Annotated in this window: 56 protein-coding genes (1 of these 56 cut by a window edge); 21 read left to right on the forward strand and 35 right to left on the reverse strand. The window is 63.3% G+C overall.

What is annotated here, in order from left to right:
• The 6 genes from AB7D48_RS06590 to AB7D48_RS06615 all read right to left on the reverse strand — a co-directional run.
• Positions 1-1,988 (reverse strand): filamentous hemagglutinin N-terminal domain-containing protein (locus AB7D48_RS06590; protein WP_427976768.1); only part of this gene is annotated, 1,988 nt, incomplete at its 3' end.
• A 26-nt stretch (positions 1,989-2,014) separates the two neighbouring features.
• Positions 2,015-3,667, reverse strand: coding sequence for a ShlB/FhaC/HecB family hemolysin secretion/activation protein (locus AB7D48_RS06595; RefSeq protein WP_427976770.1), 1,653 nt, complete (start codon positions 3,665-3,667; stop codon positions 2,015-2,017).
• Between the two features lie 515 nt (positions 3,668-4,182).
• The gene (locus AB7D48_RS06600; protein WP_427976773.1) at positions 4,183-4,926 is read right to left on the reverse strand and encodes an ABC transporter ATP-binding protein; all 744 of its coding nucleotides are present in this window, start codon (positions 4,924-4,926) and stop codon (positions 4,183-4,185) included.
• Positions 4,916-5,686: an ABC transporter permease gene (locus tag AB7D48_RS06605; protein WP_427976776.1), complete on the reverse strand. Its 771-nt coding sequence runs from the start codon at positions 5,684-5,686 to the stop codon at positions 4,916-4,918. The genes AB7D48_RS06600 and AB7D48_RS06605 overlap by 11 nt, the downstream gene beginning before the upstream one ends.
• Complete coding sequence (locus AB7D48_RS06610; protein WP_427976778.1) at positions 5,661-6,551, reverse strand: ABC transporter substrate-binding protein; 891 nt, start codon at positions 6,549-6,551, stop codon at positions 5,661-5,663. The genes AB7D48_RS06605 and AB7D48_RS06610 overlap by 26 nt, the downstream gene beginning before the upstream one ends.
• 79 nt (positions 6,552-6,630) lie before the next feature.
• Positions 6,631-7,635, reverse strand: a complete 1,005-nt coding sequence (locus AB7D48_RS06615; protein WP_427976780.1) for a hypothetical protein — start codon at positions 7,633-7,635, stop codon at positions 6,631-6,633.
• 83 nt (positions 7,636-7,718) lie between these two features.
• Between AB7D48_RS06615 and AB7D48_RS06620 the strand changes: the two genes are divergently transcribed.
• On the forward strand, positions 7,719-7,892 hold the full coding sequence (locus AB7D48_RS06620; protein ID WP_427976783.1) for a hypothetical protein: 174 nt from the start codon (positions 7,719-7,721) through the stop codon (positions 7,890-7,892).
• Between the two features lie 388 nt (positions 7,893-8,280).
• Here AB7D48_RS06620 and AB7D48_RS06625 read toward each other — a convergent pair whose 3' ends face one another.
• From AB7D48_RS06625 to AB7D48_RS06665, 9 genes are read right to left on the reverse strand one after another with little or no spacing between them, the layout of a single operon-like run.
• Positions 8,281-9,378, reverse strand: a complete 1,098-nt coding sequence (locus tag AB7D48_RS06625; RefSeq protein ID WP_427976785.1) for an NAD(P)-dependent alcohol dehydrogenase — start codon at positions 9,376-9,378, stop codon at positions 8,281-8,283.
• A gap of 13 nt (positions 9,379-9,391) precedes the next feature.
• A complete protein-coding gene (locus AB7D48_RS06630; protein WP_427976787.1) occupies positions 9,392-10,864 on the reverse strand; it encodes a benzaldehyde dehydrogenase in 1,473 nt (490 codons plus the stop codon).
• A gap of 28 nt (positions 10,865-10,892) precedes the next feature.
• Positions 10,893-11,966, reverse strand: coding sequence for a branched-chain amino acid ABC transporter permease (locus tag AB7D48_RS06635; RefSeq protein ID WP_427976790.1), 1,074 nt, complete (start codon positions 11,964-11,966; stop codon positions 10,893-10,895).
• Positions 11,963-12,859 (reverse strand): branched-chain amino acid ABC transporter permease, encoded by an 897-nt coding sequence (locus AB7D48_RS06640; RefSeq protein WP_427976793.1) that lies wholly within the window; start codon positions 12,857-12,859, stop codon positions 11,963-11,965. The genes AB7D48_RS06635 and AB7D48_RS06640 overlap by 4 nt, the downstream gene beginning before the upstream one ends.
• Before the next feature lie 12 nt (positions 12,860-12,871).
• Entirely contained in the window at positions 12,872-13,579 is a 708-nt protein-coding gene (locus AB7D48_RS06645; RefSeq protein WP_427976796.1) for an ABC transporter ATP-binding protein, read from the reverse strand.
• Positions 13,576-14,352 (reverse strand): ABC transporter ATP-binding protein, encoded by a 777-nt coding sequence (locus AB7D48_RS06650; RefSeq protein ID WP_427976799.1) that lies wholly within the window; start codon positions 14,350-14,352, stop codon positions 13,576-13,578. Before AB7D48_RS06650 ends, AB7D48_RS06645 begins: the two co-directional genes overlap by 4 nt.
• Entirely contained in the window at positions 14,349-15,233 is an 885-nt protein-coding gene (locus AB7D48_RS06655) for an alpha/beta hydrolase (protein WP_427976802.1), read from the reverse strand. Before AB7D48_RS06655 ends, AB7D48_RS06650 begins: the two co-directional genes overlap by 4 nt.
• 14 nt (positions 15,234-15,247) lie before the next feature.
• Positions 15,248-16,552, reverse strand: coding sequence for an ABC transporter substrate-binding protein (locus AB7D48_RS06660; protein WP_427976805.1), 1,305 nt, complete (start codon positions 16,550-16,552; stop codon positions 15,248-15,250).
• A gap of 27 nt (positions 16,553-16,579) precedes the next feature.
• A complete protein-coding gene (locus AB7D48_RS06665) occupies positions 16,580-17,563 on the reverse strand; it encodes a SphA family protein (RefSeq protein WP_427976807.1) in 984 nt (327 codons plus the stop codon).
• A 173-nt stretch (positions 17,564-17,736) separates the two neighbouring features.
• On the opposite strand from AB7D48_RS06665, the gene AB7D48_RS06670 reads away from it, so the two are divergent.
• Positions 17,737-17,877 carry a hypothetical protein gene (locus tag AB7D48_RS06670; RefSeq protein WP_427976810.1) on the forward strand — a complete coding sequence of 47 codons (141 nt, stop codon included), beginning with the start codon at positions 17,737-17,739 and terminating at the stop codon, positions 17,875-17,877.
• 80 nt (positions 17,878-17,957) lie between these two features.
• On the opposite strand, the gene AB7D48_RS06675 is transcribed toward AB7D48_RS06670, so the two are convergent.
• The 3 genes from AB7D48_RS06675 to AB7D48_RS06685 form a co-directional block, all read right to left on the reverse strand.
• A complete protein-coding gene (locus AB7D48_RS06675) occupies positions 17,958-18,911 on the reverse strand; it encodes a helix-turn-helix domain-containing protein (RefSeq protein WP_427976812.1) in 954 nt (317 codons plus the stop codon).
• Positions 18,912-18,989: 78 nt separating this feature from the next.
• Positions 18,990-19,955 (reverse strand): PDR/VanB family oxidoreductase, encoded by a 966-nt coding sequence (locus tag AB7D48_RS06680; RefSeq protein WP_427976815.1) that lies wholly within the window; start codon positions 19,953-19,955, stop codon positions 18,990-18,992.
• Positions 19,952-20,983: a Rieske 2Fe-2S domain-containing protein gene (locus AB7D48_RS06685; RefSeq protein ID WP_427976818.1), complete on the reverse strand. Its 1,032-nt coding sequence runs from the start codon at positions 20,981-20,983 to the stop codon at positions 19,952-19,954. Before AB7D48_RS06685 ends, AB7D48_RS06680 begins: the two co-directional genes overlap by 4 nt.
• A 105-nt stretch (positions 20,984-21,088) precedes the next feature.
• Between AB7D48_RS06685 and AB7D48_RS06690 the strand changes: the two genes are divergently transcribed.
• Entirely contained in the window at positions 21,089-21,781 is a 693-nt protein-coding gene (locus tag AB7D48_RS06690; RefSeq protein WP_427976821.1) for a GntR family transcriptional regulator, read from the forward strand.
• Between the two features lie 147 nt (positions 21,782-21,928).
• On the opposite strand, the gene AB7D48_RS06695 is transcribed toward AB7D48_RS06690, so the two are convergent.
• Together AB7D48_RS06695 and AB7D48_RS06700 are read right to left on the reverse strand one after the other, a co-directional pair.
• Positions 21,929-22,894, reverse strand: a complete 966-nt coding sequence (locus AB7D48_RS06695; protein WP_427976823.1) for an NAD-dependent epimerase/dehydratase family protein — start codon at positions 22,892-22,894, stop codon at positions 21,929-21,931.
• A complete protein-coding gene (locus AB7D48_RS06700; RefSeq protein WP_427976825.1) occupies positions 22,891-24,633 on the reverse strand; it encodes a fatty acyl-AMP ligase in 1,743 nt (580 codons plus the stop codon). Before AB7D48_RS06700 ends, AB7D48_RS06695 begins: the two co-directional genes overlap by 4 nt.
• 160 nt (positions 24,634-24,793) lie before the next feature.
• Between AB7D48_RS06700 and AB7D48_RS06705 the strand changes: the two genes are divergently transcribed.
• The 4 genes from AB7D48_RS06705 to AB7D48_RS06720 all read left to right on the forward strand — a co-directional run bounded on the left by AB7D48_RS06705 (position 24,794) and on the right by AB7D48_RS06720 (position 28,857).
• Positions 24,794-25,765: a glycosyltransferase gene (locus tag AB7D48_RS06705; protein WP_427976828.1), complete on the forward strand. Its 972-nt coding sequence runs from the start codon at positions 24,794-24,796 to the stop codon at positions 25,763-25,765.
• Positions 25,766-26,110: 345 nt separating this feature from the next.
• The gene (locus AB7D48_RS06710) at positions 26,111-27,247 is read left to right on the forward strand and encodes an inositol-3-phosphate synthase (protein WP_427976831.1); all 1,137 of its coding nucleotides are present in this window, start codon (positions 26,111-26,113) and stop codon (positions 27,245-27,247) included.
• Positions 27,244-27,960 (forward strand): NTP transferase domain-containing protein, encoded by a 717-nt coding sequence (locus AB7D48_RS06715; protein WP_427976833.1) that lies wholly within the window; start codon positions 27,244-27,246, stop codon positions 27,958-27,960. The genes AB7D48_RS06710 and AB7D48_RS06715 overlap by 4 nt, the downstream gene beginning before the upstream one ends.
• Positions 27,961-27,975: 15 nt before the next feature.
• Positions 27,976-28,857: a CDP-alcohol phosphatidyltransferase family protein gene (locus AB7D48_RS06720; RefSeq protein WP_427976836.1), complete on the forward strand. Its 882-nt coding sequence runs from the start codon at positions 27,976-27,978 to the stop codon at positions 28,855-28,857.
• Between the two features lie 89 nt (positions 28,858-28,946).
• Here AB7D48_RS06720 and lptG read toward each other — a convergent pair whose 3' ends face one another.
• Positions 28,947-30,038, reverse strand: coding sequence for an LPS export ABC transporter permease LptG (lptG, locus tag AB7D48_RS06725; protein WP_427976839.1), 1,092 nt, complete (start codon positions 30,036-30,038; stop codon positions 28,947-28,949).
• A complete protein-coding gene (lptF, locus tag AB7D48_RS06730; protein ID WP_427976841.1) occupies positions 30,028-31,188 on the reverse strand; it encodes an LPS export ABC transporter permease LptF in 1,161 nt (386 codons plus the stop codon). The genes lptG and lptF overlap by 11 nt, the downstream gene beginning before the upstream one ends.
• Positions 31,189-31,425: 237 nt before the next feature.
• On the opposite strand from lptF, the gene AB7D48_RS06735 reads away from it, so the two are divergent.
• Genes AB7D48_RS06735 through AB7D48_RS06750 form a run of 4 tightly spaced genes read left to right on the forward strand, consistent with a single transcriptional unit; the run spans position 31,426 to position 34,830 of the window.
• Entirely contained in the window at positions 31,426-31,677 is a 252-nt protein-coding gene (locus tag AB7D48_RS06735; RefSeq protein ID WP_427976844.1) for an acyl carrier protein, read from the forward strand.
• Between the two features lie 5 nt (positions 31,678-31,682).
• On the forward strand, positions 31,683-32,903 hold the full coding sequence (gene spt, locus AB7D48_RS06740; RefSeq protein WP_427976846.1) for a serine palmitoyltransferase: 1,221 nt from the start codon (positions 31,683-31,685) through the stop codon (positions 32,901-32,903).
• Between the two features lie 23 nt (positions 32,904-32,926).
• Positions 32,927-34,084 carry a glycosyltransferase gene (locus AB7D48_RS06745; protein WP_427976849.1) on the forward strand — a complete coding sequence of 386 codons (1,158 nt, stop codon included), beginning with the start codon at positions 32,927-32,929 and terminating at the stop codon, positions 34,082-34,084.
• The gene (locus AB7D48_RS06750; protein ID WP_427976851.1) at positions 34,081-34,830 is read left to right on the forward strand and encodes a hypothetical protein; all 750 of its coding nucleotides are present in this window, start codon (positions 34,081-34,083) and stop codon (positions 34,828-34,830) included. Before AB7D48_RS06745 ends, AB7D48_RS06750 begins: the two co-directional genes overlap by 4 nt.
• Before the next feature lie 11 nt (positions 34,831-34,841).
• On the opposite strand, the gene AB7D48_RS06755 is transcribed toward AB7D48_RS06750, so the two are convergent.
• From AB7D48_RS06755 to AB7D48_RS06765, 3 genes are read right to left on the reverse strand one after another with little or no spacing between them, the layout of a single operon-like run.
• Complete coding sequence (locus AB7D48_RS06755) at positions 34,842-36,305, reverse strand: oligosaccharide flippase family protein (RefSeq protein WP_427976853.1); 1,464 nt, start codon at positions 36,303-36,305, stop codon at positions 34,842-34,844.
• The gene (locus tag AB7D48_RS06760; RefSeq protein ID WP_427976856.1) at positions 36,306-37,457 is read right to left on the reverse strand and encodes a glycosyltransferase family 9 protein; all 1,152 of its coding nucleotides are present in this window, start codon (positions 37,455-37,457) and stop codon (positions 36,306-36,308) included.
• Positions 37,458-37,490: 33 nt separating this feature from the next.
• Positions 37,491-38,741 carry a glycosyltransferase gene (locus AB7D48_RS06765; protein ID WP_427976858.1) on the reverse strand — a complete coding sequence of 417 codons (1,251 nt, stop codon included), beginning with the start codon at positions 38,739-38,741 and terminating at the stop codon, positions 37,491-37,493.
• A 165-nt stretch (positions 38,742-38,906) separates the two neighbouring features.
• Here AB7D48_RS06765 and AB7D48_RS06770 point away from each other — a divergent pair, with 165 nt between their 5' ends.
• The 4 genes from AB7D48_RS06770 (at position 38,907) to lhgO (ending at position 42,238) form a co-directional block, all read left to right on the forward strand.
• Positions 38,907-39,833 (forward strand): alpha/beta hydrolase, encoded by a 927-nt coding sequence (locus tag AB7D48_RS06770; RefSeq protein ID WP_427976861.1) that lies wholly within the window; start codon positions 38,907-38,909, stop codon positions 39,831-39,833.
• 71 nt (positions 39,834-39,904) lie between these two features.
• Positions 39,905-40,093 carry a (2Fe-2S)-binding protein gene (locus tag AB7D48_RS06775; protein ID WP_427976864.1) on the forward strand — a complete coding sequence of 63 codons (189 nt, stop codon included), beginning with the start codon at positions 39,905-39,907 and terminating at the stop codon, positions 40,091-40,093.
• A gap of 84 nt (positions 40,094-40,177) precedes the next feature.
• A complete protein-coding gene (gene bfr / locus AB7D48_RS06780; RefSeq protein ID WP_427976866.1) occupies positions 40,178-40,663 on the forward strand; it encodes a bacterioferritin in 486 nt (161 codons plus the stop codon).
• A 381-nt stretch (positions 40,664-41,044) separates the two neighbouring features.
• A complete protein-coding gene (lhgO, locus tag AB7D48_RS06785) occupies positions 41,045-42,238 on the forward strand; it encodes an L-2-hydroxyglutarate oxidase (protein WP_427976869.1) in 1,194 nt (397 codons plus the stop codon).
• 51 nt (positions 42,239-42,289) lie between these two features.
• Here the strand turns inward: lhgO and AB7D48_RS06790 are convergent, their stop codons facing one another.
• Positions 42,290-42,547 carry a hypothetical protein gene (locus AB7D48_RS06790; protein WP_427976872.1) on the reverse strand — a complete coding sequence of 86 codons (258 nt, stop codon included), beginning with the start codon at positions 42,545-42,547 and terminating at the stop codon, positions 42,290-42,292.
• 249 nt (positions 42,548-42,796) lie between these two features.
• On the opposite strand from AB7D48_RS06790, the gene AB7D48_RS06795 reads away from it, so the two are divergent.
• The 4 genes from AB7D48_RS06795 to AB7D48_RS06810 all read left to right on the forward strand — a co-directional run bounded on the left by AB7D48_RS06795 (position 42,797) and on the right by AB7D48_RS06810 (position 45,288).
• Positions 42,797-43,378 (forward strand): TetR family transcriptional regulator C-terminal domain-containing protein, encoded by a 582-nt coding sequence (locus tag AB7D48_RS06795; protein WP_427976874.1) that lies wholly within the window; start codon positions 42,797-42,799, stop codon positions 43,376-43,378.
• 103 nt (positions 43,379-43,481) lie between these two features.
• Complete coding sequence (locus AB7D48_RS06800) at positions 43,482-43,685, forward strand: YdcH family protein (protein WP_427976876.1); 204 nt, start codon at positions 43,482-43,484, stop codon at positions 43,683-43,685.
• A complete protein-coding gene (gene purE / locus AB7D48_RS06805) occupies positions 43,682-44,164 on the forward strand; it encodes a 5-(carboxyamino)imidazole ribonucleotide mutase (protein WP_427976878.1) in 483 nt (160 codons plus the stop codon). Before AB7D48_RS06800 ends, purE begins: the two co-directional genes overlap by 4 nt.
• Positions 44,164-45,288, forward strand: a complete 1,125-nt coding sequence (locus AB7D48_RS06810) for a 5-(carboxyamino)imidazole ribonucleotide synthase (RefSeq protein WP_427977091.1) — start codon at positions 44,164-44,166, stop codon at positions 45,286-45,288. Before purE ends, AB7D48_RS06810 begins: the two co-directional genes overlap by 1 nt.
• Positions 45,289-45,315: 27 nt before the next feature.
• Here AB7D48_RS06810 and arfB read toward each other — a convergent pair whose 3' ends face one another.
• The 4 genes from arfB to AB7D48_RS06830 form a co-directional block, all read right to left on the reverse strand.
• Positions 45,316-45,735, reverse strand: coding sequence for an alternative ribosome rescue aminoacyl-tRNA hydrolase ArfB (gene arfB / locus AB7D48_RS06815; RefSeq protein WP_427976880.1), 420 nt, complete (start codon positions 45,733-45,735; stop codon positions 45,316-45,318).
• A gap of 34 nt (positions 45,736-45,769) precedes the next feature.
• A complete protein-coding gene (gene rpmB / locus AB7D48_RS06820) occupies positions 45,770-46,069 on the reverse strand; it encodes a 50S ribosomal protein L28 (protein WP_427976882.1) in 300 nt (99 codons plus the stop codon).
• A gap of 156 nt (positions 46,070-46,225) precedes the next feature.
• The gene (locus tag AB7D48_RS06825) at positions 46,226-46,486 is read right to left on the reverse strand and encodes a hypothetical protein (RefSeq protein ID WP_427976884.1); all 261 of its coding nucleotides are present in this window, start codon (positions 46,484-46,486) and stop codon (positions 46,226-46,228) included.
• Positions 46,487-46,548: 62 nt separating this feature from the next.
• On the reverse strand, positions 46,549-48,441 hold the full coding sequence (locus AB7D48_RS06830; protein ID WP_427976887.1) for an ABCB family ABC transporter ATP-binding protein/permease: 1,893 nt from the start codon (positions 48,439-48,441) through the stop codon (positions 46,549-46,551).
• 10 nt (positions 48,442-48,451) lie between these two features.
• Between AB7D48_RS06830 and AB7D48_RS06835 the strand changes: the two genes are divergently transcribed.
• Entirely contained in the window at positions 48,452-49,282 is an 831-nt protein-coding gene (locus AB7D48_RS06835) for an NUDIX hydrolase (protein ID WP_427976889.1), read from the forward strand.
• Between the two features lie 64 nt (positions 49,283-49,346).
• On the forward strand, positions 49,347-50,993 hold the full coding sequence (locus AB7D48_RS06840; protein WP_427976891.1) for an NF038122 family metalloprotease: 1,647 nt from the start codon (positions 49,347-49,349) through the stop codon (positions 50,991-50,993).
• 69 nt (positions 50,994-51,062) lie between these two features.
• Here the strand turns inward: AB7D48_RS06840 and AB7D48_RS06845 are convergent, their stop codons facing one another.
• From AB7D48_RS06845 to AB7D48_RS06865, 5 genes are all read right to left on the reverse strand, one after another.
• Complete coding sequence (locus AB7D48_RS06845; protein WP_427976893.1) at positions 51,063-51,938, reverse strand: hemolysin family protein; 876 nt, start codon at positions 51,936-51,938, stop codon at positions 51,063-51,065.
• The gene (ybeY, locus tag AB7D48_RS06850; RefSeq protein WP_427976895.1) at positions 51,935-52,375 is read right to left on the reverse strand and encodes an rRNA maturation RNase YbeY; all 441 of its coding nucleotides are present in this window, start codon (positions 52,373-52,375) and stop codon (positions 51,935-51,937) included. Before ybeY ends, AB7D48_RS06845 begins: the two co-directional genes overlap by 4 nt.
• A 49-nt stretch (positions 52,376-52,424) precedes the next feature.
• On the reverse strand, positions 52,425-53,447 hold the full coding sequence (locus AB7D48_RS06855) for a PhoH family protein (protein WP_427976897.1): 1,023 nt from the start codon (positions 53,445-53,447) through the stop codon (positions 52,425-52,427).
• Positions 53,444-54,799, reverse strand: a complete 1,356-nt coding sequence (gene miaB, locus AB7D48_RS06860; protein ID WP_427976899.1) for a tRNA (N6-isopentenyl adenosine(37)-C2)-methylthiotransferase MiaB — start codon at positions 54,797-54,799, stop codon at positions 53,444-53,446. The genes AB7D48_RS06855 and miaB overlap by 4 nt, the downstream gene beginning before the upstream one ends.
• A gap of 214 nt (positions 54,800-55,013) precedes the next feature.
• Positions 55,014-55,280, reverse strand: the 3' portion of a protein-coding gene (locus tag AB7D48_RS06865) for a glycine cleavage system protein R (RefSeq protein WP_427976902.1). It continues 252 nt past the right edge of the window; 267 of the gene's 519 nt are visible here — the last part of the coding sequence; the start codon falls outside the window, past its right edge; its stop codon occupies positions 55,014-55,016.

Consider the following 55,280-nt stretch of genomic DNA (forward strand, 5'->3'; position numbering starts at 1 on the left):
CTCAGCGTGACGCCGGTGCCGCCGAGGGTCCCGGTCTGGGTGAGGGCGGTTGCGTCTGTCAGGGCGAACACGCCCTCGGCGCCGCTGGCATCCAGCGTTGCGATGGTGTTGGCGGTGCCGTTCAGGGACACCTCGCCGCCGTTGGCGGTCAGGGTGGAGGCGTTGATCGCGCCGCTGGCGCCTTGCGTGAGGGCTCCGCTCCCGGCGTCCAGGCTCAGCCAGGCGGCGTCGACGACGCCGTCCAGCGCCAGGCCGGTGCCGGAGAGGCTGACGGTGCCGCCGCTTAATGTTGCCGCGGGGCTCGATGTGCTGGCGCCGTCGATCTCCAATGAGCCGGCGGCGTCGATTTCCAGAGACCCTGTCACGGAGATATTGGCGCTGATCGTCAGATCCCCGCCGGAGGAGAGTTCCAGCAGGTCAGCGGTGTCGTTGGTGATGGCGCTGGCCACTGAGAGCAGCGACGTGGCGTCTAAAATAACGGTACCGTGGAGATGGGCAAGAGAGTCCGGATCGACATAGGAAACCGTGCTGTTATCCGTGCCGAAAGTGGTCGAAACACTGTGCCCCTGGCCGGAGCTGGCGGTGCCCGCGCTGGTGGTGGTGGCGCTGGTGACGATGAGGGTCTGCGGGTCCAGCAGAATCTCACCCGCCTGACCATCGATCGCGGTGTCGAGCACTGTGCCGCCGAGGCTGATGGCCCCGTCCGAAGAGATTTCGACATCCCCGCCATTGCCGCCCAGCGTACCGCCGGTGGCGGAGATGGTGCCTTGAAGCGTGGTGCTCTGGCTGCTCAGCAGCGTAACCTTGCCGCCGTTACCCTTGGTCGTGGAGTCCGCCTTGATCTGTGCGCCAGAGGCGATGCTTACGGTCTTGGCGCGTGGGGCGGCGGTGTCCTTTGCCCCTGTCGCCGCGCGTTGCAGATTGGTGCCGAGGGCGATGGTGCCGCCGCCAGCTTGACCGGACGCGTCGATGTCGGCGGTGGCGGCCACCGCCACCGTGCCCGTGGCTACCGCTTCCACTTTCCCGCCGGTACTGCCCGCCACCGTGCCCTGCGTCAGTAGATTGCCCGCGATATTGATGCCGCCACCCACAGCCTGCAAGGAGATGGTGCCTGGCTGTCCAGCCGTGCTGTTGGCGCGCAGCGTGCCCCCCACCTGCAATAGTTGCGAGACCAGCGCGTCCGCATCCGCCGCGGTGAGGGTGATTTTGCCGCCATCAGCGAGGATCAGACCCTTATTGGTGACAAGGGCGGGCACGGTCTTGCCGTTCAGATCCACTTCCCGCACGGCCTTGGTCACGTCCAGCGAGATTAGCTTGTCTCCGTACAGGTCCAGCGTGAAGGCATCCGCCCCGGCCAGCACCACCTGGCCCAGCCGGGCCGTGATGATGCCGTCATTGGCCACCTGCGGGGCCACCAGCCCCACAAGCCCAGCCTCGCCGGCGGTGATTTTGCCGTTATTGATGATTTTGGCGCCGGGGTTGGGTGTGCCGGTGAAGCTCATCTTCCCGGCCATGAAATCCGAATTTTTGATATTGGAGGTGGAGACGATGACGGATTGCGCCGTCACTTCCGCGCCCTTGGTGAACACCACGCCGGACTGGTTGATGAGCACCAATTGCCCGTTGGCGCTGATATGCCCCGCGATCACCGAAGGGTCGGGGGTGACAACCCGATTCAGCGTAATGGCGCTGGAGGAGGGTTGCACATAGGTCACATGGGCGTCGCTGCCGACATTATAGCTCTGCCAGTTGATGGCGGCGCGGTTACTGCTCTGGGTGATGGTGGTGCTGCCGGTGGATTGAGCGATGCTGGCATTGCCGCCCACCACCACGCCGCCCTGTGGGGTGGTGGTGGAAGAAATATTCTGTGCCCGTGTCGGCAAGGGATGCAAGGCCACGGCGCTCAACGCCGTGCTGGCCAACAGCCAGGAGCCGCGCCAGACAGGGCGGTGCCTCCGGGGAGAGAAGGGTTTTGTCGGCCGTTTCATCGCTTTGTCCTGTCTTGCGGCACGCTTTAATAGCGCGCCGTCACGCCCCAATAGATGATGGTTTCAGACAAGGGCGCCACGTCGGTGGAGCCCGGTACGAGCTGCGTCACCAGCCTGTGTGTCACCTCACCGTCGAGTTCGAGATTGCGCGTCAGCCCCAGCCGGATGCCGCCACCGGCGGACTCGATTTTATGGTTCAGATCCGTCGGCAGGTTGGACCAGGTTTCACCCCAATCGTAGAAGCCGTAAAATTGCGCTCCCAGGTCAAACTCATGGTGGAACAAATTGAAGTCCGTGCCCGTATTGAGCTGCAATTCCGCGGTGGCGTAGGCGGCCTTGTCACCCACCACTTGGCCGGAATAATACCCGCGGGTGAAATGGGTGCCGCCGAGGTAGAACTCCTCCGCCGATGGCAGCACGGCGTTGGTATATTGCCCGCCTGCCTCGGTGCGCAACGCCACATCGGCCATTGGCCAGGGTGAGAACAATGTTTGCACGCGGCTGATGGAGCCAGTGAGCTTCCAAAAATCGAATTTTGCCCCGGCCCGTCCGCCGGGGGGCGCGGTGCGGCCATCGGCCGAGCTGCCAAGAATGGGCAAGCCTTGTGAAATTTGGGCATTCAGCACATTCACCGCGTTACGGGTATTGCCAAGCCAGAGGTCCTGCCAGGCATATTGCCCGCCAAGCCGGGCCACGCGCAGACTGTCCGTGCTGGTCACTGCGCCGGCGGTGGAGATGATGTTTTGTTCCGCGTCCAACCGAAGGTTCGCGGTGAGCGACTGGTTGCGGCGCAGGATAACGGGATAGCTGAGCTGTCCGCCAAAAACGCTGACCTGGCTTTGATAATCCACCGAGCCCAGCACGCCGCTGGGATTGGCCCGGCCCGAACCGCCATAGAGCTTCAGCCGCAGCCCCGAGGTGCCGATGAAGAAGCTTTCGGAAACCTGCCCGAAATTATTCGTGTTGCCGCTGGTGTGGTAAAAAGAAAATTCAGTCTGGTCGCCATGGGAGGTGAGGCTGTTCAGGTCCGCCACCATCAGCCCTTCCGCCGGGCCGGTTTCATCGAAGCTGCGATTATCCGCCGTCAGCAGGCCGGAGAGCGTCTGTTTGGACACTTCCGCCACCAGTGTCAGCGCGCCGGGGTCGCCATTATCGGCTTGCAGCACCGCATGCACGGATACGCCAGGCACCTGCTGGGCCAGCAGCAGCCAGCGTTCCAAAGCGGCCTCGCGCAATGGCCGGGCATTGACGAGATGTTGTAAAAACCCCAGCACCATCGTGCCCGCCGGGCCGATATCCCTGGAAAGTTTCACCGTGGTGATGTAGCCCTCCGTCACCACGAAGCGGACATTTCCAGCAGCGTCCACATCGAGTGTCACGGTGGAGAAAATATAGCCGTGGCGGCGGTAGAGGTCGAGCAGCGCGCGCCGGTCTGCCTCCAGTCTGGAGAGTTTCACGCGCTGCCCCGCCAGCCCGGTGATCATTGCGTTGAGTTGCGCGGCCGGAAAGGCCGTGGCGCCGACGATTTGGGCTGAACGCACCGGAATGGAAACTGGGGGCAACTGCGCCTCATGCCCGCTTTGTGGAAGGCTTGGCAGCCCTTTGCCCAGATTGGGAGGCTGGTTGGGCATGATATGGGGCAGGGGCGAGGTGGACAGGCTGGGGACTGATTGGGCCATCGCGCCATGGGCGGCTGTCACCATGATGGCAGCCAAAAATGCGGCATGCGCCCTGCGCTTGGCCGTGAACGTCGCTCTTCGTATCATCTTCCCATGACAATCCCTGTGCGGAACGGTTATAGACGGAAAACTTTTGCCGTGCGAACACGCTCCCCACGGAAATTTGGACATTTCAAGGTTAAAACTACATCTCTTTTGGGGTTGTTCCGGTTTATTAATGGATTTTTAGAGAATGGATTTTTGTTGCAGCATTGGGGATGGCGGTCTGAAGATCGTTTCCATGTCGATGCCCGCCGTCCGCCTGACCGATATGCATGTTTGTCCCATGGTCCCGGTGTGGTGCCGCATGTCGGTGGCCCCATTACCGGCCCTGGCACCCCAACAGTGCTGATCGGCGGCTAATGCCCCGCCCCCTGAAATCCATCGGATTTGAGAGCCAGGATGCGCGCGGGCCCGCCATTCTACGGATAGCGAGGGGTTTTATGTTTGTGTTTTGTTCTTGCGTTAAGGGCTGCTCAGTTGGCTCTGGGTGGCATGTCTCGTTCAAGGGCAATTGATAATTTTCGCATGATCTGGGTGGCTATATGATGGGTTGACCGGGCGCGCGCGGGGGGCGCCGCGCAATCCAGATCGGCAATAATATGAGCGGGCTTTCCGCCTAGAATGATAACCCGGTCCGCCAAGGTCGCGGCCTCCATCGGGTCATGTGTCACGAGAATGGAGGTGAGGGTCCGCGCATGGGTAATGTCTTGTAATGTTTGATATAAATCCACCCGCAATGCAGGGTCCAGGCCCGTAAACGGCTCGTCGAGAAGCAGCAATGCCGGCTCTGTCGCCAGGGCGCGGGCAATGGCGGTCCGCTGGCGCATGCCCCCTGATAAAGCATGAGGATATTTGCGCAGATCCAGATCGGAAAACCCAAGCCCTTGCAGGATTGCCTGGGCGTGCCGCCGCGCCTCTTGTTTTGGCATGCCGCGGGCCCGGAGCCCGAAGGCCGCATTATCGAGTGCGGTCTGCCAGGGCAGTAACCGGGCATCCTGAAACATCATGGCGACGTTTCCGGTGCATTGGCGGTGTCCTGCGCCGGGTGGCAGCAGGCCGGCCATGATCCGCAGCAGAACGGATTTGCCTATGCCAGACGGCCCCATGATCGCGACGAGACCGGGTTTGACGATTTCGAGAGTGACCGGCGCCAATATGTCTTGATCGGCAAGACGCGCCGTAACGGAATGCAGGAGTAACGCCATCTCATCTGCCATTCATCGGCAATGCGGACATCAGCTTTTGTAAAAATATATCTGTTCCGAGCAGAAGAGCGAGAGCGGCCATAACCCAAGCCATCGTTCCAACTGTGTCGAGATAGGCCCGCATGGTCGCAATCTCTCCGCCAATTCCGCTATCGCCGGATAGAACTTCCGCCATTAACGCCATTTTCCATGAAAGTCCAAGGCTGGTGGTGAGGGCGGGCAACAAGGTCACCATGATTTGCGGTAGGCGAATTTCCCAAAAATGCTGCCATTGCGTCGCCTTGAAGGCAGAGGCAAGTTCGTCCAGCTCTGGCTGAGCGGCCTGCATGCCCGCCAATGTTCCCGAAAATATGATTGGTGCAATACCGATCGCCACGGTGAATATGGCAACCCTTCCAACCGGGCCGAACCAGAACAAGGCCAGCACCACCCAGATGATGGGCGGCACGCCAAGAACAAGCCTCGCCATGCTGTTCAGCACCACACCAAGCCCCTTGGCGGATCCTCCGGCTAAGCCGAACATAAATCCGGTCAGACAGCCCAGAACATAGCCAGCAAGCGTTTGCCATGTCGTCACGAGGGCGGGAGCCCACAGCGTACCCGCCCTTGCCAACCCGATGAAGCGTTTTGCGACCTCAAGCGGCGGGGGTAAAACAAACGCTCCCCCCATTGCGGCGCCCAATTGCCAGAGCAGGATCAGAACCAGAATGCCAAGCGCAGAAAATGTCCTTTGCCCGAAGGCGGGCTTAGGCGGAGAGATAGAAACTGTCATCGGGCAATCTTCCTCCCAAGATATCCGGTGAAAGTTTCAGAAGGGTCTTATAGAATAGCTCTAGATCGGGCCGTGCCTCGGCGGCGGATTTGACGACGATCTGGGAATGCTTGACCGCTTCGGTAAAGACCGCCGGAGAGATTCCCAAAGTGCTTCCCGAAAGTTCCGCTGCTTGGCCGGGATTTTTTGCGATCCATCCTTGGGCCTGCTTCAAATTGCCAAGTAAGGCTATCGGTAGATCCGGTTGCGCTGTCAGCAGGCTGTTTTCAATTCCCACCCCAAGCATTGGAATGCCGTCGCCGCCCAGATGCTGGATCCATACATCTTGCAGATTGATGGCTCTGTATAATATGCGCCCATGCTGGGCCGCCGCCAAAATCGCAGCGCTTGCCCACGGTTCGGAGAGCAGGGCGGTTTCAACTTGTCCAGAGGCAACCATCTTCGCGGCTTCCATGGGCATGCCCACGGCAGATAGATGCATATCCTTGATCGGGTTCATGCCCTCCATCATCGCGCAGGCCCGAAATACAAGGGCGGGCATGTCATGAGGAAAAAATTCCAGAATCTTCTGGCCGGCCAGATCGTGGAAATTGCGAATATTGGGGTTGGATGTGACGATAATGAGATGTCCCATGCCAATCACCGCGGCAAGTTTTACGGGAACGCCACGGTTGGCGAGGTTGGCCGGCAGATTGGTGGGGGCCGTGAATAATTGGCTCTTCCGCGTGACAATGGCGGCGCGCAGCTGATCCGGGCCGCGCCATAAGCCAAGATGCGCGTCGGGAAACAGGCCTTGCTGAACCAGCCTGGCCAGCAAAATGCTCGCCGTGGTCGGTGCTAGCAATATTTCCAAACCTGACGGCATGGCCGCGGCCGCGGTTCCAAGGCCAGCAACGGATATGCAACCCGCCAGTAAAGAACGGCGTGAAATTGAATCGATCATATCAGAACATCGCTCCTAAATTAACGCCAATCTGCCAGGCGCGGCCAAGTTGCGGGCCGTTCAGGTTTTGATAAACAGGGCCGCCCGCGACGATGGACAGCAAAGTTCCCTTCGCTCCAAACCGGGCTCCGGAAATTTCCACCCCTCCCAGCAGGCTGACCTGCTTGCCGCCATAAAAATTTGGATTGGTGCCTTGCATCAGCCCGTTGATTTCCGGGTCGGCGCCATGAATTCTGCCCTGCGTGGAGGCGTCGATTTCAAAACTAGTGGTTATACCGGGAAGCCAGCCATACCCGCCCCATCCCGTCAGTTCATTCAACGCCCCATAATGGTATCCGTGGGAATTATCCCCAAGCGCGAACCGGCCGCGATAAGCCGCCCCCCAGGACCATGCCGCCCATTGCCCGGTATAGGTGATGCCGGGAAGAAGATCATAGGTGCCGGTTCCAAGCTGCATGCCGTAGCTGGCCCGCATGGTCATATATTTCCCAGAAGGGCTCAGCATGGTTGCTGTTTTGGTTGTGCTGCCCGTTGGCAGGCTTATGCCGAAATTGAGATGCACATGATTATGGCGGTCCTGATGGATCCGCCATAGCGCGCCAATGCTCGTGTCGCCAAATCCGGATGTTTGAGCCGCGCTGGTTCCCAGCACATTGGCGCCGGATTTCCCCGCGAACGTGGTCATGCGCATCCATTTTTGGATGTATTTCGCCATGATCATCAGGTTGAGCCGGTCCGTGACGCCATACATCGCCTTCAACATATGGATCTGTGCGGTCATGGAGGTCGGAACAACGCGGTATTTTTCTTGTTCGCCATTGCTCAAGCGGGTGGAGGAAGAGATCGCCGTCACGATGTCTTCCGGGGAGACACGCGAATCGCCAAGGTAATTTCCGGACATGTTCATATTCATATAGGAATATCCGACCATGAATTTGCCGGCGGGAATCATCGTGGCGCCCTGTATATTGGCCGGCGCGGGGCTGTGTTTCGCCGTCATGCTCATGCCATGCACGCCAAGATCCATGCTTAAGGATGCAGCGGAAGGCTCTAATGTCGGAACATTGTAGGTGCTGGTGCCGCCGGTTGATGTTTGCGACCATGCCTGGCCGCCATGAAAAGCAAACGCAATCAGACCGGCGCAAAAAATCAGATGGTTCAACCGGTTTATGTTTTGATCTGCCGATCGAATCGATGTTTTTTGTTGAAACCTCATTCCTGTCTCTCCGGACAGATCCTTCAGGAGGACATACCCCCTCATGAACCTGATCTATATTCGAATGTCTGTTTGATCAGACGATTTCGAATAATGTTCATGGAGACAGGCGCTGTATAGATTGTCTTTTGTCGTTCCGCGCTGCATGATGCCTGATCTTCAGACATGTTGCATATTGATCGCTGAATTCGGCTAATCGGTCACAAGCAAATCCGCATGATTGTTTGAAATACGACAATTATTCTTTTTAAGAAATAAATTAAACGATTTGGAACGCCATGGCAGCCGCATGCATGTTCATGGCTCTTCCAAATCACGGCCATGTCCGAAACCTTGGCGGGTATATTGTTTTTATCGTATCCGCCAAGGCTATCTTGATAGGGGCACTTTCCATGCGCCTTGTGGGCCGCCGCGTCTTCACAAGGCGGCTTGCTCCTATATCCTCAGCACCGCTTTCACGCAGCGTCCGCTTTCGGAGTCATGCACGGCTTCATTGATTTCGGAAAAATTATAAAACCGCATCATTTTCTCGGCTGGAAAACGGCCTTGCGCATGCAGTTCGATCAGTTTCGGCAGGAATATGGCAGGTTCCGCGTCGCCTTCCACGATACCGCGCACATGCTTGCCGCTGGTCAGCAGGTCGATCACCGGCACCGGCAGCGTTTCATCGGGGCGGGATGCGCCAATGATGCCCAGCGTGCCGCGCGGCGCCAGGGCCGCCAGAGCCTGGGACAGTACCGGGATCAACGCTGTCGTGTCGATGGCATAGGCAACCCCGCCGCCGGTGATCCGCTGGATCGCCTCAACAGGGTTGTCCGTCCCGGCATTCACCGCATGGGTTGCGCCAAGCTCCTGAGCCAGCGCGAGCCGCGCCGCATTGCGATCCACGGCGATGATGCGTGTGGCGCCGACAAGTTTCGCCGCCATCACCGCCGAAAGTCCGACCGAGCCCGTGCCGAAAATGGCGACGTTCTCCCCCACCCCGACTTTCAGCGCGTTGATGACCGCCCCAGCTCCGGTCTGGATGCCGCAACCAAACGGGGCCAGCACGGCAAGGTCCGCTTCCGCCGCCACCTTCACCACATTGCTGTAATGTGCCACCACATGGCTCGCGAAGCTGGATTGGCCGAAGAAATGGCTGTGTACCGGTCCTGAGTCGCAAGTGAGCGAGGTGCTGCCATCCGCGCGCGCGCCGCTGAAATTCAGCGGAAAGAAGGCATGGCAGTAGCTTGGCGCATGGGCGGCGCAGGACGGGCAGGCCCCGCAGGCGCGGTAGCTCATCACCACCTTGTCGCCCACCGAAAAACCGGAGACATTGGCCCCCACCTGCTCGACAATGCCCGCTCCCTCATGCCCCAGCACGATCGGCTGGGGCACGGGAAACACCTGGTCGCGCATCGCAAGGTCCGTATGGCAGATGCCGACGGCGGTGATGCGGATCAGCATCTCATCCGCGCGCGGGGCTTCGAGGCTGAGTGTTTCGAGGTGGAATTGACCGCCTTTTTCACGGGTGACGGCTGCTTGGATATGCATCGCGGCGCTCCCTTCAGAACGGCTTCATCGGCGCGTCGGCCTGCACGGTCATCCATTGCCACATGGAGAATTCCTCCCAGCTTGCCGGGCCGCCCACGGCGGTGCCGTTGCCCGACGCCCCGCGTCCGCCGAACGGGTTGGCCACATCGTCCGCCACGCTCTGGTCGTTGATATGGATCAGGCCGGTTTTGAGCTGGCGGGCAATCTTCATCGCCCGGCCAACATCCTGGCCGATGATCCCGGCGGAGAGGCCGTATTCCGTTTCATTGGCGAGCGCGATGGCTTCCTCGTCGGTGTCGAACGGCACGATATTCACCACCGGGCCAAAGATTTCCTCATCGAAGCAAGGCATGCCGGGGCGGACATTTTCCAGCACGGTGGGCTTATAGAACAGTTTCTCGTAAGTGCCGCCCGCCGCCAGCTTCGCGCCCGCCGCCACGGTTTCGGTGACCAGCTTGTGCACATGGTCCAGTTGCCGCTGGTTGATGAGCGGCCCCAGCGCCACCTGGCCGGAGACCGGGTCGCCCACCGGTAGATGGTTGGCTTTGTCCACCAGGGCGGCGGTGAGGGCGGGTGCCAGCGAGCGCTCGACCAGGATGCGCCCGGAAGCCATGCAGATCTGCCCCTGGTGGAACCAGGCGCCGAAGGCCACGTTGGAGGCGGCGGCGGCAAGATCGGCATCGCCCAGCACGATGACGGAATTCTTTCCGCCCAGTTCCAGCGAGACTTTCTTTAGGTTCCTGCCGCAGGCCTCGCCCACCTTGCGCCCGGCGGCGGTGGAGCCGGTAAAGGCGACCATCTGGAGGTTCGGGTCGGCGCAGAGCGCCTCGCCCGCCTCCACATAGCCGGGCACCATATGCAGCAAGCCTTTCGGCAATCCGGCCATCTCGAAGATCCGCGCGATGATGACGCCGCCGGAAACGGTTGTCTGCGGGTCCGGTTTCAGCACCACGCCATTGCCGATGGCCAGGGCGGGCGCGACGGCCCGCAGACCCAGGATGAGCGGGAAGTTGAAGGGGGAGATCACGCCCACCACCCCCAGCGGCACACGCCGCGCGATGGAAAGCCGTTCCGGCGTGGAGGGCAGAACCTGGCTGGGGATATGGTGTAGCAGGGCGGCGGCGGCCCGGCAGATTTCCACGGCCTCGCGCACCTCATGCTGGCCTTTGGGGATGATGGCGCCGGTTTCGCGGGCGATCCAGAGTGCCAGCTCCTCGGCATGGGTTTCGAACAAATCCGCCGCCTTCAGCAGAATCGCCTCGCGGGTGCGTTCATGGGTGGCGAACCAGGCGGGCTGGGCCGCCTTGGCCGTGTCCGCCGCCGCCGCAATCGCCGCCGCGCCGCCGATGCCGGCGTGGGTGAGCACGCCGCCGGTCGCGGGCTCCATGACGTCGGCCGTGGCCGGGGCGGCGATCCAGTCGCCATTGAACAGCTTGCCCTCCCAGGCGGTGCCTAGAAATGAGCCTTGTGTCGCTGCGTCCAACATAGTGGTGACTCCGTGTCTTGGGATGAATTCAGGATTGTTCGGAAACCCGCATCGCGGCGGGCGGGGGAGGGGATGGATGCCGGGCCCGGCCGCGGCTTGGCCCGGCATCCGTTTCCTGTAGTTTCAGCACATAGCCGACAGGCAGCAGCCGCAGCGCATAGCGGCGTTCCAGCCAGCCCCAGATGCCCTGGGGCAGCAACAGCGCGAAACCCACGGCGGCGGCGCCGATACCGATGAGATACCACACGCCTTCCGCGCCGAAGGCGGCTTCCACCGCGAAGAACAGGATCGCGCCGAGGATCGGGCCCTCGAACGTGCCGATGCCGCCGACCAGCGTCATGAAGATCATATAGGCCGTCCATTGCACGCCGAAATAAGTATTGGGCTGGAAGGAGATGGAGGTGGCGAGCCATACGGCGCCCGCCATGCCGGCGCCCAGGGCGGCCAGCACGAACATGATGCGCTTGGCGCGCTGCACCCGCACCCCGACGGAACGCGCCGCTTCCTCATCGTCCCGGATGGCCTGCATCGCCGCTCCCAGGCGGGAACGCAGCAGCAAAAACAACAGCAGCGCCACACCCGCCATGGCCACCAGCCCGAACCAGTATGTGTCGGCCCGGCGCGCGGCGGGGGCGAAGCCGTTGAGCGCCAGCAGCGAGGTGCCGGTGGCGCCCTGGACGATGGGGTCAAGGCTCACCAAGAGCTGCACCAGCGCGGCCAGAACCCACATGCCGATGGCGAATTCCCCGGCGCGCAGCTTCAGCATGAAGCTGGAGACGATGAGGGCCAGTATGGCGCTGGCCCCGCCGCCCAAGGCCAGTGCCGCATAGACCGGCACCCCCGCCTGGGAAAGCCTGATGGCGGCATAGGCGCCGAAGCCGAAGAAAAGCTGCTGCCCCACCGAGACCAGCCCGCCATAGCCCGCCAGAGCGTTCCAGGTGATGGCCAGCATCACATACACGAATAAGGTGGTGAGATGATCGACCGCATTGGCCGAGAGAAGAAATGGCCCGGCCAGCAGGGCCAGTTGCAGCACGCTGATCAGGGCGCTGCTGGCGATGGACCGGTTCGTCCAGCGCTGGACTTTGTAGGCTTGCGTCATGCGACCCTCACGCGGAGACGGCGGAGATAAGCGCTGATCTCACCACCCTGGCGCAGCCGGGCGATCAGCACGATGAGAAACACGGCATGGCCCGCGATCTGTGAAAGATGGGTGTTGATGGCCCCGCCCACGCCCTGCGCCACGCCCAGCACGATGCCGCCGATCAGCGTGCCCCAGAGCGAGCCGGTGCCGCCAATCACCACGGCTTCGAAGGCGTAGAGCAGCTGGGGGCCGCCGGCATAGGGGTCGAAGCTGCCGCTGGCCCCCAGCGCCGCCCCGGCCAGTCCGATCATCACCATGGCCAATGCCGTGGTGGCGGCGCGGATCCGGCGCGTGTCGATCCCTGAGAGGCGTGCCGCATCCTCATCCTCCGCCGTGGCGCGGATGCGTCGGCCGATCTGCGTGCGCGAGAGCAGAAGCTGCGTGCCGCCCAGCACCAGCAACGCCACGGCAAAGACCAGGCAGGCAAGCTGGCTGATATAGATGCCGCCGAGATTCCAGCTCCCATAGGAGAGCGTGCCGATATCGGCCGCGAAGGATTGTGTGTCCGCGCCGAAGATGCTGAACAGCACATTGTCGCAGATCAGCGCCAGGCCGAACGTGGCCAGCAGCGGCACCAAGGCCCCGCCCTTCAGGCTGGGTTCGATGATCAGAAGTTGCAGCGCGACCCCCAGCAGCGCCATGATGGGCAGCATGAGCAGCAGCCCGGTGAGCGGAGAGAGGCCGAGCGCCTGATAGATCACCATCATGATGAAGGCCCCCAGCACGGCCAGCGAGCCATGAGCCAGGTTGATGACGCGCATGACGCCAAACAGAAAGGACAGCCCCGCCGCCAGCAGCGCGTAATAACCGCCGAGCAGAACGCCTTGCAGAACCTGATTAAGCCAGAACAATGCCGCCCCCTTTCAGTGCGTTTGCCGGTTGAGGCCGAAATAGGCATCCATCACAGCCTCGCGTGTCAGGCTGCCCGCATCGCCGGACAGCACGATGCGCCCTTCCAGCATGCAGATGAGCCGCGTGGCGGTGGCCATGGCGCGGCGCAGATCCTGCTCCACCAGGATGATGGTGGTGCCGGCCTGGCGCAGTTTGGGGAGCGCCTCGTAAACGCCCTCCACCGCCACGGGGGAGAGGCCAAGGGACAGTTCGTCCAGCAGCAGCAGCTCCGGGTTGGTCATCAGCGCGCGGCCGATGGCCACGGCCTGCTGCTGCCCGCCGGAGAGCAGCCCCGCCTGGCGTTTGAGGATGGGTTTGAGCTGCGGCAGAGCCTCCAGCACATTGTCGAAATTCCATATGCCCTTGCGGCAGGCGGCCAAGCGCAGCGTGTCCTGCACATTCATGCCGGGGAAAAGCCTGCGCCCTTCCGGCACCAGGGCAATGCCGCCGCGCACGCGCCTGTGGGCGGAAAGCCGCGTGACATCCTGCCCACGGAACATGATACGTCCCTGGGCCGGGCGGTGCGCGCCCGCGATGCTGCGCATCAGAGTGGTCTTGCCCGCGCCGTTGGCGCCGACAATGGCCAGAACCTCGCCTTGTTCCATGGAAAAAGACAGGTCGTGCAGCGCCACCAGCAAGCCGTGACGGGCCTTGAGATGTTCGATATCCAGAAGGCTCATGCCGCGTCCTCCGCGCCGAGATAGGCACTGATCACGACAGGGTCTTTCAGAACCGCCCGGGGATCTCCCTCGGCAATGACGCGCCCGGCATCCATGCAGACCAGCCGGGTCACGACCTTGACGAGGATATGGACGATATGCTCGATCCAGACGATGGCGATGCCGCGCCGCCGCAGGTCGAGAATCACCTCCACCAGTTCCAGCGCCTCGCCATCGGTCAGGCCCCCGCCGATTTCATCCAGAAGCAGAAGCTCCGGGCCGGTGGCCAGGGCGCGGGCCAGTTCCAGGCGCTTGCGCTCCAGCAGGCCCAGCGCTTCCGCCGGGCGGTTGGCGGTGGGCAGCATGCCGCAAAGCTGCAAGGAATCCACGGCGCGGTCATAGGCTTCGTGCTGGGCGAAGCCGCCGCCTTGCGTCGCGGCCACCAGCAGATTCTCGAACACCGTCATGCCGCCGAAGGGTTTTGGCACCTGGTGGGACCGGCCGATGCCGTGGCGGCAGCGCCAAGCGGCATCCTGCCCGGTGATGACGGCGCCCCGCAGCGCGATGCGGCCTTCGCTTACCGGCACGGCGCCGGAGAGCAAGTTGAGTAGGCTGGTCTTGCCGGCCCCGTTGGGTCCGACAATGCCGACAGCCTCATTCTCCGCCATCCGGAAATCGACGCCATTGACAACCGCCAGCGCGCCATAGCGCTTCACCAGGCCGGTTGCTTCCAGCAGCATGGTCGTGGAGGAGCCAGCGTTCGTGGAGCCAGCGCTCGTGAGGGCAGTACTCATGGGGCCAGCAGGTGGCCGCGCAGAAAGAGGGCCATCTCCTCGATGGAGGCCATTCCCTCCCGCAGCAATGGCGCATAAAGCTGCCAGGAATGGCACATGCCATCCCAGATCCGCAGCTCGGCCCATACATTCGCGGCGCGCAGCTTGCGCGCGATGGTGACGGAATCATCGCGGAGCATCTCCCGTGATCCGACATGAATGAGCACTGGCGGCAAACCGGAAAGATCCGCGAACAAGGGCGTTACCGCCGGGTCGCGCAGGTCCTGGCCCGGCAAATACGCCCCGAGGAACAGACCGATCAGCTCCTTGGAGAGGATCGGATCGTCGGCGACATTATGGTGGGTTTCACCATCCGCCGCAAAATCCAGGGCAGGTGACATGAGGGCCAGGGCCGCCAGGGTCTGGTCCCCAGCATGGCGTGCCCGTATGGCGGTGGACAGGGCGAGATTGCCGCCGGCGCTGTCTCCCGCCAAGGCAATGGCCTCGTACCCTGCGGCCACGGCCCATTGGTGGGCGGCCAGGGCATCGTCATGCGCGGCGGGGAAGACATGTTCCGGCGCGAGGCGGTAATCCGCCGCCAGTACCGCGATATTCGCGGCGTGGGCGAGGTTGGCCGCCACCGTGCGGTGAGTTCTGGCGGAGCCCAGCACGAAGCCGCCGCCATGATAGTAGATGATCAGTCTGCCGGGTGCCGCGCCGGCGGGTAGAATGAGATCCGCGCCCGCCGGACCTGCCGCGACGCGCCGAATCTCCACCCCCTCCGGGACCGGCAGGGCTTCATGCATGGCCTCGAACCAGCCGCGCAATTCCAAGGGGCCGCCGTGCGGCGGGGGATTTGCCGCCATCATTTCCAGCAGGGTATCAAGTTCAGCCAGAGACATGTCCGGGCCTTCCATTACATTTTATAGGGCTCAAGCGGGCCCTGGATGGGCACGGCGGGGTCTTCCACATGCTCAAAGGTGCGGTAATCCAGCTTGTATTTGCCGGATTTTGCCTTCAGCCATTGCGCGCCGATCAGGTTGGTGGTGGCCACATTCGGCACCGGGCCGTTCACGAAATCGATCTTGCCCAGTACCGTTGTGGTTTGCAGCGTGCTCATCGCCTTGGCGACGGCCGCCTTGTCTTTCGGATTGCCAGCGGATTTCAGCGTGGCGACCATGGCGTCGAACAAAGCGAGAGAGGGGCCGAGCTGCTGTTCCCACTGCCGGCCTGTCTTGGTTTGATAGGCATTGGCGAGTTGGGTGGAGCTGAGCCCCGTGAGCGCGGAACTGTATGGAAACACGGGATGCCAGTAAGCGCCCGCGTTGATGCGGTGGCCGAGCGGCCCCAGCGCTTCCATCTGCGAGGGAAAGAGCCCGGTTTTCGCCACCGTCACGATCTTCATCTGGCGTGTGAGGCCCTGCTGCGCGGCTTGCCGCCAGAAGGTGGTGAAATCCGGCGGGATGGGAAAGGTGCAGAACACCTCGCAGCCCGCTTTCTTGAACAGGGCGATCTGAGCGGAATAATCGGTTGTGCCGTCCTGATAACCGCCAGGGTCCACCATGTCGAACCCGGCCTTGGCGAGGTCGGGCAGAAGATGGGCGCGGATGGCGTTACCGTCCGCGTCGTTGGGGCACAGCACCGCCACGCGCTTGTTGCTGGAGACGGCATTGTTCCACGTGGACAGGTAAAGCTGCTTGAATTGCTCCGTGCCGAAGCAGAAATGATAGCTCCATTTGAACGGCGAAGGCTGGCCAGGTTTCGCGCCGCGCCCGAAATACCACGATTCCCAGGGCACGATGGTGGACAGGCAGGGCACGCCCGCCGCTTCGCACGCATCCGCCACCGGGTTCACCACTTCCGGGGTGGAGGTGGTGAGCATCAGGTCGATTTGCTGGCCGTTGATCAGATCCTTCGCCAACTGGCTTGCCCGGGCCGGGTCGGATTGTGTGTCGCGGTCCAGAATGGTGACGTCGTAGGTCGTGCCGTTCAGTGCCAGGCCGCTGGTCAGGGCTTGGCGGACAAGGCCGAGAATGAAAGGATCCCCCTCGCCGAATCCGGCCAGCGGGCCCGTACGCGGGCTGATAAAGCCGACACGCAATGTATTCGTGGCGCCGGCCCGTGCCGGGCGCCAGCCCGGCGCCAGGGAAAGCCCGGCGGTGGCGCCGAGCATGAGGCGGCGGGAGAGCCCGGGACGACGGGTGGAAACATGATCGTTCATGACGTTCCCTCGAAATTTTTTTGAGTTTCAGAAGGCGTGAATATAACGCAGGATCACATTGAACCCGTTGGTCGTGTTTTTCTTCACCACCGGCAGATAGACGTTCAGAAAACCGATATTGTTCTGGTTGAACATATAGGTGGCGCCAGGCCCGAGGGAAAGACTTTCCGTTTCCGTACCTTTCTGGACGATGCCGTTGACCTGATCGTCGGTGAATTGCTTGAAGTAATATCCGTTGAGACCGACATTGAGTTTCGGCAGGACTTCATAGGAGGCGGTGAAATTCACCCACCCCGCGTCGCCCGCCTGGGTCGTGGTGCCGGCGGGAAGGGGGTCGCTGGAGGCCGGGTGGCCGTTGGTGAAATTATGCAGGTAGTTGAAGCGCGCGGACATTTCGGTTTTGGCCGTTGGCATCAGGGTCACCGTCCAATATGGGTTGATGGACCAAAAGCCGGAACTGGGATTGATGTCTTTCGAGGTATCGTAGGATCCCGTGGGAGAGATGATGTCGAATTCCATGCGTTGGGCAAATACCGGGCGGCCATTGCGGATGACCGGCGGAAAGGCGATGAACGGCCCCCAGGTGATATCCCCGATCCCCATGCCGCGATTGGCCACCAGTTTGGCCGGGCTGTCATGCGCGAAGGAGGCGTTGAGGTCTGTCAGGGGCACGATGGCCATCGCGCCCAGCACCCCGCCGAACAGATGGTAAGGCGAGACATAGATGAACTGGTTCAGCGACACGATGGCGGTGATGCTGGTGTTCTTGAAGACCGGTAAGGCGTCTCCATTGTCGCCATTGACGCTGTTGAAGTGCTGGATCTGGAAATATTGCTGATATATGAGGCCGGGCGTGTACTTGCCTAGCGCGTCGAAAAAGCTGGTGCCGCCCAGATTGATGCCGGATGGCTCATTGACCGAGACGGCCTGGGCCGCCGTGAAGCCGGAGGCACACGCCAGCACCATCCCGAGGACAGCGTGGGACAAGCCACCGCGTTTGTTGATTTTCATTGGATGCTCCCGTTTCACCCCTGGCAGGGTGTGTGTTTTGCACCGCGATTTTTGACATGACCGCGATGTTTAATTGATTGTTATATAACATAATAATCAGAGGAGGGGGCAAGCCGCTCCACCGGCCAAAACAGCGGCCGTTCACATTGGTCTGAAAGTGCCAGTCCAACTGAATGGCCCAGCGTTCTGGCGGCGATCAGGACAGGGCGTTAAAGCCGGAACATTCCCGGATTCATGGCTTGATCCTCATCGCGGATTTCCTCCTCTTTATTAGTGTTTCTTTAACCGTCATGTTTCAAACGGTGTTTTACTGATCGCATATTCATGCCAGCCCCGCTGTGTCGGGAGAGACCTGAATATTTATCCGAAAGGGACACAGGCCTTGTTTCCGCCGTCAGCATTTTTCCTGCCGGTAGAGGCTGGGCGTGCACCCGAAATGCCGGTGGAACATCCGGCTGAAATGGGAAAAATTGTTGAACCCGTGCTGAAAGGCTATCTGTCCGATCGACATCCCCATGCTCCTTTCCGCTTTCAAGGACATGGCGCATCTTTCCAGCCGCGACTGCCAGATGAAATCGGACAATGAAAGATCGTTGCCGGAGAAGGCGCGATGCAGATGACGCTTCGAACAGCCAAAGCGTTCGGCTAGCCGCTGCACACCGAGTTCCGGATCGTCGATATGCGCGCGGATATATTGCTTGACCTGAAATGCCAATGTCTCCTGCGCGGGAATGCCGGCCCGCTCGCGTACCGCGCCGGAAATGGACAGGCGCAAGAGGTTGGTCGCGATGTCGCCCAACGTTTCCGCTTCTTCATCCGTGGCCGTTTCACCGTCCGACAGGATGGTTTGGATGTAGTTTGGAAAAATTTTCTCAACCCCGGCATTGACGCCAAATTTTCGCGTGCCGTGGCGGTCGAGATGAAGAGGGGACAGAAAAAGATCCGCTTTTGGCACCAGTAGGACAAATTGATGGACCGGGGTGAAATTCACCACCCGGTAAGGGCGCGCGGTATCGTAAAACGTCCATCCCGCCCCGTCGAGAATCACCTCGCGTCCCGATTGGATGAAGGCGCTGCGTCCGGAAATCTGAACAGTGATCTTCACCAGGTCCCGGTCCTCACGCTTGGCGTTGGCCGCATCCCGTTCGACGGTCACGGGTGAGGACAGCAATTCGCATAATTTCACCCGCCCCGCGGATTGAAACCGCGCGCGCCCAAAAAAAGGCGTCTCGTCGATCGTGCTTGAACGCAGCCCGCCCATGACTTGCCAAAGCGCATTGTCCCAGACATGCATCTGCTCGGCCCCGGCGGCCTCTATGAACCGGCTTCGTTGCTCCTTGTCGGGCATTCGTTTCCACCCCCTCCCTTGTTGCCGCGCGCCTTATCTTTGTTTCGCGGCGTGTGTCCGGGCGCTTCCCCGGGTTTATTAAAGATCCAGAACCAGCCTTTTTGTTTTTGAACGTGAGCAGCAAGGGGTGAATTGGTCGTTCATGGCCCGCTCCTCATCCGTGAGGTAACTGTCCCGATGTTCCGGTGTGCCGGACTTCACGCCCAGCAGACAGGTTCCGCAAATACCCTGCTCACAGGAAACGGGCACGGCAAACCCAGCCTGGTCCAGAACCCGCCAGGCCGTGACGTCGGCCGGCACGGTTAAAACCTGGCCGGTGCTGGCGATTTCAATGTCGAATGGCTGGTTTTCCTGGTCCGTGGCTTCCTGGGCAGAAAAATATTCCCGGTGCAATTGCGCTTCATCCCACCCGGCTTCCTGGGCCGTGGAGAGTAGGTGGGCCATGAACCCACCCGGTCCGCACACATACAGATGCGTTCCGGCTTGCGGTTTGGCCAGCAAGTCATGGGTATTCAGCTTCTGGCTGGCGTCGCCATCGTCGAAATGGGTGAAGATATCCGCCGAGAAGGGCGCTTGCGCCAACCTGTCCAGAAACGCCGCCCGCGCCGGGCTGCGCGCGCAATAATGCAGCTCGAAGCACCGTCCCAGATTATGGAGCCTGCGCGCCATGGCCAGAATCGGCGTAATACCGATTCCGCCCGCGAACAGCAGGGTTTTGTCGGCCGTCTCATCCAGGGGAAATAAATTGCGCGGGGGGCTGATGCGCAGCCGGTCGCCTGGCTTCAGCGCATGCATCGCGGCCGACCCGCCTCGGGAGGCCGGCTCGCGTAGGACCGCGATCCGGTAATCCTCGTGGGCGTCGGGATCTCCGAACAGCGAATATTGCCGCACCAGCCCGCCCGGCAGATGCACATCCACATGCGCTCCCGCCGTGAAGGGGGCCAGCCCGCCGGAACATGCGGCAAGCTGGAACGCCCGCACATTTTCCGCCTCGTCCTGTATATCCGTGATCTCGGCTTCGGTCAGCGGGTCGTTCGGCCTCACGCCGCCACCTCTTCCATCAATTTCCGTTCGATGATCCGGCGCGACTGCACCCCTCCCGCATCGATGTTCAGTTTCAGCAAATGCCGCTCAGGCCAGCGCAGCAGGTTCTGCTGCTGCTGTTCCAGCATTTCGCGGTCCTCGTTGAAAATCTTGCCCTGCCCTTCGCGGATTTGCGTTGTCAGGGCCGCGTCTCCTGGTTTGAAGCGCCGCGCCATGCCCCAGAAATACCAATGGGACGTCTCGGTTTCGGGGGTGATGAAATCGACCACGATGCTGGACGCCTTGACCGCGTCCGGCGCGTGATATCCACCTTGCCCGGCATGGGCCACGCCCACCTCGATCAGTACGTGAGAGGGGGGATGAAAATGGCAGATCTGCCAGCGATCCACCTTCACATCGTCGGCCAGGTCGTTCATGCGCAGGGCCATGCGCCAGAAAGGCGGGGGCTGTACCCCGTCCATGAACCGGCTGGTCATCACATGCTCCCCCTCGGTCTTGGTGGAAACAAGTGCTTCGTCGATCTCTTTCTGGCCAATGCTTCCCGTATGCACATAGGTCTCATGGGTCAGGTCCATGAGATTATCGATCATCAGCCGATAATCGCATTTGATGTGGTACAGGCCCCCGCCATAAGCCCATTCCGCCTTTTCCGCCCAGTCCAGATGATGAATCATCGCTGGATCCGCTTTTTCCGGCTCCCCTGGCCAAACCCAGATAAAGCCGTAGCGTTCTTCCACCGCATAGGATTTGATGGCGGGGAACCCACGCACACGCTGGCCTGGCATGTCCAGCGCCTTGCCGTCGCACCCCATGGCCAACCCATGATACCCGCAGACAAGCCGCCCATTCTCGACATAGCCAAGCGACAGCGGCGCGCCGCGATGCGGGCAGAAATCCTCCACCGCCACCGCTTTTCCATCTGGCCCGCGATAAAATACCAGCTTTTCACCGCAAACCGTCCGGGCCAGCGGCGCTTTTCCCACCTCTTCCGGCATGGCGGCCACATACCAGGCGTTTTTTAGGAACATCGCGTTCACTCCGGTGTTATTATTTAATAATGTATCCAATAAGCACAAAACTAGGTATCGGAGTCAATAATATTCAAATTATTGGATCCAATAAAGGACAGATCAGTGAGCGGTGAAAGGACAGGTCAGCGCGTTTTGGTCACACTCCGGCGTATGATCGAAGCTGGGGATCTGGCTGCGGGGGAGCGTCTGGCGGAAATTCCCCTGGCCGAGCGCCTGGGTGTGTCGCGCATGCCGGTCCGCATGGCCTTCCGGGAACTGGAACAGGAAGGGTTGCTGGTTCGTGCCGGGGCGCGTGGTTTCGCCGTTCGCGCCGTGTCGCCCAGCCAGATCGTGGGCGCCGTGGAAGTCCGTGGCGTGCTGGAAGGGTTGGCCGCGCGGCTTGTGGCTGAACGCGGTGTTGGCAAGGAGGTGCTGCGAGAGCTTTTCACCTGCCTGCGCGACGGTGATGCCCTGTTGGAAAAGGGCGAACTGACCGAACCTGGCATCCCGCTTTACTTGGACATGAATCTCAGATTTCACGCCGCCATCATCTTCGCTTCGGGTAACGACGCGATCCAGGAGGCGTTGGCCCGTAACGATCATCTGCCCTTCGCCTCGGTCAAGGCATTGGCGGTCGACCGGAACAATCTCACGATGGAATATAAGCGTTTAGCCTATGCGCATATGCAGCATCACAGCATTGTCGAAGCCATCGCCGCGCGCCAGGGCGCGCGGGCGGAAGCGCTGATGCGTGAGCATGCCAATGTCGTGTTGCGCGGCACAGAACTCGATCCGGCGCGCGCGGTCATGGCGTGAGAAGCGCCTGACCAAGGGCCGCGATTGCCGGCGGGCGATGGCCAGTCCACCGTGAGCATGGGGCGCTGGCGGGTTCAGCCCCTGCCTGCCGCGCCGCGGTCGCCGGCCGTGGAGGCGGCGGTTTTCTCTGGTCATGCCGGCTGAGGGTCAGCCATGGCGGCTTTCTTTCAGCCACCCCGCCCGCCGGTACCATGCCACCGTTTCCGCGAATCCCGCCGCCAGGGAGATGCGCGGCCTATAGATCTCCCGGGGTAGTAGCTCCTCCATTGGCACGGACCAATCCGGATGCAGGATTTCCCGGGCCTTGCCCAGTGTGAAGATCGGCGGGGCGCGGCTCACCTTGCCAGCCAGGCCGCTGAAAAATCCAGCCGCCAGAACCAGCGCGCCAGGCAAGGTCGGTAGATATGGATGCCCGCCCGTGGCCCGCGCGGCCGCCATCATCAGCGCGCGCATCTCATAGCCCTCGGGTGTATCGTCCGCCAAGGTGAAGCAGCCGGGCCGGAATCTTTCACCTGCCATGGCGGCGATCGCCCCAGCCGCGTCCCGCGCATGGATCACGGCGGCCCTGCCCCTGCCTGGCAGCGGTGCCACGGGGCGTAGGCTGGCTTTGAACAGGGCCAGGGTTTCGCGGTCCCAGGGGCCGTAAATCGCGGGGGGGCGCAGTATGGCAAGCCGTTCGGGCGCATCGCCGAAACTCTGGCGGGCGGCGGCCTCGGCGGCATGCTTGCTGAACCCATAATCGGACAACCCGGGCTCGCGCGCCGCCAGGGATGAGATCAGCAGGAAACGCGCTTGCGGTGCCAGGTGCTGTGTCAGCCGCGCCAGGCAGGCCGTGCCTTCCATGTTGCCACGCAAGAACGAAGCCCGGTTGCGCGCCTTGATCAGCCCCGCCGCATGCACCACCACATCGGCACCGCGCACCAGCCGGGAGAGGGCCTCCTCATTCTCCAGCGCGCCGGGGACGGTTTCAAAAGAGAGGCCAGCAAGGGCCGGGTGCGCCGGGGGGCGGCGGGCCAACAGCCGCAGCCGGAAGCCCGCGCGTGCCAGGGCAGGTACCAGATGCGCGCCCAGAAACCCCGTTCCGCCGGTCACGGCGGCCAGTGGCGGGTTCATTCGGCGGCGGTGGCGGCGGCCCGAGGCTGAAAGGCGCCGTCCAGATACATCATCCTGGCGCGTGAACGGCTGAGTTTGCCAGAAGAGGTCTGTGGCAGGCTGTGCGGCGGCACCAGCACCACGCGTGTTTCCAGCCCCTGACGGCCACGGAAAAAACGGGTCAGTTCCAATGTCAGCGCCTCGCGCGCGGCGGGGTCGGTCAGGCGGCACTGGACCAGCACGATGACCTCCTCCTCCTCCTCGCCATGATCCACCGAGAACACCGCCACGTCTCCGCTGCGCAGGGAGGCGATTTCCGCCTCGGCGGCCCATTCCAGATCCTGCGGCCAGACATTGCGGCCATTCACGATCACCAGATCCTTCGCCCGGCCGGTGATCACGATCTGCCCGTTGATCAGATAGCCAAGATCGCCTGTATCCAGCCAGCCATCCTGGGAGAGCACGCGCGCCGTTTCCTCCGGCGCGCCGAAATAACCCAGCATCAGGCTTGGTCCGCGCACGAAGATGCGCCCGACCTCGCGCTCGGCCAGCAAGGTGCCGTCTTCGCCGCGCACCTCCACCTCATGTTCGGGCAGCATCTGGCCGCAAATCACGAAATGGCGCGTGCGTTCGCTGTTTTCATTGGCGGGCACGGCGCGATGCTCACGCTCCAGCACCAGCCCGTCCACCGAATCTTCCTTGGCGCCCTGACCATCCGGGCTGAAGCTCAGGGCCAGCGTGGCCTCGGCCATGCCATAGCAGGGGATGAAGGCGGTTGCCTTGAAGCCATTGGCTTGAAAACGTTCGGAAAAACGAGTCAGCACGGCGGGGCGGATCATATCTCCGCCGATTCCGGCCCTGCGCCAGGAAGACAGATCGATCCCCTCCGTCGAGGCTGTTTGGGCGCGCCGCGCGCACAGCTCATAGCCGAACGAGGGGCTGAAGGAGATGCTGCCCTTGTTGCGGGTGATCAATTGCAGCCAAAGCAGCGGCCGGCGGGCGAATTCGCGCGTGGGCAGAATATCGACCGAGAGCTGGCAGGCCATCGGCATCAGCAGGAACCCGACCAGCCCCATATCGTGGTAATAAGGCAACCAGGTCGAGCAGCGGTCGTCCTCATTCACCTGCAACCCGTATTTGGCCATGTAATGCGCATTGGCCATGAAGGCGGCTTGTGTCACCGCCACGCCAAGCGGAAATCGGGTGGAGCCGGAGGAGAATTGCAGATAGGCGAGCGATTCCGGCGCGGGTAGGCTGTCTTCCGCCACCATCGGCGCGTCGTCGAGCGCGCGGATCATGCCCGCGCACCGCAACTCCAGCCCTGCCACCGCCTCTCCCAGCCAGTCCGCCAGCACGGCGGGGCCGAATACGGCATGGGCCTCGGCGCGCTGAATCATCCGGCGCAGGAAAGAGATATACCCATCCTTGCCGCCGAAGGCCGCGGGCAAGGGCAGGGGGGCTGGTACCAGCCCGGCATATTGGCAGGCAAAGAAGGCGCGGGCGAAATCGCCGTCGCTTTCGGCCAACAGCCCCACGCGCTCGCCGGGTTTCAACCCGGTGCCCAGCAGCCGCCGCGCCAGCGCGATGGCCTGCGTCCGCAGGGTGGCGTAAGGTAGCGTTTCCGTGAGAACGCCCTTGCCGGAATAGAAATTCAGGCCCGTCGGGCCCTGCGCGGCATAGTCCAGAGCCTCGGCGATGGTTCCGAAATCGGCGAAACGCTTGACCAGCCCTGGATGGTGAGTCGGGGTTGGCTCAGTCATATTGCCTGGAATTTACCATTGATGCCATCCGTTGGCGCTAACAGACTCACACGGGAATGGCAATGGCTTTGCCGTATGGCGCGGTTGACAGCCAAGCTGTCCGCCGCCTAGCACCAGCGCAACCCCGCCATTTCCCCGCCGTCTGGATTACGAATTCTTCATGCCCATTCCTGGAACCCTGCATTTTTGCTGGATCGGCCCCAGCCTGGCCTGGGCGCACGGATTTGCGTTGCTCTCCGCCGTGGCGCGCTCCGGGATGGATGATGTGTGCCTGCATCATACCGACCCGCTGGCCGATGGCCCGGTGGTGCGCGCCCTGGCGGCGGCCGGTGTGCGGTTTCACCATGCCGATGCCCCCGCGCTGCTCCTCGCCGCGCAGGAGACGCTGGGATTGGATGACGCGCTCACCCGCCTTTATGTCCGGCTGCAAAGTCCGGTGCAGCGGGCGGACATGCTGCGCGCCGCCATCCTGTATCTGCATGGCGGTGTTTATATGGACGTCGATACCCTCACCGTCGCGCCTCTCACCCCCTTGCTGGGGGCGAGCCAGTTCATTGGAGCGGAGCGGATCGTCTGGCCGCATTGGGTCTATCGGTCGCGGTCGCCCCTGGTCTGGGCGAAACATCTGGGGCTGGATGTGTTGCGCAAGGGGCTGCGCCGCGCGCCTGGCGGCTGGCGAGGGTTTCGCTTCGTGGAGGGCTGGTATGTGCCCGCGGTGAATAACGCGGTGATGGGCTGTGTGGCGGGCGCGCCCCTGCTCGCCGCCGTGCTCCGCGCCATGGCCGCCCTTCCGCCGGACGAACCGCCAGGCCCCTATGCGTTGGGGCCTGATCTCTACCAGGCATTGCTGGAGGCCGACCCGTGGCCTGGGCTGGTGGTGCATGAGCCCGCCTGTTTCTACCCGCTGGCGCCGGAAATATCCGAGCATTGGTTCCGCCCCTGCCGCAATGCGCCCGCCGCGCTGGGGAGGGTGGTGCGGCCCGAAACCCGGGTCGTGCATTGGTATGGTTCGGTCCGCACCAAGCCCTATGTGGCCCGGATCAGCCCTGATTATGTGCGCGCCCACCGCCGGACCCAGCTCTACAGCGCCCTGGTGACGGAGATTCTGCCGGATCCTTCGGTTCGGGCATGATCGCTGTGCGGCCGCGGCTAAATTACATGTCATACTTGCGACATATTGCATAAAGAGGTAGGAGCCTCGCTTAACCTATTGCGCAGTGCCCGGACTCACCCAAATTCTCCCGTGGCCCATCCGGTGCCACGGCCGTGTGCATGAGGCTCCGGCGCCGTTTTCCGGCGTGGCTGCGAGTGGCAGGAGGCATTGAGTTGCGGGGTTGCGGTACGAATACGACTCACGGGATGTTTTCGGACCATGGCGGTCATTCCGTCTTGGCTGGGTTGCGTCCGTGCATCTGTCCGGATGCCCGGCGATAATGTCCTGTCCTGCTGAAGACTTTAGAGATAGACGAGGTTGATTATGGCGAAGAATGGCGGCATCCGCATTGCGATCGCTGGCATCGGCAACTGTGCTAGCTCCCTGATCCAGGGCATTTATTACTACACGCCGGAGCGCTGCGCCGAGGGCGTGGTCGGTCTCATGCACACCGAGATCGGCGGCTACAAGCCGTGCGACATCCGGGTCGTCGCCGCGTTCGACGTGGATGCCCGCAAGGTCGGTCAGGATGTGAACCGGGCCATCTTCGCCAAGCCCAACTGCACGAAGATCTTCCAGGCCGAGATCCCCGATTGCGGGGTGAAGGTCAGCATGGGGCAGGTGCTGGACGGGATCTCCGAGCATATGGCCGATTACGACGAGGACCGCACCTTCGTGCGTTCCGGGGCCAAGGAACCGACCAAGGCCGAGATCGTCGCCGAGCTGAAAGCCAGCCGCGCCGACGTGCTGCTGAATTATATGCCGGTGGGTTCCGAGGCGGCCGCGCGCTTCTACGCCGATTGCGCCCTGGAGGCGGGCTGCGGCTTCGTCAACAACATGCCGGTCTTCATCGCCAGCGACAAAGCCTATGCGGACCGTTTCGCCGCGGCCAAACTGCCGATCATCGGCGACGACATCAAATCCCAGGTGGGGGCGACCATTACCCATCGCGTGCTGACCGACCTGTTCGCCAAGCGCGGCGTCAAGCTGCTGCATACCTACCAGTTGAACACCGGCGGCAATACCGACTTCCTGAACATGAAGAACCAGCAGCGTCTGGCTTCCAAGAAGAAATCCAAGACCGAGGCCGTGCAGGCCGTGACCAAGAAGCGCATGCAGAAAGAGGACATCCATATCGGCCCCTCCGACTACGTGCCCTGGCAGAATGATAACAAGATCGCCTTCATCCGCATGGAAGGCCTGCAATTCGGCGATGTGCCGATGGATCTGGAGCTTCGCCTCTCCGTGCAGGACAGCCCGAATTCCGCTGGCGTGGTCATCGACATGATCCGTTGCTGCAAGCTGGCGCTGGAAGCGGGCGTGGGCGGCGTGCTCGCTGGCCCCTCCGCCTATTTCTGCAAGCATCCGCCCGCCCAGTACACGGACGATATCGCTTGCGAGATGACGGAAGAATTCATCCGCACTTGCCGTCCGGCCTTGGCGGTGACCGCCGCCGAATGAAAGGTCTGATTGTCGCCGCCGGTCAAGGCACGCGCCTGCGTGAGAAGGGGGCGCTAAAGCCGTTGATCCCCATCCGTGGCGTCCCGCTGATCGAGCGCGTCATCGCCAATGGCAAGGAAGCCGGGATCGACGAGTTTCTCGTCGTGACCGGCTACCGCGCGGAGGAGCTGCAGGAGCGTCTGCGGGATTTTTCGCGTCGTTCCGGCATTCACGTGACCAGCATCCATAACCGCGCCTGGGACCGGGCGAACGGTGTCTCCGTTCTGACCGCCAAGCAGTTTCTGGATGAACCTTTTCTGCTCACCATGTGCGACCATCTGGTCGATCCGGACATTCTCCGCCGCCTGATCCAGGCGCGGCAGGAGCCCGGCACGGTCACGCTGGGGGTGGATTTCAACATCGACGATCCGCTGAACGACCCCGAGGACGTGACCCGTGTGAAATGCGAAGGCGAGCGTCTCAGGCATATCGGCAAGGTTATCAAGGATTTTAATTGTTTCGATACGGGTGTGTTCCGTTGCACCCCGGTGATGTTCGACGCGCTGGAAGCCTCCCAGGCGCGCGGCGACGACAGCATCTCAGGCGCCATGAACGTGCTGGCGGAATGGAACAAGGCACGCGTGTTCGACATTGGCGACCGGCTTTGGGTGGATGTCGACGACCCCATCGCCTTCGGCAAGGCCGAGGCGCTGCTGGATGAGGGCCGGTTGTAAAAGAGATCGATGGCAGTGAGCGACGCAGCCAGCCTGGGCGCGGCGGACCCCGTCCGCCGGACTTACGAGATCGAGGATCCGACGAACCTCTATTTCATTCACCCCTTATCAGCCCGGCTGGTGCCGGTATTCGCCAAATACGGTGTCACGCCCAACGCGGTGTCGCTCATTGGCATGGGATGCGGTGTGCTGGCGGGGGTGGCCTATCATTTTTACAACGCGCATTGGGCGGCCGTTCTCGGTTTCGTGCTGATGCTCGCTTGGCATGTGATGGACGGGGCGGATGGCCAGCTTGCCCGCCTGACCAAGAGCTATTCCGAGCTTGGCAAGGTTCTGGACGGGGTTTGCGATTACGTCACCTTCACCGCCGTTTATGTGGGGCTGGCCATGGCGATGAGCCGCTATATGGGCGGTTGGGCCTGGGCTCTGGTGGCCTGCGCCGGCTTGGCCCATGCCGTGCAGTCCGCCGCTTATGAGATGCAGCGCCAGGAGTATAATTTCCTGGGGTGGGGGCGCCAATCCGCCGCGTTGCCGAAGCTCGATTCCCGGCCGCGCGGCGTGGCTGGGCGCCTGCATCATCTCTATGCGCGGGTACAGCTCTGGGCCTCGGGCGGGGCGGCGGCGTTCCAGGCTGAATTCGCGGCCAGACTGGCGGCCGACCCACGGCAGGACGCCACGCTGCGCGCCGCCTACCGGGAAGCCTTCGCCCCGGTCATCCGCCGCTGGGGCGTACTCTGCGCCAACTACCGCACGCTGGGGTTGTTTGTCGCGGCGCTGATCAAGTTACCGGCGCTGTATTTCGTGTTCGAGATCGTGGGGTTCGGCGCCATCCTGCTCATCCTGCTGGAAGCGCAGAAAGTGCATTACCGCGCCTTCCTGGGCCTTAAGACCATATAAACGCCGGATGCGCGCTGGCCCTGTGCAGGCGCGCGCCGAACGCCATATCGTTCAGAATTGATCCGTTTGGTCCGTGTCTGAGCGCCAACTCACTTCGTCAGGCGCGGCTTCAGTTTGATATGGTTGCGCTCCAGCAACCACCCGCCCAGCAGGATCAGCAAAATCGACGGCGCCAATGCCGAGAAGGCCGGGTTGACCGCCAGCAACAGCCCCAGATAGCCGGTGATCTCCTGCACCAGCAGGAACACCATGCCCAGCAGCGCGCCGATGACGATCTGCTTGCCAGCTCCGCCCGAACGTTGCGGCCCGAATATGAAGGGGGCGGCGATGAGCGCCATGCCAATGAGCGAAAGCGGAATGGCCACCATGCTCCAGAAGGTCTGTTCATAGACCAATGCCTCCTGATGCTGGCGTTTGAGCTGATGGACATAGGCATAAAGTGCCAAAGGCGGCATGGTTTCCGGCGGAATCGCCAGTAATTTCAGTTGTTTGGTGGACAGGAAGGGCCGCCAGGTCAGGCTGGCGGGTTGGTCGGTTTCGATCTGGCCGTTGATCACCCGCTCGCGTGTCACGCCGGAGAGAGTCCAGTCGCCATCGGGTTGCGGCCGCGCGGTATCGGCCTGGATCAGACTGCGCAGCGCGCCATTCGCTCCGAAGGAGAAAACCGCCACGCCATGCAGTTCCGCCCCGTCGGCAAAACTCTGCACATTCAGGAAAACCCCGTTTTTCTGGGCCCAGAATCCGCCATTGGAAAGGCCAGGCAGCGCATCGCCCAAGGCCGCCGCCTGCTCGCGCTGGGCAGCTTGCTGGGCGGGGGGAATGATGAATTGCGCGACCAGGAACAACGCCAGGATGATCGGCGCGCAAAGTTTGACCACCGCGCCGATGATGCGGGCCTGCGAGATGCCGAAACTGCGGAAGGCCGTCAGTTCCGAATGTTTGGCCAATGCCCCCAGCCCCAGCAGCGTGGCCAGCAGCATGGCGATGGGGGCGAGCTGGAGCAGCTTGTCCGGCGCGGTGAGCAAGGTATAGAGCAGCGCATCGCGCAATTTATATTGCCCCTGGCCGACCAGACCGAGCTGCTCGACAAAACCGAGCAGGCTGAACAAGGCGGTGAGACCGGCGGTGATGAGCAGAAAAGCGCGGAAAACCGTCCAGCCAATATAGCGGTCAAGCAGCATCGTGGCTGCCGGCGGGCCGTAATTTCAAGGGGGCTGGCCGCTGTGCCCGTGGCGTGGGTGGTGGGTCCTTGGGCGTGGCGCGCCAGCGCCGGCGCAGCGCCGGCGCATACCAGATGAGCGCGATGGCCAGTGCCAGCGCCGCCGGCGCCCACCAGAGCCCCGGAAACCACCCGACCTCGCCATGTTGCACCCAGGTCCGCGCCGTGGTGCAGAGCAGGTAATAGGCGGAATAAGCCAGAATGGCGGGGCCGAATTTGGCATAGCGGTTTTGGCGCGGGCGCCCCCGGCTTAAAATCGCGCCCAGCACCGCCAGCAGCAGGGTGGAGAGCCCGGTGGAGAAGCGCCATTGCCGTTCGGCGATGTCCGCCGGCTTGTCCGAGGTCATGAGATGCCCCGTGCTGGCCGCCACCGGGCTGTAGCTGGCCGCGCCGGGCAGGGGCCCGTCCGGGTTCACATTCAGCCCCGCCGCCTCCAGGGATTGGTTGCTGGCGGGATGGTCCTTGTCGAACTGATAGACATGCGCGTCCGAGAGATGCACGCTGCGCCGCCCATCGGCGTTCTGGGTGGCGGGCGTGCCCTCCTTGGCGAAGATCACCTCGATATGTCCGCCATCGCGCTTGGCCACGAAGATGTCGCGCGCCGCCGCGTGCGGCCCGGCTCGGCTGCCGAGGAAAATGACCCGGGAACCGTCCTGGCTGGCATAAAACGTCCCGGCCTCCATCGCGTTCACGTTCAGCATCACGGCGGCGCGGCGGGAAATCTCGTGCGAGACGGCATAGGCCCAGGGCCGCGCGAAAAGGGAGAGGCAGGAGACGCACAGCGCCAGCCCCAGCGCCAGCCCCAGCACGGGGCGCAGAATCTGCCTCGGCCCGATGCCCAGCGCCAGCATGGCGGTCACCTCGCCATCGGCCTGCAACCGGCCAAAACCCGCCACCACCGCGATGAACAGCGAGATGGGGATGAGAACATCCAGCGAGATCAATAGCTTGAGCGCGGTGAGCGCGGCGATGGCGCTCATCGGCAGCAGGCCGCTCACCGCGTCCGAGAGGATGCCGGCCAAGCTGTATCCCGCGAACAACAAGACCAGAATGCCCAGGATCGCGGTAAAGGGCCGCAGGATTTCGCGGGTGAGGTAACTGTCAGTCTTCAAGGCGCCAAACCAAATGTCTCCGGCGTCATCTAGGGCGGCCGGTCCCGCCGGACCATAGCCGTCAGCGCAAAGGCGCCATAAGCTGCCCAGAAGGCCCGTGACAACGCGCTGCCCGCTCTTTAATAGAGGGGCTGGTGAATTGTATAGTTTTTCTTGCACGAATGCCATGGCCCTCCCCGAGGGGGAGGCTTGTGGCCGGGCGGTCCGTGCAACAGCAAAGGAGCTGCGCGCAGCCATATGTCTGATCAAGCCAATGAGATCCGCGAGATTATTTTCGGCACGCTGCGCGCGGCGCTGCCGCAGGAACGCCCGCTTTCCGACGCGACGCACATCATCGAGGATCTGGGGCTCGATTCCGTTGCGGTAATGGATTTCGTGATGGAGATCGAGGACAAGCTCGACATCTCCGTGCCGTTGGACAAGATCGCCGAGGTGGAGACGCTGGGCGATCTCATCGCCACTGTCCAGCGCCTGAAGGAAGCCGCGTAACAACCATGGCTTTGCTTGATAAATACGCGCCGCTGGCGGAGCAGTACCGGCGGCTGGAAGAGGCTGGGGCAAACCCGTTCAACGTGCCGTTCGACGAGGTTCTCTCCCCCACCGAGGCTGTCATCGGCGGGCGGAAAACCCTGCTGCTTGGCACCAATAATTATCTTGGCCTCACTTACGACCCGGCCGTGATCGAGGCCGCCAACACGGCCACCAGCGCCATGGGCACCGGCACCACCGGCTCGCGCATCGCCAATGGCAGTTATGGCGGGCATAAACAGCTGGAAGCCGCCTTGGCGGATTTCTACGGCCGCCGGCACGGCATGGTATTTTCAACCGGCTATCAGGCCAATCTCGGCATCATCTCCGCCCTCGCGGGCAAGGGCGACCATCTGCTGCTGGACGCGGACTCCCATGCCAGCATTTATGACGGTTCGCGCCTTGGCTATGCTCAAGTCACGCGCTTTCGCCATAACAGCCCGGACGACCTCGCCAATCGCCTCCGCCGCCTGGCGGATGAGCCAGGGGATAAGATCGTCATCGTCGAGGGGATTTATTCCATGCTGGGCGATACCGCCCCCCTCAGGGAGTTCGCCGCCGTGAAGCGCGAATATGGCGCCTGCCTGGTGGTGGACGAGGCGCACTCCCTGGGGGTGCTCGGCGCCACCGGCCGTGGCCTCGCCGAGCAGGCGGGCATCGAGGCGGATGTGGATTTCATAGTCGGCACCTTCTCCAAGAGCCTCGCGGGTGTGGGAGGGTTCGCGGTCACGGACATGGAGGGCGCGGATATTCTGCGCGTCGTCTCCCGTCCTTATATGTTCACCGCCTCCTTGCCGCCTGGCGTGATCGCCGCCACGGAGGCCGCCTTGCACCAGTTGCGCACCCGGCCGGCATTGCGCGCCAGCCTCAACGCCAACGCGCTGCGTCTCTATCGCGGGCTGGAAAAGCTGGGCTTCGCGCTGGGGCCTGAGCCCAGCCCCGTTGTCTCCGCCATCATGCCCTCGCCAGAGGCTGCGTTCGGCTTCTGGGCGGCGCTGCTCAAGGCGGGGCTTTACACCAATGTCAGCTTGCCGCCGGCCACGCCCAAGGGTCTTGCTCTGCTGCGCTCCAGCGTCAGCGCCGCGCACAGCCCGGCGCAGATCGATCAGGCCATCGCCCTTTTCGCCGCAATCGGCCGGGAGCTGGGGCTTTTAACCGGTGAATCCGTCCTGGCGGCGGCGAAATAACAATCCGGTCAAGCGGAGGCGCGATGCGTCAGGTCGGGCTCTTCCGGCATAATCTGTTCAAGCTTTCGGAGCCTTTCATCGCCCAGCAGGCGGAAAGGCTCCGGCGCTACCAGCCGCTTTATCTCGGGCGGCTGCGCTACGGCGCGCCTCCACCCGGGGCCGCGGTGCTGGCGTTGGAGGATCTCGCCCCGCAAATGCGCCTGCTCCCCGCGGCCTGGCATATGCTGTCGGCCAGCCCGCACCCTTATATCCACATGCTGGAGAACCGCCGGCTGGACCTCATCCATGCCCATTTTGGCGTGGAGGGCGTCTATGCCCTGCCATTGGCCGCGCGGCTCGGCGTGCCGCTGGTGACGACGTTTCATGGGTTCGACGCTACCTTGTCGCCCACGGGCCTGCTCTCCAACCCGGCCTGGATGCGTTATGCGTTGGGGCGGGGGCGTCTTGCCCGGCAAGGCGGCCTGTTTCTCGCCGCGTCCAACTTCCTGCGTCAGAAACTTCTGGCCCTGGATTTTCCGGCCGAGCGTGTACTCACCCATTATATTGGCGTGGATACCAGCGCCATCGTGCCGCGAACGCCCGCGCGGGAGGAGCCGACCATCCTGCATGTGGCGCGGCTGGAGGAGGTGAAGGGCACGGAATATCTGATCCGCGCCTTTGCCCAGGCGGGGCGGCAGCACCCCTTGGCCCGGCTGGTGATCATCGGTGCTGGCAAGCTGCGCGAGCCGCTGGAGCGTCTGGCGCGTGAAACCGGTCTGGCGGAACGGATCTCGTTTCTGGGCGCGCGGCCGCATGCGGAGGTGCTGGGCTGGATGCACCGCGCCGCCATGCTGGTCTTGCCCAGCATCAAAACCCATTCCGGCCGGGAGGAAGGGCTGGGCATGGTGATGCTGGAAGCCGCCGCCACGGGGGTGCCGGGCATCGGCTCGCGCGTGGGCGGCATACCGGAGGGGATCGCCGAGGGCGAGACTGGTTTTCTGGTGCCCGAGCGTGACGCGGATTCATTGGCCACCGCGATGGGCATGCTGCTCGCCAACCCGACTTTGCGCCTGCGCATGGGTGAGGCCGCGCGCCGCCGGGTGGAACGGCAATTCGACATTACCCGCCAGACCGCCGCGCTGGAGGAGATTTACGATGGGCTGCTTGCCGCGCGCCCGGACATACCGCGGGACAAGGCATGAGCCGTTCCGTGCTTGTCGCCGCTCACCCCGACGATGAAATTCTCTGGCTCAGCGCCGCCCTGGCCGATGCCGACCCGGTGGTGCTCTGTTACGGCGCGCCTTACGGCAAACCGGAAAAAGCGCAGGCGCGCGCGCGCGCCGTGGCGGCCCTCAAGCTACCGCGCCTCGTTAATCTCGCCATTCCGGAAAGCGGGTCGCGCCTGTTCGTGGATTGGCGAACCCCCGTGCTCACCGCCACCGGCATCGCCATTGCCGAGCCCCAGGCCCAGTCCCGTTACGATGCCAATTTCATTGCCTTGACCGAAAAACTGCGCCCGATCCTCACCGGCGCCACGGATGTCTACACTCATAATCCCTGGGGGGAGTATGGCCACCCGGAGCATATCCAGGTCCATCGCGCCGTCGCCGCCTTGCGTGAGGAGCTGGGCTTCACCCTCTGGTTCTCCAATTATGTGGCGCCGCTTACCTGGCCCCTGGCGCGGCGCTTGGGGCGGGCGGCGTGCTGGGCGCGAAAGCGCGCCGTCTTTCCCGATGTCCGGCTCGCGCGCCGGCTGCGGCGGGTCTATCTGCGTCATCGTGTCTGGACCTGGTCGCTCTTTCATGGCTGGCCGCCTGTGGAAACGCTGTATGCTCAGCCGCCGGGCGGACAACGGGATTGGCGCGATCTGACGGGCGAGACCTTGCTGGATGTCACGAAGCTGCGCTGGTGGCGGCTGCCCGGCGCGGCCCAGCATGTGCTGGATTAGGCCCCAAGGCCCTATGGCGACGTCTTATGGCGGGCATGCCAGTTCAGTCCGGCATAAGCGAGGCCGACCGCCGTCAGGCCGATAGCGATTTGCGCCGCCGGCATGGCGCTCCACCCGAAGGGCCGAAAGGCCAGGGTGAACCCCGTCATCAGGACGATGGTGAGACCCGGTACCAGAAAAGGCCGCAGCAGCGACAAGGGGTGGATCTGCCATTGCGTGCGCAGATAAACCACGCTCCAGGCCAGCAGCAGCGGATAGACCGCCAGCCAAGCGAGGGACACCGCGACCAGCCCGGCATTTCCATGCACCGTCAGCCCGGCCAGGAGAATGAGGCCGCTCAGCAGCAGCAGCGTGGTGAAGGAGAGCTTGGCGGCCGTGCCAGGGCGGCCGGAGCTCATTAGCACGGGGGTGACGAGCTGCGTGGCCACGCGCAGCATCGCGGCCACGGCCAGGATTTGCAGCGGCAAGGCCGCCGCCTTGTAGCTGTGGCCTTGAGAATCATGCAGAAGCCCGGTCAGGGGCACGGCCAGCAGCACCAGCCCCGCCATGCAGGGGGCGGTCAGTGTCGTGAGGCGTTGCAAGGACCAAAGCAAGGCTTCGCGCAGATGCGCGGGCACGGCGGCCACGCGGGCGAAAACCGGCAAGGCGGTGCGGTTGACCAGCGAGCCCACCGCCATCGCCGGTTCCATCGCCAGGTCGAAGGCCACGCGGTACACGGCCAGGGAGGCGGCGCCATAAAACCAGCCGACCAGCAGGTAATCGATATTCTTGAAAATCTGGTCGGAGATGTTGGCGCTGGCCGAACGCAGCCCGAAAGACAGGAGCGGGCGGATGGATCCGAAATTGAAATACCATCCCGGCTTGAATGGGCTGGCCCAGAGCGCTCCCGCCAGGATGAACGCGCCGCTGGAGACATATCCGCCCACCAGCGCCCAGCTGCCGCCCCCGGCCATGGCGATGACGAGCCGGGTCATGGCCGCGCCAAAAGTGGAGATCACGTTGATGATGGCGATCTTTTCATAACGCAGCTCCCGGTTGAGCATGGCGATCGGGATCACCGCGCCGCCCACCAGCGGCTGCTTGACCGCTAACGCCAGGAAATAGACCGGAATGCCCTCCATGCCGTAAATCCAGCCCACGGCCGGGGAGAGCAGCACCGCCAGCACCCCCACGACGAAGGCCAGCGCCATGATGAACCAGAACAGCGACTGCAATTGCCGTTCATTCAGGCTTTTCGCCTGGATCAGCGCGTCGCCCGTGCCGAGGCCGTCAAAGGCTTCCACCATCATGCCGATGGAGAGCACCAGCGAGCCAATGCCGACCTGCGTCTTGGTCAAGAAGGTCAGCACGGCGATGATGGTGACGAAATCCGTGATTCTGGCGATGATGATGCCGCTGCCCAGCCAGTTGAAGCCGCGCGTAAGATGGCGTTTATGCTGCTCTGTTTCGGCGGCGGAGATCGGCTCTTCCTCCATTCAGCCCCCGGCTGCCTTTGGTGCCGTGGCCGGGGACAGGTTGGCGCGGGCCCACAGCCGCTCGATGGCGGCGGTCACCAGCGACACGCCGATCTGGTCCATGCAGCCCACCTTGCCCACACATTGCCCGGGGGTGCGGCTGCAACGCTCGATCCAGGCGCGGCGGCGCTTGAAAACATCGTCCTGGTCGCGGCACGGGAATGGTTCGATCGCGATCTCGGCGCAAGGCGTGTCGCGCCAGAATCTCCCCCGGCCGAACAGCAGCGGGTTGCCGGGGCCAAAGAGGGATATGGCGGGAACACCGGTCAACCGCGCCAGATGGGCAACCCCCGTGTCGGGGGATATGAACAAGGCGGCCCGGGCCATCAGCTCCCACATTTGCGCGAGGTCGAGCCGCCCGGCATAGCTGGCATACCGGCCCTCCGGGTCGATCCGCGCCGTCAGGCTCTCTTCGCCCGGCCCGGCACTCCAGACCGGCGTGACGCCGCGTTCGGCCAGCCAGCCGGCCAGGTGGCGCCAATGCGCCGGGGGCCAGAATTTCAGCGGCGTGCTGGCTCCCGTATGCAGCACGGCATACGGGGCGGGGGGCAGGTTGAACGGTTTGAAGTCCGGCTGTGGCCAATCGGCCCGGCTGAAGGGGAGAGGCTCTGGGCCGGGACATAGGGCCGTGAAAATATCGGTCATTGCCATGGGGCTTTGCGGATATTCAATCAGCTCGTCGATCAGCCAGCTTTTGACCCGCGGGCGGTCCCCCGCATGGGCGACGATCCATTTGGCCTGCAGCGCCGCCGCCAGCCAGCCATGGCGGTTATCTCCGGGAATGATGGCCAGATCGAACCCAGGCCGCGCCAGCATCGCGGCGACCGTCTCGAACCGGCGGGGATGATAGGGCCAGATTGTCACGCCGTATGGCTTGGTTTGGTACAGCGCGCGCATGGGCGGCGTGCTGATGAGCACGATCTCCGCCGCCGGATATTGTTCGCGCAATTTCGCCAGCAGGGAGGTGATGAGCAGCGCGTCGCCCAGCCGCAAATGCGGCGCCACCAGGATGCGCGCCGGTGCGGCGGGCCGGCGCCGGGGGCGCGGCGATGTCAGCCGGGCCCGGAGCGCATACAGCACCGTGCGGACGATGGAGGGAACTTCGCTATCCATGGCGGGTGCCGCGCCGGATGATGGGGCCAGCGGTCATCCGCCGCGCGGGCCCGTGCCGCCCGGCGGCAGAATCACCGAGCCCGTGCGCGCGAAATGTTGGAACCAGCGGCGGGATTCGCGTTTCCAGACCGCCGCTTGGCCGGGGCCCCAAAGCCCCGCCTTCGGCACAGCCGTCCCCGCCAGCCAGCCCGCCACGGTGGCGTGGATCTTCTCCGCCCTGGCGCTCCATGTGTAGTTCTGGCTATCCGCCGCCGCCCCGGCGCGCAACCGCGCGGCCAGGGGCTCGTTTTCGGTCAGCGCCTTCAGCCCGGCCACCAGCTCGTCCAGGGAATCCGGCCGCACCAGTAGGGCGGTCTCGTCGTTTTTCAGCACTTCCGTCACATCGGGCGTATCGCCCGCCAGAATGGCGCGGCCGGAACCGAGATAGAAAAACAGTTTCAACGGCAGCACGGTGGAGCCGAATTTCGCCAGCGGCTGCAAGGAGGGCGGGATCAGCAGCACATCGGCGGCGTAGATATATTGCCCAAGCGTCGCTTCTGTCTGCCAGGGCACGATGATGATGTTGGGCACCTTGCGTGCCAGCGTCTCCACCGGCCCTTCGCCATAGGACCCCACGAACAGGAAGGTCAGTTGCGGCAGTTGCCTCGCCGCTTCGATCACCAGCTCCAGCCCTTTTTTGTGGTTCACCCGCCCGGTATAGATCACCGTCTTGGCCTCTGGCGCCACGCCGATCAGTTTCTTGGCGTCGGCCAGCGCCATTGGCGCCTGGAAGCGCCGGGGCTCGAAGCCGTTATGGATGCAGCGCAGTTTTTCCGCCGGCACCCCCAGCTCGATATATTTGTGCCGCGTATATTCGGAATGGCAAATGCTGCCGAGGAAACGCGGATGCGTGAACAGCTTGTAGAGCCAGCGCTGCAGGGGCGGAATCTGATCCGGCCAAGGGCGGTAATGGTCGAACACCACCCGTTGCCCGCATAAAATCGACATCCACGCCACCCAGAGATTGCGCGTATAGACGAGGTCCGCCTGATGAAAAGGCCGGCGCAGCCCGATGGTGAGCCCGCACATGAAATGCCGCAGCACGGCGGGTTTGAGCGGCGCGAAGGCCCGCAGGATGGGCATATTGGCCAGCCCCGCCGCCACATGACGGTTGCGCCGCGAAACTGGCGCATGCAGCCAGCTCGCCTGTAGATGCGCCCCCAGATAGCGCGCGGTGGTGACGAACACTTCCGCGTCCGCCTCGGCGTTGGGCAGGGGGTTCTCGAAGGCGAAAAGGATTTTCATACGCGTCCCGGCAAATCAGCAATGGCCGGGTGACCGGCGGCGCAAACTAGGCGCAAGGGTGGTGCGGGATCAATAACCCCCCGAGACCTTCCGTTGCAAACCGGTGCAGGCGGACACAAAACCTTGTCGTAAGCCCATGGGCACGATGCATTTCGGGAGTTCCGCATGACTGGCCGCCGCCCCTTGCTCATCGCCGCCGCGGCATCCTTGATCGCGCCCGCGGCCCTGGCGGGTCCGGCGCCCGAAACCATGGGGCTCTGGCCCGGTTCGCCGCCAGGCGGCGGCGGGCCGCTCGGGCCCGAACATGTGAGCCAGGACGGCGCGGTCAGTCGGGTGGCGCGGCCCTGCATGCATATCCACCGGCCGGACAGGCCCAACGGCGCGGCGGTGCTGGTGGCGGCTGGGGGTGGCTACCGCCGGATCGAGATGGGCAAGGAGGCGCACCCCGCCGCCCTTTGGCTGACCGCCCGGGGGATTACCGCGTTCATGCTGGTCTATCGCCTGCCGGGAGAAGGCTGGGTGGACGGCCCGATGGCGCCCTTGCAGGATGCGCAACGCGCCATCCGCCTGATCCGCGCCAGGGCGGCCAGCCATGGGTTGAACCCCGCGCGTGTCGGCGCGCTGGGTTTCTCGGCGGGCGGGCATCTGATGGGGCTGGCGGCCGCCTGGTCGGATTTCCGGACTTATGCCCCGGTGGATTCGGTGGATTTTCTTTCCGCCAGACCGGATGACGCGGCCTTGATCTACCCCATCGTCACGCTGGAGCCGCCTTATCAGCACAGCGCCGCGCGGGTCGCGCTGGTGGGGCATCATCCTTCCCCGCAGGCCAGCGCCGAATGGTCGGTGCAAACCCACGTCCGCCATGGCTGCCCGCCAATATTCCTGGCGCAGGCGAAGGACGACCCCATCTCCAATCCCGCCAACGCGGTGATCATGGATCAGGCCTGCCTGCGCGCGGATGTGCCGGTCGAATTCCATCAATTGCCGACTGGCGGGCATGGTTTTGGCATGGGCAGGCCCGGCGGCCCCACGGGCGCGTGGCCGGGCTGGTATCGCGCCTGGCTGGCCCGGCACGACATGGCGGTGAGCTGACGGCTGCAATCGCAATTGCGATACATTCTCATTTATGCTATCGAGTGGCGCTCCAGACGGAAGGATCCGCCATGTATCTCTGTATTTGCAATGCCTTGACCGACCGCAGATTGAAGGATGCGATCATCGAGGGCCGCACCGCCAAGCCGGCGGACGTGTATGAGGCTTGCGGTTGCCGCGCCAAATGCGGAGAATGCGTGAAAATGGTGAAGGCCATGATCCAGGAACTGGCGCCGGACCCGGCGGCCGAGACGGGCTGAAGCCGCAGACCGGTATCATTTCAGCGGCTTTGTCCAGGCCCTGTCCGTCATTTTTCCATCGTTATAGCAATAAGGAAAATATTTATGCTGCGCGATCCCAAGGTCATCGAACATCTGAATACCCAGCTCACCAATGAACTGACCGCCATCAACCAATATTTTCTACACGCGCGGACATTGCGCCATTGGGGGGTGACCAAGCTCGGCAAGCATGAATATGAGGAATCCATCGAGGAGATGCGCCATGCCGACGAGCTGATCGAGCGCATCCTGTTCCTGGACGGCCTTCCGAACGTGCAGAGATTGAACCAGATCCATGTCGGTGAAACGGTGGAGGAGATCCTGAAATCGGACCTCGCGCTGGAAGAAAAAGCCATGGCCGATCTGCGCGAGGGCATCGCCTATTGCGAAACCGTGCGGGACTATGTCTCGCGCGATCTTTTGCGCCGCATCCTCGATAATGAGGAGGAGCATGTGGATTTCCTTGAGCGCCAGTTCGACCTGATCGGCAAGATCGGTATCGAGCGCTATATCCAGCTCAACGCCGCCCCGGCCCCCGAGCAGGGCTGAGCCTTCCCGTATCGGTAAAAAAAGGGGCGTCCACCTGTTGGTGAACGCCCCAACGGCAATGAGAGTCAGGTGCATGAGAGACGGGTCTCGCGCTCATGCCACGCTCTAAGCCCAGTTAACGCGATCCCCGGAAACAGCGCGCGGCAAGGCGCCTTTCCGGTCATGCCGCCATCAGGATGTCCAATCGCGATGGGAGCCATGGCGTGAGACTAGCAGATCCGGCTCCATAGTCAATGAGAATAATTCTTAATTGCATAACCGCCGCCGCAACGAGGATTGCGCGCGCCAGATCCCAACCTTGCGGCGCCGCGATGGCGCGCCGCGCCCCTCGCCTGTAGGGATTGACCGGCTTGGAGCAGGATAAAGGAGAGCGGAAGCATCATGCGGGATGTATGCATCATCGGTGGTGGCATTGTCGGGCTGGCGACGGCCCATGCGCTCATGCGGGCCCGGCCCGGGATCGGCATCACGGTGCTGGAGCAGGAGCGCCAACCCGGTCTGCATCAGACCGGGCATAATAGCGGCGTCATTCATTCAGGCATCTATTACGCGCCAGGCAGCCTGAAAGCCCGGCTCTGCCGCGAGGGCGCGCAAGCCACCAAGGATTTCTGCGCGGAGAACGCAATTCCCGTGGAGGTCTGCGGCAAGCATCTGGTCGCCACCAACGCCCTGGAAGCCAACCGGATGGAGGCGCTGGAACAGCGCGCCCGCGAAAATGGCATCGCCTATGAACGGATCGACGCGGCTGAGCTGCGCCGGCGCGAACCCGCCATTTCCGGTGTCGGCGCCTTGTTCATACCGGCCACCGGAATTGTGGATTATCAGCTCATCTGTCAGGTGCTGGCCCGCCAGATCGAGCAATCGGGCGGCGACGTGGTCTATGGCGCGCGGGTCGACAGAATCGAGGAAACCCCCGCCCAGGTGAATATCCATGCCGCCGGGCGGGTGCATGCGGCACGGCATATGGTGGCGTGCGCGGGGTTGCAGTCAGACCGCATCGCCGCGCTTGGCGGGCTCGCGCCGGATTTCCAGATCGTGCCTTTCCGGGGTGAATATTACCGCTTGCCCGCCAACCGGAAAGATTTGGTGAAAACCCTTATTTATCCGGTTCCCGACCCGGATTTGCCGTTTCTGGGCATTCATCTCACCCGCATGATCGATGGCGGCATCACGGTCGGCCCTAACGCGGTGCTGGGATTCGCGCGGGAGAAATACCCGAAATTCTCCATCTCCTTCCAGGATGTGAGGGAGATGCTGGGGTTTCCGGGATTCTGGAGGGTGATTCGCGCCAATCTGCGCTCAGGCCTCACCGAGATGCGTAACTCGGTGCAAAAACGCGGATATCTGGAAATGTGCCGGAAATATTGTCCGGACCTCACACTGGCGGATCTCCGTCCGCAGGAGGCGGGCATCCGTGCCCAGGCCGTCCTGCGCGACGGCACCTTGGTGCATGATTTCCTGATCAAGAAAACCGCGCGTTCGGTTTATGTGTGCAACGCCCCGTCTCCGGCGGCCACCTCGGCCTTGCCGATCGGCCGCATGATCGCGGAGGAGCTGGCTCAACTCACCGGTTGAGGGGCCCGGTCTCGCCGCCGGCTGCCCGGCGGCGCGAGGCTTGCCCGCATATCAGCCGGCGTCGCCGTTCCCATGGCCGGTGCTGTTCGCATATTGTCCCGCTCCCGGCGCGGTGGTGAAGCTGGCGGGCTGACGGGCCGTTTCGGCGAGGCGGCCATGCACGGCTTGGTTCTGCCGCGGGTGGGCGATGCGGACCAGATGCACGGGCCGGGCGCTCGACCCCATGGCGCCGGAGCGGGCCTGGGCCGCCAACGGGGTCAGGCTCAGGGCCAGGGCGGCGGCGGAAGCGAATAGTGTGAAACGGTTCATGTTGACTGCGTCCTTATATGATTGGCGGGGCTGAAGGGCCTCGCTTACGCAGGTTTAGATGTACGTCCATATTTCTTATTCAATGCATTTATGGACGATCGTCCGTAGTCCAGGAATGCAGGCCGCGCATGGGGTGGAAGCCGCGAGGACCAAACAGGATCTCATGCTAAACCAAGATTTTCCTTGCCTTTTAATGCGTACGAACGTACTTTATGATACGAAATCGTTTATGGAATTGTAGCCGTCATCATGCCGAGACCATCCAACCGTGAAAAAATTCTCGTCGAGGGCCTCAGGGTCGTTCATGAGAAGGGGTTTGTCGGCGCGTCGGTGCGGGACATCGCCCAGGCGGCGCAGGTGCCGCTGGGCTCCTTCACCAATCATTTCCCATCCAAGGAAGCATTCGGGCTGGAAATCCTGGAGCGCTATTACGAGCATAACCAGGAGATCATTTCCCGGACCCTGCATGACCATTCGATGACGGTGCGCCAGCGGATCAGCGCGTATTTCGATCATTTGATCGAGGGGCTCGCATGCCACAAAATGCGCGGCGGCTGTCTGGTCGGGAATTTTTGCGCCGAGGTGGCGGACCAGTCCGAGGTGCTGCGCCTGCGCTTGGCGAAAATTTTCTGGGATATACGCGCCGCCTTCATCGAGGTGCTGAAGGAAGGGGTCGCCTCGGGCGAGTTGCGCGCGGATATGGATTGCGAGGCGACGGCGGGGTTCATCTATGCCTCCCTGCAAGGCGCCATTCTGATCGCCAAGGTGGTGCGCACGGCGGGGCCGATTGAGAATTGCCGCAACCATGTCATGCGGAACGTGCTGAATTAGCTTGGCCTCCGGTCTGGCCAGTTGGCGCCACAAATGCCGGAAATCGCCACGCCGCGCCAAAATTCCGGTTTCGGAGGGGGCGGATTTTCTCTATTGCTCGCCCATGCTCACCGACAAAGACAATCTCCTGCGCCGGCTCCACGCGCTGCGCAGCGAGCACCGGGATCTCGATACCGTCATTACCCGCATCAGCGAACATGGCCCGGTGGACCAGTTGCATCTACAGCGGCTGAAAAAGCGCAAGCTGGGGTTGAAGGATGAGATCGCGCGGCTGGAAAGCCGCTTGATTCCGGACCGCACGGCATGAGCATCCCCTTGGTCGGCATTATCATGGGCAGCCGGTCGGACTGGCCCGTGATGGAGCATGCGGCGCTCATGCTGGAAAAGCTGGGTGTGCCGTTCGAGGCGAAAGTGGTCTCCGCCCATCGCACGCCGGAGCGGCTGTTCCAATACGCCAAATCCGCCGAGGGGCGGGGCATCAAAATCATCATCGCGGGGGCTGGCGGGGCGGCGCATCTGCCGGGCATGGCGGCGTCCATGACCAATTTGCCGGTGCTGGGCGTGCCGGTGGCCGTCACGGCGTTGAACGGGCAGGATTCGCTGCTCTCCATCGTGCAGATGCCGGGCGGCATCCCCGTGGGCACGCTCGCCATTGGCAAGCCGGGCGCCGTCAATGCGGGGATTCTGGCCGCCTCCATCCTGGCTTTGTCCGATCCCGCCTTACGTGACCGCGTGGCCGCCTTGCGGGCCGAGCAAACCGCCAGCGTGCCGGAGGAGCCGGTATGATGCTGCATCCTGGCGCCGTGATCGGCATGGTCGGCGGGGGGCAGCTTGGGCGTATGTCCGCCATGGCGGCCGCGCGGCTCGGCTATCTCGTGCATGTGTTCTCGCCCGAGACGGACGGCCCCGCCGCCCAGGTGGCGGCGCGCAACACCGTGGCGGCCTATGACGATCTCAGCGCGTTGCGCGCCTTCGCGGACGCGGTGGATGTCGTCACCTTCGAGTTCGAAAATCTTCCCGCCGCCTCTCTGGAATTGCTGGAAAGATGCAAGCCGGTGCGCCCGGGGGCCAAGATCTTGTCCATCAGCCAGGATCGCACGCTGGAAAAACGGTTCCTCAACGATGCCGGCATCGCCACCGCCCCATGGGCGAAGGTGGAAAGCCTGGCGGAGCTGGAGGCGGCGGTGGCGCGCATCGGCCTGCCCGCCGTGCTGAAAACCACCCGCCTTGGCTATGATGGCAAGGGGCAAGCCATGCTGCGCGCGCCGGAGGATCTGGCCCCCGCGTTTGAGCGCCTGTCTCCCAAGCCCCTGGTGTTGGAAGGGTTCGTGGATTTCGGGATGGAAGTCTCGGTGATGGTGGCGCGCGGGCTGAATGGCGAGGTGGTGGCTTTCGACACGGTCGAGAACCGCCATAAGCACCATATATTGGACCTCACCATCGCCCCGGCCCCCTTGGGGCCGGACCCGCTGGCGCGGGCGCAATCCATCGCCCGCCTGGTGGCGGAGCGTCTGGAACTGGTGGGGCTCATGGGGGTGGAGATGTTTGTCACCGCCAAGGGGGATCTGGTGGTGAACGAGATCGCGCCGCGCCCGCATAATTCCGGGCACTGGACCATGGATGCCTGTCCCTGCGGCCAGTTCGAGATGCATATACGCGCGGTTGCCGGCTTGCCCTTGCCGCCCGCCCTGCGCCATTCCGACGCGGTGATGAAAAATTTGATCGGCCCGGACGATATGGCGCTTTGGCCGCAAATCCTGGCGACCCCGGGGTTGATCCCGCATCATTACGGCAAGGCGCAGGCCCGCCCGGGGCGTAAGATGGGCCATTTCAACCGGCTTTTCCCCAAAGGCGCCTTGCCTGGGGAGCTGGGCATCGCCGATGCGTTGGCGCTGACGCCAAAAAGCTGATCTGTCAGGCTCCGCTTTGGCCCGGCTTTAAAAATCCGCGCCGCGCCGCTGGCGCTTGACGGCTCCCCGGCGGCTCTTGGCGTCCAGGCGCCGGGTTTGCGAGGCCTTGGTCGGCTTGGTCGCGCGGCGGGGCTTTGGCGCTGTCGCGGCCTCGCGGATCAGGGCGAAGAGCTTCTCGCGCGCCGTCTCGCGGTTGCGCAATTGGGAGCGGTGCTCTTCCGACTCGATGAGAATCAGCCCGCCCTGGGTCAGCCTGTTCCCCGCCAGCCGGGCAAGCCGGTTTTTCACGGGGGCGGGTAGGGTGCTATTGGCCGCGAGATTGAAGCGCAGCTGCACCGCGGTGGAAACCTTGTTGACATTCTGCCCGCCGGGGCCGGAGGCGGGCGTAAAAAATTCCTCCAGATCGGAATCATCGATCTGGAGGGTCCTGGTAACCGGTATCAGCATCGGAGCCTCCTCGATCAGGGCTCCGGCAATGGGTTCAGGCGGCTTTCGCCTCTTTCTTGGCCATCGCGCGCTCCAGGCGGCGCTTCAGAACCAAACCCTCGCCGGTCAGCTTGGCGTCGGTATGAGAGAGCAGATAGGCGTCCAGACCGCCATTATGCTCGATCGTGCGGATCGCACGGGTGGAAAGACGCAGCCGGACCGTGCCCAGCGTATCGGAGAGCAGCGAGGTGACCTGCAGGTTGGGCAGGAACCGGCGGCGGCTCTTATTATTGGCGTGGCTGACGTTATTGCCAGCTTGCACGGTCTTTCCGGTCAGGTCGCAACGGCGGGCCATGTCACTCTATCCTCAAACAAGCGTCAAATCGGGCATGATTTGGCGAATTCAAACAAACGCAAAGCGGGCTGGCAGGGGCCAGCCCGGAATTTCGGGCGGCTTATGGCCGAGCGGCCGGAAAAGGTCAAGACGGCCGGCGCGGGAGAGCCAGCGAATTTATGCTTGACCCGCATGATCCTTGCCGGAGGCGGCATGCATCTCACCGGTTTCGATGCTCTTGATGGCGTTTTGCAGAATCTGCACCACCACCGCGTCCGGCAAGGAGCGTGAGAGCAGTCCCATCGCGCCGCCCAGCAGGGCCGAGGCGATCGCTAGGTCGGACAGCTCCTGCCCGCTCATGTACTCGATCGCCTTATCCACCACCGAGCCCGCATGGCTCAGCTCGCGTTCGGGGGGGGATTGTCTGTCTGTCATCATATCAGTCCAAAAGTTCGCCATCTCTTATCTGGTGTGACGGCGCGCGGCTACCAGTCCGCTGTCTATTCGGCGGCGTTCTCGGCGGTTTTTCGCGCGGGCGTGGCATTTCCATCATCGGATGGGCCGTTTTCCTGCTCCATCGTCGCCTGGGCGGCCCACATGGCGGCATAAACCCCATCCTCGGCCAGCAAGGTGGCGTGGGTGCCACGCTCCACCACCACGCCCTCGCGCAATACCAGGATCTCGTCCGAATCGGTCACGGTGGAGAGCCGGTGGGCGATCACCAATGTCGTGCGGTGCTGCGCCACGGAACGCAAGGCGGCTGAAATGCCCTGTTCGGTGGCCGTATCCAGCGCGCTGGTCGCCTCGTCCAGAATCAGAATGCGCGGGTTTTTCAGAATGGTGCGGGCAATGGCGACGCGCTGCTTCTCGCCGCCGGAGAGCTTCAGCCCCCGTTCGCCCACCTTGGTGGCGTAGCCCTGCGGCAGTGAGACGATGAAATCATGGATCTGCGCCAGCCGCGCGGCATGCTCGACCTCGTCCTTGCCCGCGCCTGGGCGGCCATAGGCGATATTGTAAAAGATGCTGTCATTGAACAGCACCGTATCCTGCGGCACGACGCCGATGGCGGCGCGCAGATCATGCTGGCGGTAATCGCGCACATCGTGCCCATCCACCAGCACCTGGCCGCCGGTCGCGTCGTAGAAGCGGAACAGCAGACGGGAGATGGTGGATTTGCCTGACCCGGTGGGACCGACAATGGCGACCTTGCGTCCCGGCGCGGCGCTGAAGCTGATCCCCTTCAGGATCTGCCGGTCGGGATTATAGGCAAATCGCACATCCTCGAAGCGGATTGAGGCCGGCAGGCCCTGGGCGGCGAGATGCCGGGCGCCTGGCTTGTCCCGCACTTCCTGGTTGACGCGCAGCAGCGAGAACATCTGCTCCATGTCCACCAGCCCCTGGTTGAGGGTCAGATAGGTGAAGCCCAGGAAGTTCAGCGGCACATAAAGCTGCATGAGATAGGTGTTCACCAGCACGAAGCTGCCGATGCTCATATTATGATGGATCACGCCATTGGCGGCCATGATCATCATGGCCCCCAGCGCCAGCGAGATGATGATCGCCTGGCCGATATTCAGCGCGTTCAGCGACACCTGGGACTGCACGGAGGCCTTTTCGAACCGCGCGAGGCTTTCGTCGAACCGCCGGGATTCATGCGCCTCGTTGCCAAAATACTTCACCGTCTCGAAATTCAGCAGGCTGTCGATCGCCTTGGTCTGCGCCTCGTTGTCCGTCTCGTTCATCGTGCGGCGGAATTTCGTCCGCCAGGCGGTGAAGCTGAAGGTGAAGACGATATAGAGCCCGATGGCGGTGAAGGTGATCAGCGCATACCAGACATTGAACAGATGCCAGAGCATGAAGGTGGTCAGCAGCAGCTCGATGATCGTCGGCACCAGATTGAAGGTGGCCAGCCGCAGCACGGACTGAATGCCCAGCGTGCCGCGCAGGATGATGTTGGAGAGCCCGCCCGTCTGCCGGTCCAGATGAAAGCGCATGGACAGCGCATGCAGATGCTCGAAGGTCTTGCGCGCCACCACGCGCGAGGCGCGCATCTGCACGCCCGCGAACAAGGCGTCGCGCAATTCGCCGAACGCGGCGGCGGCGACGCGCACCGCCACATAACCGCCGATCAGCGCCATGGGCAGCGCCAGCGGGCCGGCCGCATGGCTGAGGCTGTCCACCAGATGCCCATAGACCACCGGCACATACACCGTGCCCACCTTGGCCAGCACCATGGCGAGGCAGGCCAGCACCAGCTTCACCCGCAGGCGGGTTTCGCCCTTCGGCCAAAGATAGGGAAAAAGGGATAAAATGGTCCCCAAGGACCCCTTGGCGGTTTTGGCGGTCGCATTTGGGGCCAGATGGGGGTTGGCACGGGCGGCGGATCGGGTCATGAGCCAGCACATGGCATCTGATGCTCGAATTGCAAAGCTTCTCGCGGATATTGAATTCTGCCACTCAGCCATGCTGCCGGGGGAGAGGTTGCCTCTCTTCGCAGGGCCGGATCGCTTCGGCTATGTGCGCCCGGCGCTGGCGGAGCGGTTGCGCGCGTTGGCCCCCGACATTGAAATTTCATCCGCCGGGGTGCGCATGCCCCGGGCCCTGCTGCCCCGGCTGAACGAGCTGGCCGCCGCCCTGGGCATTCCCACCCGCGCCGAGGATTTCGACGTGCGGGCCACGCCGGAGGGGGAGGTGCTGGGCGTGCTGGACCGTGGCGCCCTGCCCAGCTTTGGCGTCATCGGCGTCGGGGTGCATCTCAACGGGCTGGTCTCCAGGCCGGAGGGGCCGCATCTCTGGGTCGCCAAGCGCGCTGCCAACAAGAAGCTGGATCCGGGCAAGCTGGATCATCTGGTGGCGGGTGGCGTGCCGGCGGGTCACACCCCTTTCGCGGCCTTGCTGAAAGAGGCGGGAGAAGAAGCCGGGCTGGCGGCGGATCAGGCGCGCCAAGCGCGGGAGGTGGCGCGTTTCCGCTACGATATGGACCGCCCGGAAGGGCTGCGGCGCGATCTGATCCATGCCTACGACCTCGAACTGCCGGAAACATTCATCCCCCGGCCGATGGATGGCGAGGTGGAGGCGTTTGCCCTCTGGCCCTTGCGGCAGGTGAAGGATGCGCTGCTGGACAGCGATATGTTCAAATTCAATGTGGTGCTGGTGCTGGCGGATCTGCTGCTGCGCCGGGGGCTGTTCGCGCCGGATGAGGCGGCTTTGTTAAAAACCGCCTTGTACCGATGAAAAATTAAAGGGTTATTCATCTCCATGCTGAAACTTCGGTGCTGTCGGCGCGGGAGTTTTCAGCATGGAGATACAGTTGATTTACGATGGTTCGGCCGCGGCCGCGCCGCGGGGCTTCACCACGGCGCTCGATTATGCGGCGCGGCAGGTCGATCAGCTCATCGCCGACAATATCACGGTCAGCATCGATGTCGCCTGGGATGGCACGGGGCAGATTCTGGGCCAAGCCACGCCCTATCTGAGCACGGCGGGGCTTTATGCTTACGCGGATGTGGCGGCGGCCCTGCGTGGCCATGCCCAGACCGCCGCACAGCAGGCGGCGGCGGATGCCCTGCCCGCCACGGACCCGACCGGCGGCCAGGGGCTCTATCTGACCATGGCCCAGGCCCAGGCGCTGGGCCTGCCGGATTCGGCGCTGGCCGCCGCCAATGGCGGGGTGGATGGGTTGGTGGCGTTCGGCACGGGCGGTGCGGTGTTGAACTTCACCACCGCCGCCGTCGCCGGAGAGGTGGATTTCATCGGCACCGCCGAGCATGAGCTGACCCATGCGCTGGGGCGGGTGGATTTCAACGACGGATCCGATTTCACCATCATGGATCTATATGCCTATGCCAGTACCGGCACGTTGCAATCCACGCCTTATGCGCCGGCCTATTTTTCAACGGATGGCGGTGCCACCTCCCTCGCCGAATTCGACGATACGAGCGACATCAGCGATTGGGAGGACGCGCCTCAATACCGGACGGATGCCTTCGGTGCCTATGCCTATCCCGGTTATGCCCCGACCATTTCGGCGGTGGATGAAACGCTGATGAGCGTGCTGGGGTTCGACATCGCCTGCTTTTGCCCCGGTACGATGATCCTGACACCGCAGGGCGAGGTGCCGGTGGACTGTCTCGCCATCGGCGATCAGGTGATGACCAGGCAAGGCCCGGCACCGGTCAAATGGATCGGCCGGAGCGCCTATGAAGGACGGTTTCTGGGGCATGATCCGCTGATGTTGCCCGTGACCTTTCTGCCCGGCGCGCTGGGGGAGGGGCAGCCATGCCGGGCAATGTCGGTGTCCCCCGGGCATGGTGTTTTCCTGCATGGCGTGCTGGTGCCGGCTTGGCGGCTGGTGAACCAGGTGAACGTGCTGCAAGCGCCTTGCCAGGGCAGGGTGGATTATCTGCATATCGAGCTGGACCGGCACGATCTGCTGGTTTCGGATGGGTGCTGGAGCGAGAGCTATCTGAACGAGACACCGCGCGGCTGGTTTCAGAACGCGGCGGATTATGCGGCGCTGTATCCGGGGGAGGAGACGCCGCATGCCCCCTGCCTGCCGCGCCTTGAGGACGGTTTGGCGCTGGAGGCGTTGCGCCATTGGGTGAACGGGCGCGCCGGGGTGGATCTCGTGGCGGAACCGGCGGGGCGGATGCGTGGCGCGGTGGATGTGGCGGGGCCGGATATATGCGCCGGTTGGGCGCAATGCCCCGACACGCCCGACAGGCCGGTGATTTTGCTGGTCATGGCGGGCGGGGAAATTTTGGCCCGGGTGGCGGCCAATGGTTACCGGCCGGATTTGCGCCGGGCCGGAATTGGCAAGGGCTGTCACGGATTCGCGGTCTCATTGCCCGCCAGCCAAGGGGGCGCCAGGGGCGCGATCACCGTCCGCCGCGCCTGCGACGGCGCGTTGCTAGGCGGTGTGGAACGGGAGCGGAAACTGGCCTGATCCGATGGCCTGATCCGATGGCCTGACACGATGGCCTGACCCGGGGGGACGAGCGCCGCGCGGACCCGTTCAGCTTTCCTCCGCCGGTGGGGTTTCCGGCTTCAGGCGCTTGGCGCGCAGCTTGCGGATACGCCGTGCATCCGCATCCAGGACCAGGAATTCCACGCCCGAAGGATGCAGGATCAACTCGCCGCGCGCGGGTACGCGCTCCGCGAGGTTGAACACCAGCCCGCCGACGGTCTCGATGTCCGCGTTGCGCTCCTCCTCGGAGAGAACCGGACCGATCCTGGCCTCGAATGCCTCCACCGGCAGGCGGGCATTGATGTCGTAGGCGCCGTCCGGCCGTTCCACCAGCATCGGTCCCTCGATTTCGTCATGTTCGTCCGAAATATCGCCGACGATGGTCTCCACCAGATCCTCGATGGTCACCAGCCCGTCTATGCCGCCATATTCATCCACCACCAGGGCCAGATGCGTATGGGTCTGGCGCATTTGCAGCAGCAGGTCGAGCACGGGCGCTTGCGGTGCCACCATCAGCGGCTTGCGCAGGATTTTCTCGACCTTGAATTCCTCGGGCGCCCCGGTAAAGCCGAACACATCCTTGATATGGACCATGCCGGCCACGTCATCGAGATGGGACCGATAGACAGGCATGCGTGAATGGCCTTCCTCACGGATGAGGGCCAGGGCCTCGTCCAGCGAAACATCCGCTTTCATTGCCACGATGTCGGGCCGGGGGATCATCACATCGTCGGCGGTAATGTCGCGCAGGCGCAGCACATTGCCGATCAGCGCGCGTTCCTGCGCATTGAGGTCGAGCGATTCGCCCTCCGCCTGCGCATCCTCCGCGCCATTTTCCTGCTGGACCAATTCGGCGATGGAATCGCGCACCGATTGTTCATGGCTGCGCAACTTGCTCAACAGCCGGCCAAACGTGCCGCTCATCGGTTTTTCCAGGGGTTGGGCACCCGCAACCGGGCCAGGATCCGGGTTTCCTCGGCCTCCATCTCCCGCGCCTCACCAGAATGATGATGGTCATAGCCTTGCAGATGCAGGGCGCCATGGACGATGAGATGGGAAAGATGCTGGGCGATGCTCTTGCGTTCCCGCCTGGCTTCCTTGGCCACCACCCCAAAGGCCAGCAGAATTTCCGGCGGCTGCTCATAGGTCAGCACGTTGGTTGGCTTGTTCTTGCCGCGGTCGCGAAAATTCAGCTTTTTCACGGTGCGGTCGTCGGTCAGCGCCACGCTGGCCGCGCAGCCGCAAGCCATCAGGGCACGGGCAATCCGGCGCGGCGCGTCGGGCACATATGCGCGCCAGCGCCGGTCCGTGATCACAATCTCAAACCCCCCAAGGGGGCCGATACTTCCAGGGTCGTCCATTTGTATTTTGTCTGTTGCAAACCCGTGGGGGTTGAGTCAACCGCAAGGGTCAGCTTCGCCGCTCCCGCGCATGCTCCTTCACCGCCTTGTAACGCTGGTCGTAGGCATCGACGATGCGCGCCACCAGCGGATGGCGGACCACGTCGGCATTGCCAAAGCGCGTCACGCCGATTCCCGGAATCCCTTCCAGGGTCTCCAGCGCATCGGCCAGGCCCGAGCGTGTGTTGGGCGGCAGGTCGATCTGCGAGAGATCCCCGGTGATGACCATGCGCGTCCCCTCGCCCATGCGTGTCAGGAACATTTTCATCTGCACCGGGGTGGTGTTCTGCGCCTCGTCCAGAATCACGAAGGCGTGCGCCAGGGTTCGCCCGCGCATGAAAGCCAGCGGCGCGATCTCGATCTCCCCCGTGGTCATGCGTTTGGTCAGTTGATCGCCCGGCAGCAGGTCGTTCAGCGCGTCGTAGAGCGGGCGCAGATAAGGATCCACCTTTTCCTTCATGTCCCCGGGCAGAAAGCCCAGCCGTTCTCCCGCTTCCACGGCGGGGCGGGAGAGCACGATCCGGTCCACCTTGCCGGAGGTCAGCATGGCCACGGCCTGGGCCACGGCCAGATAGGTTTTGCCGGTGCCGGCGGGCCCGATGCCGAATACCATCTCATGGCGGGCCAGTGTCTCGATATAGGCGGCTTGGCCTTGGCTGCGCGGGCCGATGGCCCCACGGCGGGTGCGGATGGCCGGCAGGTCGGAGAGCGGCAGGCGCGGCTCGCCCGCCGGGTCGGTCAGGCGCAGGGCGGCATCCACTTTCGGGCCGTCGATCGTCTCGCCGCGTTCCAGCTGCTCATAAAGCGCGGTCAGCGCCGCTTCCGCCGCCGCCACCTGTTCACCCGTGCCTGAAAGCGAGATCCTGTTGCCCCGGCAGGCCAGGCGCACGCCCAGCCTTTGTTCGATCCGGGCCAAATGCCGGTCATGATCTCCGAGCAGCATCGACAAGAGCATATTGTCGCCGAAGGTCATGGTGAGGGAGCGCGGAAGCGCGAGAGGATTGCGGGGCTGGGTGGCGATGATCTGGCTCAAGCGGCGATTAGCTCCTTATCCAAAAGAGTGCCTGACAAAGAATTGGGGTTGGCGCCGGTGATTTTCACCATGCGGATCTGCCCGGCGAGGTCGCGGTCATGCTGGACCACCACCGGTTGCAGCCAGAGGGAGCGCCCGGCGATCTGCCCAGGATGGCGCCCCGCGCCGGTGAACAGCACAGGGGTTTCCAGCCCCACCGTTCCGGCGTTGAATTCATTCTGCTGGGCCCTCAGCAGGGCCTGCAACTCCTGCAACCGCGCATCCTTCACCGCTTCCTCCACCTGCGGCAGAGAGGCCGCCGGCGTACCCGGGCGCGGGGAATATTTGAAGGAATAGGCCAGAGCGAAGCCGGTTTCGCGCACCAGCTCCATCGTCTCGGTGAAATCCGTGTCGCTCTCCCCTGGATGGCCGACGATGAAATCCGAGGACAGCGCCATGTCCGGCCGCGCATCGCGCAGCTGGTCCACGATGCGGCGGAAATCGTCGGCCTTGTGCTTGCGGTTCATCGCGCGCAGGATCTTGTCCGATCCGGATTGCACGGGCAGATGCAGAAACGGCATCAGCTTCGCATTGTCCCGGTGCGCGGCGATCAGTTCATCGGCCATGTCGTTGGGATGCGAGGTCGTATAGCGGATCCGCTCCAGCCCCTCGATCTCGGAGAGGCTTTGCAGCAGCCTGGTCAGGGACCAGACATGCCCATCCGGTCCCTCGCCATGATAAGCGTTCACATTCTGCCCCAGCAGCGCGATTTCCCGCGCGCCGGAGGCCACCATGCGCCTGGCTTCGGCGATCACGCCGCCCGCCGGGCGGGAGGCTTCCGCCCCGCGCGTGTAAGGCACCACGCAGAAGGAACAGAATTTGTCGCACCCTTCCTGGATGGACAGGAACGAGATCACGCCTTGCGGCGCCGCGTCGTCCGGCAGATGGTCGAATTTCTGTTCGGCGGGAAAATCCGTGTCGATCACCGCGCCGGTCTTGCGGTGCGCCTGGGCGATCAATTCCGGCAGGCGGTGATAGGCTTGCGGGCCGACCACCAGATCCACGAACGGCGCGCGCTTGGCCAGAATCTCGCCTTCCGCCTGCGCCACGCAGCCGGTCACGGCGATCATCATCTGCCCGCCTTGCGCTTCCTTCATCAGCCGCAGCCGGCCGAGCTGGGAAAATACTTTTTCCTCCGCCCGCTCCCGGATATGGCAGGTATTGAGGATGACCATGTCCGCCCCTTCCGGCGTGGCGACCGTTTCATAGCCGAGCGGGCGCAAAAGGTCCGTCATCCGCGCGCTGTCATAGACATTCATCTGGCAGCCGTGCGTCACGACATGCAGCTTGCGAGGGGTGCGTTCGGTACTCATGCGCTCAAATCCATCCGGTTCGTCCGGATGGAGAAACGCGGGGCGGGCTTGCAGGTCAAGCGCAAAGCTTGAGAATCCTCCTGAGCATGACGCCATTCCGCTATGCGGGGGCGCGCCGTGTCAAGAAAATTCGCCCGTTTTCATGTGAAGATTTGCGGATTTTTGTTTTGCATTCGGAATTTCGTCCGGTCTCGTCCCGGACCCGCGCCAGGGTTCAACCGGCATCCTCGGGTGGCTGGACATCCACCATGAATTCCGCCGTGAGCGTTTCCAGCGCGGCGCCGACATCCTGGGCGGAAAGCCCCGGCGGCAGGCCGAGCCTGGCGATGGCGCGGAACATATCCTCCCCCGTGAAGGCGGCGCTTTCGATATGGGAGGAGAATTCCTCGATATTCACTCCCAGCCCATGCAGGGTCTGCGTCACGTCGCGCACGATCCCCGGACGGTCATTGCCCAGCAGTTCGAGTGTGATTTGTTCCGT

It is taken from the genome of Acidocella sp. (assembly GCF_050253495.1).
Classification (GTDB): domain Bacteria; phylum Pseudomonadota; class Alphaproteobacteria; order Acetobacterales; family Acetobacteraceae; genus Acidocella.

What these genes read in the sequence shown, in the direction of transcription:
- AB7D48_RS06595 (WP_427976770.1), bottom strand. Translation starts at nt 3,667, where the DNA reads ATGGCCCAATCAGTCCCCAGCCTGTCCACCTCGCCCCTGCCCCATATC.
- AB7D48_RS06600 (WP_427976773.1), bottom strand. Translation starts at nt 4,926, where the DNA reads ATGGCAGATGAGATGGCGTTACTCCTGCATTCCGTTACGGCGCGTCTT.
- AB7D48_RS06605 (WP_427976776.1), bottom strand. Translation starts at nt 5,686, where the DNA reads ATGACAGTTTCTATCTCTCCGCCTAAGCCCGCCTTCGGGCAAAGGACA.
- AB7D48_RS06610 (WP_427976778.1), bottom strand. Translation starts at nt 6,551, where the DNA reads ATGCCGTCAGGTTTGGAAATATTGCTAGCACCGACCACGGCGAGCATT.
- AB7D48_RS06615 (WP_427976780.1), bottom strand. Translation starts at nt 7,635, where the DNA reads ATGAGCATGACGGCGAAACACAGCCCCGCGCCGGCCAATATACAGGGC.
- AB7D48_RS06620 (WP_427976783.1), top strand. Translation starts at nt 7,719, where the DNA reads ATGTTTGCGACCATGCCTGGCCGCCATGAAAAGCAAACGCAATCAGAC.
- AB7D48_RS06625 (WP_427976785.1), bottom strand. Translation starts at nt 9,378, where the DNA reads ATGCATATCCAAGCAGCCGTCACCCGTGAAAAAGGCGGTCAATTCCAC.
- AB7D48_RS06630 (WP_427976787.1), bottom strand. Translation starts at nt 10,864, where the DNA reads ATGTTGGACGCAGCGACACAAGGCTCATTTCTAGGCACCGCCTGGGAG.
- AB7D48_RS06635 (WP_427976790.1), bottom strand. Translation starts at nt 11,966, where the DNA reads ATGACGCAAGCCTACAAAGTCCAGCGCTGGACGAACCGGTCCATCGCC.
- AB7D48_RS06645 (WP_427976796.1), bottom strand. Translation starts at nt 13,579, where the DNA reads ATGAGCCTTCTGGATATCGAACATCTCAAGGCCCGTCACGGCTTGCTG.
- AB7D48_RS06650 (WP_427976799.1), bottom strand. Translation starts at nt 14,352, where the DNA reads ATGAGTACTGCCCTCACGAGCGCTGGCTCCACGAACGCTGGCTCCTCC.
- AB7D48_RS06655 (WP_427976802.1), bottom strand. Translation starts at nt 15,233, where the DNA reads ATGTCTCTGGCTGAACTTGATACCCTGCTGGAAATGATGGCGGCAAAT.
- AB7D48_RS06660 (WP_427976805.1), bottom strand. Translation starts at nt 16,552, where the DNA reads ATGAACGATCATGTTTCCACCCGTCGTCCCGGGCTCTCCCGCCGCCTC.
- AB7D48_RS06665 (WP_427976807.1), bottom strand. Translation starts at nt 17,563, where the DNA reads ATGAAAATCAACAAACGCGGTGGCTTGTCCCACGCTGTCCTCGGGATG.
- AB7D48_RS06670 (WP_427976810.1), top strand. Translation starts at nt 17,737, where the DNA reads ATGGCCCAGCGTTCTGGCGGCGATCAGGACAGGGCGTTAAAGCCGGAA.
- AB7D48_RS06675 (WP_427976812.1), bottom strand. Translation starts at nt 18,911, where the DNA reads ATGCCCGACAAGGAGCAACGAAGCCGGTTCATAGAGGCCGCCGGGGCC.
- AB7D48_RS06685 (WP_427976818.1), bottom strand. Translation starts at nt 20,983, where the DNA reads ATGTTCCTAAAAAACGCCTGGTATGTGGCCGCCATGCCGGAAGAGGTG.
- AB7D48_RS06695 (WP_427976823.1), bottom strand. Translation starts at nt 22,894, where the DNA reads ATGAACCCGCCACTGGCCGCCGTGACCGGCGGAACGGGGTTTCTGGGC.
- AB7D48_RS06700 (WP_427976825.1), bottom strand. Translation starts at nt 24,633, where the DNA reads ATGACTGAGCCAACCCCGACTCACCATCCAGGGCTGGTCAAGCGTTTC.
- AB7D48_RS06705 (WP_427976828.1), top strand. Translation starts at nt 24,794, where the DNA reads ATGCCCATTCCTGGAACCCTGCATTTTTGCTGGATCGGCCCCAGCCTG.
- AB7D48_RS06710 (WP_427976831.1), top strand. Translation starts at nt 26,111, where the DNA reads ATGGCGAAGAATGGCGGCATCCGCATTGCGATCGCTGGCATCGGCAAC.
- AB7D48_RS06715 (WP_427976833.1), top strand. Translation starts at nt 27,244, where the DNA reads ATGAAAGGTCTGATTGTCGCCGCCGGTCAAGGCACGCGCCTGCGTGAG.
- lptG (WP_427976839.1), bottom strand. Translation starts at nt 30,038, where the DNA reads ATGCTGCTTGACCGCTATATTGGCTGGACGGTTTTCCGCGCTTTTCTG.
- AB7D48_RS06735 (WP_427976844.1), top strand. Translation starts at nt 31,426, where the DNA reads ATGTCTGATCAAGCCAATGAGATCCGCGAGATTATTTTCGGCACGCTG.
- spt (WP_427976846.1), top strand. Translation starts at nt 31,683, where the DNA reads ATGGCTTTGCTTGATAAATACGCGCCGCTGGCGGAGCAGTACCGGCGG.
- AB7D48_RS06745 (WP_427976849.1), top strand. Translation starts at nt 32,927, where the DNA reads ATGCGTCAGGTCGGGCTCTTCCGGCATAATCTGTTCAAGCTTTCGGAG.
- AB7D48_RS06750 (WP_427976851.1), top strand. Translation starts at nt 34,081, where the DNA reads ATGAGCCGTTCCGTGCTTGTCGCCGCTCACCCCGACGATGAAATTCTC.
- AB7D48_RS06755 (WP_427976853.1), bottom strand. Translation starts at nt 36,305, where the DNA reads ATGGAGGAAGAGCCGATCTCCGCCGCCGAAACAGAGCAGCATAAACGC.
- AB7D48_RS06760 (WP_427976856.1), bottom strand. Translation starts at nt 37,457, where the DNA reads ATGGATAGCGAAGTTCCCTCCATCGTCCGCACGGTGCTGTATGCGCTC.
- AB7D48_RS06765 (WP_427976858.1), bottom strand. Translation starts at nt 38,741, where the DNA reads ATGAAAATCCTTTTCGCCTTCGAGAACCCCCTGCCCAACGCCGAGGCG.
- AB7D48_RS06770 (WP_427976861.1), top strand. Translation starts at nt 38,907, where the DNA reads ATGACTGGCCGCCGCCCCTTGCTCATCGCCGCCGCGGCATCCTTGATC.
- AB7D48_RS06775 (WP_427976864.1), top strand. Translation starts at nt 39,905, where the DNA reads ATGTATCTCTGTATTTGCAATGCCTTGACCGACCGCAGATTGAAGGAT.
- bfr (WP_427976866.1), top strand. Translation starts at nt 40,178, where the DNA reads ATGCTGCGCGATCCCAAGGTCATCGAACATCTGAATACCCAGCTCACC.
- lhgO (WP_427976869.1), top strand. Translation starts at nt 41,045, where the DNA reads ATGCGGGATGTATGCATCATCGGTGGTGGCATTGTCGGGCTGGCGACG.
- AB7D48_RS06790 (WP_427976872.1), bottom strand. Translation starts at nt 42,547, where the DNA reads ATGAACCGTTTCACACTATTCGCTTCCGCCGCCGCCCTGGCCCTGAGC.
- AB7D48_RS06795 (WP_427976874.1), top strand. Translation starts at nt 42,797, where the DNA reads ATGCCGAGACCATCCAACCGTGAAAAAATTCTCGTCGAGGGCCTCAGG.
- AB7D48_RS06800 (WP_427976876.1), top strand. Translation starts at nt 43,482, where the DNA reads ATGCTCACCGACAAAGACAATCTCCTGCGCCGGCTCCACGCGCTGCGC.
- purE (WP_427976878.1), top strand. Translation starts at nt 43,682, where the DNA reads ATGAGCATCCCCTTGGTCGGCATTATCATGGGCAGCCGGTCGGACTGG.
- AB7D48_RS06810 (WP_427977091.1), top strand. Translation starts at nt 44,164, where the DNA reads ATGCTGCATCCTGGCGCCGTGATCGGCATGGTCGGCGGGGGGCAGCTT.
- arfB (WP_427976880.1), bottom strand. Translation starts at nt 45,735, where the DNA reads ATGCTGATACCGGTTACCAGGACCCTCCAGATCGATGATTCCGATCTG.
- rpmB (WP_427976882.1), bottom strand. Translation starts at nt 46,069, where the DNA reads ATGGCCCGCCGTTGCGACCTGACCGGAAAGACCGTGCAAGCTGGCAAT.
- AB7D48_RS06825 (WP_427976884.1), bottom strand. Translation starts at nt 46,486, where the DNA reads ATGATGACAGACAGACAATCCCCCCCCGAACGCGAGCTGAGCCATGCG.
- AB7D48_RS06830 (WP_427976887.1), bottom strand. Translation starts at nt 48,441, where the DNA reads ATGACCCGATCCGCCGCCCGTGCCAACCCCCATCTGGCCCCAAATGCG.
- AB7D48_RS06835 (WP_427976889.1), top strand. Translation starts at nt 48,452, where the DNA reads ATGGCATCTGATGCTCGAATTGCAAAGCTTCTCGCGGATATTGAATTC.
- AB7D48_RS06840 (WP_427976891.1), top strand. Translation starts at nt 49,347, where the DNA reads ATGGAGATACAGTTGATTTACGATGGTTCGGCCGCGGCCGCGCCGCGG.
- AB7D48_RS06845 (WP_427976893.1), bottom strand. Translation starts at nt 51,938, where the DNA reads ATGAGCGGCACGTTTGGCCGGCTGTTGAGCAAGTTGCGCAGCCATGAA.
- ybeY (WP_427976895.1), bottom strand. Translation starts at nt 52,375, where the DNA reads ATGGACGACCCTGGAAGTATCGGCCCCCTTGGGGGGTTTGAGATTGTG.
- miaB (WP_427976899.1), bottom strand. Translation starts at nt 54,799, where the DNA reads ATGAGTACCGAACGCACCCCTCGCAAGCTGCATGTCGTGACGCACGGC.